Below are 43012 nucleotides of genomic sequence, written 5' to 3' on the forward strand. Positions count from 1 at the left end.
AAAGCACTCGATTCCCCCAAGGAATCCCCCAAGCGTAATTGCGCAACAAAGCCTAGCCGCGGCCAAAAACATAGGTGTCGCTACCATCCCCGCCTCGCAGGATGTCATCGCCGGCCTTGCCGTCAAGCGTGTCGCTTGCGACAAATCCAACAAGTGTATCGTTCCCACCAGTGCCCGCCAGAATCTTGACGCGGATATCTTCGTCCGAAAGACTCGAACCATCGGCAAAGACAAGGCTCTCTATATCGTGCCAGAGATAGCCGCCAGCCGAAGAAAATTGCCCCTGAACCAGGATACTGTCCTGTGTGTCGATGATCGTGATGAGAAGATCATCGCCGTCCCGCACAAATGTCAGATCGTCAACGGTAACGCCTGCACTGAAGCGTATCTGATCGAAATCGCCCAGCATGATATAATTGAGCTGTTCGTGGATCGTGTCGTGGCCATATCCACGGCCAAACACATAGGTATCCGATCCATCTCCGCCGATCAGTTGATCATCCCCTGCGCCACCGTCGATGAGGTCGTCTCCGGAGAAACCCGTCAGAACATCGTTGCCCGGAGTATTCGTCAGGAGAATTTGTTGAACATCGGCGTTAGTGAGCGTCGAGCCGTCGGCGAATCCGAATGTTTCAATGTCATGCCAAATGTACCAAGCATCCCATCGGAACTGGTCCTCAACTCGAACGCTATCTCCACTGTCGAGAATGGAGATGATGAGGTCATTGCCTTCACGTGCAAAGCCCAGGTCCGCTCGGGTGATGCCGGTGCCAAAGTTCAGCCGGTCATTGTCGCCGTTGAAAATATGGTCGACGTGATCGCGAATGATATCATCACCGGCACCGTGCTCGAAAACATAGGTATCGCTTCCGTCACCGCCATCGATGATGTCGTTACCAGCGCTCGCGGCGAAGACATCCTCTGTCGAGGTACCTAGTGTGAGGTCATCGCCGGAGGTGGTTGCCGCTGCGATCATATTCTGGTTGAGCTGCTGCCAGGTCCAAACGGCGCCGTCAGCGAAGCGGATTTCCTCGATCCGGTTTGCAGAGAGATTCCCGAAGATGCCTGTGTAGATATAATCGTCCTGGTTCTTCAGCGTCACACGATCGCCGGTCGTGCCAATTATGAGATCGACATCCTTGCCATTACGCCCGAAGCTGATGTCCGCTGCCGAGATCCCAGGCCCGAATTGCAGGACGTCGGGCGAACCATCGACGGTGATGAAGCCCTCGCCAAGGAAGCTCCAATTATTGTCCTGTAGCGTGTCGTGGCCATCGCCGCTGTTGAAAATATACGTATCGCCTGCGCCGCCACCCGACAGAAAGTCATTGCCCACGCCACCCTTCATGGTGTCGATCACAATGTCCCCATAAAGTTGGTCGTCGCCCACACCGCCAGTGGTCACGAGTGCCTCGACATCCTGCCAGGAAATGCGCGTGCCATCTGCGAGCTGGAACCATTCGACGCGATTGAACCATTGTGCGCCGAGAACACCGGTCTGGATGCCATCGAACTGGTTCTTGACCGTGAGCTTTTCACCGGTCGAGAGGATGGTGATGGCAAGATCAGGCGCCGAACTGTCTCGTGAGAATTTAAGGTCGGATAGCGTAACCCCTTGAGAGAACTGCACAGTGTCCGCGCGAGTGGTTAGGCTTATGCCGCCTAGGCCGACTTCCACGTCAATGAATGCCGCCTGTTCATCGATCGTGTCATTTCCACTGCCCTTGCCCCAATTATATGTGTCCGCGCCGTCCATCCCAATCAGGCTGTCGTTGCCGGCAGAATCCTGGAATGTATCATCGTCGCCGAAACCGCGGGTCACGTCCGCCCCTGCTGTAGTCGCCTGCGCAATTAGCTTCTGCTGCACGTCTTTGTAGGACCACGCATCGCCATATTCGCGGAAAGAGAAGGCCTCGATCCGAGAATTGAGACCAAGCGCAGCGTTGTAACCCAGCGACGAGTATCCAAACTGGTTTCTTATCAGCAGACTTTGGCCGGACGTGCCGATGGTGAAAAGAAGATCTGCACCTGACGTACCCACTCTTGAAATTACCAGGTCGTCAGGGGCGACATCGTCTCCGAATACCACCATATCGGCGGAACGAAGTAGTGGGGTCGATTGATTTTCCTCAATGATATCGTGGCCGTCACCGGCATTGATGACATATAAATCGGCATCGTCGCCGCCTTGGAGAAGGTCGTTGCCTTTGCCACCTGTCAGGGCATCGGAATGCATGGTTCCAATGAGATGATCGTCCCCGTCCGTCCCTGCTCCTACAGCGATCATGATAGCTGGGATTTCCATAACAGTGCCATCGGCAAATTGGATATCTTCCACGCCCTTGTTGGAGCTGAGGATCAGGTCTGCGCCGCCCGGCGTGACATCGGCGAATTGTCCGACAACCCGCACCGTCTCGCTGGTGGCCGTTATCGTGATCACCAAATCCGCACCGTTGCGTTCGAGACTGACATCGGAGCGGTTCAAAAATGCGAAACGGATTCTGTCGCCACTCTCGCGGGCTTCGATATCGGTGATGATTGCGTGGCCGACTTCACGCCCAAAAACATAGACATCCTGCCCACCACCGCCGATCAATTGATCATTACCACCGCCCGCGTAAAAAATGGCAGTTCCGCCGACGGCACGCGTCAGGCTATCGTTACCCGCTGATCCAATCTGAACGTTGACAATACCGAGTGCTGATGAGAGCTGTTGAAGCGAGAGCGGCTGAACAACATCATCCATCGCGGCGACAAGTTGCGCAAAGACGTAGTCTGCGCGCACGATATTGGCGTCGAAGCGCACCATGGACTCGGTTAACGCACCGAGCAATGGTCCCCAATTGGCCCATTGCGCAGCAGCGGCAACCGGATCATTTGGCAGGTCGCTAAGCAGATTATGCAGCAAATCGCCAAGCGCGGTTGGAGTGCTTGCCACAAGAAGGTCGCGCTCGGCATTATAAGTGATGCCGCCGAAGTCGGAACCGAGCGGACCCTGCACAGCCAAGCGCAAGGTGAGGCGGGTAAGCTGATCCACCCATAGGGCTTCAACTTCGTCCAGGTTGCCGAGCAAAACGACGCCTGACGCACTGCGCGGCATCAGCTCGTACCCGGTATATTTCTCGAGGAAGGCGAGCTTGCGCGTATCGAACCCGTTGCTACCCAGACTTTGTTCGATAACGGTATCGACACCGGCCCAACGGTAAAGGATCGCTTCAGCGCCGCTTTCGAGAGTGTCGAGACTGGTCGCCGCCATCTCGACATAATCCGCAACCAAGCCAATCAGGACGCTATCGCCCGACATCGCGACGCGCAAATCTTTGATTTCACCAAATCCAGACAACTGCGGCAGCGCCTCAGCCTCCACCGAGATGGTTTTGTCACCTAGCCATTGGGTGTTTGTTTCGTTGAGACCCAGAACAACGTCAGCGATGCCACCGGTTGAACCGTCCGCTCGTGTGAAGTTTCCAATCTGAGCAATGACATTGCCGCCGATTACGGTCGGTGAGGCTGGCGCGGCATGAGCGAGACCGATCGAAACGATGCCAAGTTGCGCCAGCGTTTTCAATTCACCCGCATCAGTTATCCCATCCTGATTATGATCCTGCCATACTGACAGGCTGGCAAAGACCGTGTCCGAGGCATCGATCGAGCCGTTCAGGTCATAATCATATCCTGCTAATACGTCGAACCCGCCAGTAGTCTGGTTCCCGAACATTTCCGAAACGTTATCGATTTTCCCATTGGCATTGGCATCACGCACCAGGAAACCGTCCGTACCGCGGACCCATCCGACATGCTCACCAAAACCATCATTGTCGAACTCGAAATAAGTTGACGAAACGTCTTCGGCGACAAGATTGAAACCGTCTCCATCCAGGTCGAGAACCAGCGGATCATAGCCGGGCATGCCGTGGCCAAAGCCAGCATATAATGCCAAGCTTACATAACTCTCGATCCGGTTTCCCGTCAATGATTTGCCAACTCCGCCGCCTTGTTGAAAAACGGTGATGCCCGCAGTTCCGGAACCTGAGTTGGAATCGATACTGTAGTTTTTGACTTGAGCCGTACCACCCAATCCCCAGGCAAGACTAATCGACAATGCCCCGTCAGCACCTAACTGATAAGATGCAAATTTCATCATTGGGACGTCTACAAAAATCGCGGCCGTCGATAATAGCTCTGCTCCAATCACCGGAAACGCGCCGAGTAGGGACGTGAAGGGCATCCAATATGCCGTGTTTCCTTCCATCCACCACGCCTTTACCCCGCCGTTCAGGCGGAAACCGGCGAAATATGTGGCGTCTCCGGCGCGAAGCTCTCCATCTTCGACGGTTACATTCGAGCCTACTGAGAAACTGTCAGAACCGGTTCCTCCATATAAATGCGATTCCCAGCCACCCCCCGTAAGTTGGTCGTTGCCTGCTCCACCATAGAGCGTGGAATACCCTTCACCATGATCAGCGGTGCCTGCCTGCGCAATCAGGACATCGTCGAAGACGGTGCCCTTCACGCTATTGGCATTTGCCGCTTGGAGACGGACTGCGGACCCGGTCGTGTGGACATCACCGATGATCGGTAGAGAGCCCCAATCATAATAATATTTTACGACCTGATTGTCTTTGTTCGATAAATCGACATACACACCCGCGTTCGCGCTACCGATTCCTGTCGCCAACAATGTCGTAGCATTGGCGATGCCAGCACCGCTAAAATCGAGCATGTCATCACTGCGGGTTGGTGCATCAGCGCCTTTAAAGTCTATCTTAAGATCAGACAACGGGCTATCGCCGTCCGCCAGTCCGAGATAATTTATATTTACGGTATCGGAGTAGCTGGTAAGATCTATTTGTTCAATGTCGATTGCACGATCGGTGTCCCCGTTATATTCAATCTGAAAAGCTGATCTCTGGTCGGATGCTTGCGCGTCAACCGCTGCCATCACAACCGAAACACCGGAAGATGCTGACTGTAACCCCAGGTCAATCCTATCGTAGCCAGCCCCACCTGCCAGAAAATCTTGGCCTGCTCCGCCTACGAGGATATCGTTCCCAGCCCCGCCGGCTATCAGATCATCACCGTCACCGCCCTGAATGGTGTCGCCGCCGTTACCGCCAACGATGAAATCATCGCTCGTCGTGCCGCTGATATTGTCATTACCGTCACCCGACACGAATAGCGTCAAGCCATCTGTTGCGGGATGCGGATTCAGGCGATCTGGCAGCGAGCCGACGTAATTTCCGTTACCAGTGCGAAACACGATACGATCGACTAGCGCACTGGGATCGGTCTCATCGTAACCAGGCTTGTCCGCATGCAGCCAGTTAAGCCCAGTAAGCAGATCTGAACGAACTGCTGATACTACCGTGCTAACGGAACCATCCAGATTTTGAATGGTCAACGTGTCAACCTGCACCTCCGATAAAGCCGAACCTATTAGTTCATTACGACCAAGTATCTGCGTCGATGTCGCGCCCTTGGACCAAGTGCCGCTTGAGAGATCGATGGCCAACATGTCGGAACCGAGCGTCAGAATGCCATCCTTGGCAATCTCGTCGTTCACATTCTCAACTTTGCCGATTGCTAGTTTGCCAGCATATTCGACCAGCATCTTCACTAGGGCGTCGGTGCTATCCTTGATCGACTGCGAGCCACCTACTTGGAGCGCGCCTCCAAGATCGTTTGCATCATTAAACCAGGCTCGAATGCCTGTGTCGCCAAAGACACGAACCCCCTCGTCAATTGCCGAATATGCCAAGGCGTTCAGAAGAATGCTCGCGTAATTTCCCGAATCTTTAAGCTTTCCTGAAATCTCCGACGCACCTGCGACTTGCGCGATCTCATTGTCATAGAGGGCGTTGAGGAGTTTATCGGCGAGGGTTCCGGTGCGCCATGCGGACGACGAGCCGTCGGTGTCAGCAGCTTCGCACTGCTGGGCATATTTGAGCAACACCAGAAGCGCCATGCTATGGTGAGCGACGGGATCCAGATTGCTCCATCCAAAGGTATCGAGTGTCTCGACATCGATATTGGCCTCTGCCGTGATTTGACCGCCCGCTATCGTAGCGCCCAGCGCCGCAAAAAATGGACCGAACGCAATGCTCAGAACACCCCCTGCCAAGGCAGCATAGGATCCGTTGCGCAACCCTGCGTTAACCTCTAGTTCAACCGCCGTTGCGTCGATGCGGCCTAAAGTAGGTATCCGCATCCCCAATGCTGCAATCATTTCAGAGGTAGGTGGGTAGAGCTCAAGCAGCGTCGAGAGGGGAAGAGCGGCGATGCTCTCGCCATTTGTAACATTCTCGCGGACATATGGCACAAGTCGCGTGACATATTCATTAGTCCACGCGGCATAGCCCGCCGCGCCGAACGGCATATGATCGAAGGCAAGGACAGAATTGCCCGAGAGCATTCCGGCAAAACCGGCCAGTCCGCCGCCCAAAGAATGGCCTGTAAGGACTGTAGTATCTGGTTGGCCAGTATCGAACGCACTATGGCCCGTTGCCGCTTGGTAAAAGGCCAGAGTGAGCGGCGCCTGGGCAATCGGGAGGCCCGCCCCAATGACCCAGCCATTCCAGATGTCGCTGCTACCCTGGAAAGGAGAAAGATTGTCTGTCCCGCGATAGGAAATAACCGTGGTGCCATCTGTGAGCCCCGTAACCGAACCATCGGTGATCGCGTAAGATAGAGCGTAAAAACCGGCTGAGATATCGAGACGATTTTGATTTGAATCCTTCAGACTGCTTGAATCTCTCGAAATTGTTGCGTTGCCAATTTGAACAACGCTAGATGCATCTCCATCCGGATCAAATATTGGCATTTCTAGAATAATATTTTGGTTATAACCTCTATTGTAAGAATCCAACGAAAGAATTGACAGAAACAGATCGTTGTTCATTTTCTATTCCCTTGAAAGAATTTTTCAGCATCCATCAATTCAGATACTTTCTTTCCGTTGAACAAATTTAGCGATTTTGACTCTTTTCCTTTATATACGAAGTAGCGCACAAAAGGTGGTTTTGGCAACTTATTCTCAATTTCCATTGTCAGCGGATCATCTGTCACTTTGAGCGTAATCCGTACGAGGCGAACGCCCGGCCCGAATACTTCGTCGAGCGCCTCCGGATCCACCGCTTCCACGCTTTTAGGGTCACGAATATCGCTGAATCGCACCAGCATGGGATAAAGCGCAGTCGGTAGCGTCAACTTAGGCTTGAGTTCGGTCGCCACCTTGCGCATCCCTGCCCATTCCGAACTATCATATCGCCGTGGCATCGGAGGTGTCGAAACCGCCCCCGCCTGCAAAGCCTCGTTGAACAGTTGATCTTGGTAGTCGCTCGCGGAATGCTGCGTCGGGCCGGAAAGCAAGGCGAACAAGGTTTGCCCGCCCGGCAAATCGACCGCCACGGCTTCCCCCTTCAACGTAGATTGCAATCCGCTCCCTTCGCCGGTTCTGGGACCGGAGGTTAAGGTCGACTCGATAACGCTGGATCCGGTTCGAAGGCCATTTGGCGTATCCACCTCGACGGTCATCCGATAGCGCAGGCTGGCGCGCGGATATCCCAGCAGTTTACAACCGCTAAGAAGGCTCATGGTCGCGCCTCCTCCTAAAAACTGAAGTACATCGCGTCGCCTCATCACTCAGCCCGCCTATCAGGTTATAATCTATTTGAAAAAATTATCGCGATGAATAAATCTTCTCTCGATGTCATGATTGATGACTCCTAAGATAAACTATATCGCTTGATAGTGTAGAAGTGAATGGATTGTTTGGATCTGTCCGACAGCGACTCATATCGCTCAGCCAAGGCAAAATATTAACAATTCCGGTTGTAACTGGATCATTCGTTATTTCGACAGTTACTTTTCCTAAATTTACCCCACTACCAAAAAATTCAGCCATATTGATTGGATCAACAACTTCGAGAGTTCTCGGATCGTTGATATTTCGGAACCTAATGAGCTTGGGGCAGCGGATTCCGATCCACGCCGGATTGACGCAATTGAGCGTCGCGCTCATGCCGTCCATCTTCTTGATATTACGTAAGTCCTCTACTCTCTCGGCAAAGCGAGGAGGATTTACTTTAGGTCTTTGACGGTTGCCGAAAAGGTTTTCGGGATACATTGCTGCAGAATCAACCAGAGCAAATAGGGTGCCTCGTCCAGGAATTTCCACCGCTACTGCATCTCCAAGAAAGCGGGAATTGTACGGACTCGCCAAAGGCAATATGGATTTTTCCAGAGCAAACGACCATACGCTCGACCCGGCCCGGATCGTTCCCCGGTCATTCACCTCCACCGTGACACGATAACGTACTTCCGCTGGCCGGTTGCACCCGGTTAGAGAAGCTCCGGTGATAAATAGTGCGATGATCGCCTTATAGTTGATGCTCATCGTTCCCTCCCCGCGTCCTGCGTCGCCTCATTGATGGGACTAACAAGATAGCTTAGAACGGAGCGTCGGCCGGTGCGAATATCAGCCGTGGCAGCAAGACCAACGGTCAGAGCAGTGGCAATGCCGTTGCGATCGATTGTTGCACGCGTGAGCCTTATGCGGGCAGGATAGACGAGCCCCAATTTTTCGTCTTCTATTGCATCTGATCCGATACTTTCCAAAGTGCCGGGCACAGTCCCATAGCGTGTGAACGGGAAGGCCTCCAGTTTTACGGCAACGGGTTGACCTTCCTTGACGAAGCCAACGTCCTTGTTGAGGATCTTGACCTCGGCAACCAGAGAACCGCCCCTTGGCACGATCACCATGATAGGCTTGGTGGGTTCCACGACGCCGCCGATCGTGTGAATTGACAATTGAGAGACGGTACCGTCGACGGGGGCAAGCAAGCGTTGCAAACTGCTACGCTGGCGGCTTTTGACCAATTCCTCCCGACGCAATCGTGCATCGGCTTCTGCCTTCGCGAGATCAGTCAATATCCTCGTGCGCGCTTCTGCCTTGCTCTGTGCCATGATACTGGAAGCGCCTGACGATTGTGCTTCCGCCTTCTTTGCCGTTTCAAGCGCCGCTTCCCGATCGCGGATCGTTGCGAAGCGTTGCCGCCGCATCTCGATGACCTTGAGCTTGGCCGCATATCCTTTCGCCAGTAGACCTTCGTAGGCCTGAAGCTGTTCATCGATGAGCGGGATAGTCTCCGTCAGTTTTGCCGCCTGCACCAAAGCTTCGGAACGAGCGGCGCGAGCCGCTTGTATGTCGGCAGAACGACCAGATATGGACGCCTCAATTCCCGCAAGATCGGCGGCGGCGAGCGCACGCTGCGTCACTGCCAATTGTGGTGCCGTACCCGTAGGGGGAACGAACTTAAGGCCGTGTCCGTCCAGTGCGGACAAGACTGCATTGGCGCGCGCGATATCGAACAGTGCTGTTTGCAATGCAGACTCTGCCTGAACCGCTTCTGCCGCAGAGACGGTAGGGTCCAGTTCAACGAGTACCTCGCCCTTGCGGACTGCCTGGCCATTTTGGACCAAAATGGATCGAACGATTCCGGCCTCGACGGGTTGGACCAGCTTGACGTTGTCAGCCGGTATCAAGCGGCCAGAGGCCGATGCGACCACATCCAGCTTCCCGAACGTAAGCCAAAGCAGTGTGAGAACCAATCCGATGAGCAAGACCCATGTCGTTGCCCGTGCGGTGGGCGATACCGGGCGTTCGATGATCTCCAGTGCTGCGGGCAGAAAACTGATTTCGTCGACACGGGTAAGCGACTTTGCCCGCTGTTTCTCCTCGGCAAGCGCTGCGCGCACGATATCCCAATGCTCCGAGATGGCGTTCATGCCGCCCCATCCCCCATGCCCATTTGCCGCCGGTGCAGGCTGGCATAGCGACCGCCCTGGCGGAGCAACTCATCATGCGTGCCAACCTCAACAACCTGACCCTTCTCTAGGGTCATGATGCGGTCGCATTGCCGGATAGCCGAAAGCCTGTGCGCGATGATCAGCACGGTGCGTCCGCGCGCCATGGCGCGGAGGTTGCGCTGGATGATCTCTTCACTTTCAGCGTCAAGTGCCGAAGTAGCTTCGTCGAGGATGAGGATGCGCGGCTGCGTGACAAGCGCGCGGGCAATGGCAAGGCGCTGACGCTGGCCACCAGAGAGATTGACGCCGCGCTCTTCGATGATGGTGTCATAGCCCTGTGGCAGGCCCACAACAAACTCATGCGCGCCTGCAAGTTGGGCGGCGGCCATAACTTGTTCGAGCGGCATCGCAGGGTGGGCGAGGGCAATATTCTCGCGGATCGACCGGTTGAACAGTAGGTTTTCCTGAAGAACCACGCCGATCTGCCGACGCAGCCATGCCGGATCGATCTGCGCGATATCCACCCCGTCGATCAATATCCTGCCCGCTGCAGGTGTGTAGAGCCGCTGCAGAAGCTTCGTCAGCGTGGATTTGCCTGAGCCGGAAGACCCGGCGATGCCCAGTGTTCCGCCTGCAGGCAGGTGAAAATTGATATCCTCCAGCGTCCATGACCCTTCGAGACCATAGCGGAATTTGACGCCTTCGAAGCGAATAGTGCCCTTGATCTCAGGCAGGGCGACGCGGGAGCCAGCGCCCGGCTCGACCGGCTGGTTGAGGACATCCCCTAGCCGATCGATCGAGAGCCTGACCTGCTGGAAGTCCTGCCAGAGCTGAGCCATGCGGATGACCGGTCCGGAGACTCGCTGGGCAAACATGTTGAAGGCGACGAGCGCGCCTACCGTCATGGCCCCGGCAATCACTTCGCGGGCTCCGAAGAAAAGAATAGCTGCAAGGCTGAGCTTTGAGATTAACTGGACAGCCTGACTGCCGCTATTACCAAGATTGATGACCCGTTGGTTGGCCGCGCTATATCCCGCTAACTGGCGCTCCCACCTCTCCTGCCATTGCGGCTCCACAGCCGCCGCCTTGATCGTCTGCATACCCGATACACTCTCGACAAGCAGAGCATTATTGGCGGAACCGCGCTCGAATTTTTCGTCGAGGCGATGGCGCAACGGTCCCGTCACGAGCAATGAAATGACGACATAAGCAGGGATTGTGGCCGCCACGACCCAGAATAGCGTCGGCGAATAAATCCACATCGCGATCAGGAACACGATCGTGAAAAACGGATCGACAAGGACCGACAACGAGGCATTGGTCAGAAATTCTCGGATGGATTCCAACTGGCGGACGCGCGTAACGGTGTCCCCGACACGCCGCCCCTCGAAATAAGAAAGGGGGAGGCCCAGCATATGCCGGAAAAGTTTGGAACCGAGTTCCACATCAAGCTTCTGGCTGGTTTCGGAATAAAGGCGTGTACGCAGCCAACCGAAAGTAACCTCCCACAATGAGACCGCGACGAAGCCCACCGATAGAACCTGAAGGGTAGCAAGCGTATTGTGGACCAGGACTTTATCGATGACGTTCTGGAAGAATAGCGGCGCTGCCAATCCCAAAAGGTTGAGCGCCAATGTGATCAGCAGCACCTCGCCGATCAGTTTGCGGTAACGCACGATTTGAGGAATAAACCATCGGATATCGAACCGCCCCGCAGCCCCGGCGACGCTCTCTCGCGTCGTCAGCAGGATCAATTCGCCCGACCATATCCGCTCAAGCTCATCCCGAGGCATTTTCTCGACATTATGCCCAGGCCGCTGCACCAGTGCGTCAATATCGCTCGCACGACCGATGAGAAACCAGCCTTCCGCTCCGTTCGCTAATGCAGGCAGGGTTTGACGCCCCAGCCTATCGAAATTCACTTGAAGAAGGCGGGTTCTTACCCCGTCCTGACGTTTGGCGAGACGCTGAATATCTTCTGCCGAGACACGATCGTGATGCCCCAACTCATGCCGCAACTGCTGTGGGTCAACGGCAATTTTGTGTATCGCTAATAACGTGGCAAGCGCACGCACGCCGCTGTCAAAACTGGCTGCGTTATCGTCCACATGTCCCCCTAGGTCTCACTGATGCACCCCTGCATCAATTACCTTGTGTTCCATGGCCTCCTCATGACAGCAAGAGAGTTCATATAATTAACAGAATTTTTACTTATAAAAACAGTCCATTATGGATGGAAGGCTATTTGCGAATGCTGACGGTGCATCGCACAGGCTCCTTGGCCTTAGCTGCTGCCCTCTGACATCCGGAAATGCTGGCGCGGTTCTCCCGCGCAAAGTCGGCGGCGTCCACAATCGCCTGCCAGCCGTCCGGGTTCCCGGCGCGCATAAGTCGGATACCGGCATCCCATAGTGACGGCTCGCCCAGCGTGCGACGGGCAACCCTCTCCGGCCAGAGCCAGCTTTGCGGGCCGATGCTGGCCGCCCAGCCGGGATAGATCAGCCACAGAAGCGATATGGCCAGAGCCACGCCGCCGCCGCAACAGAACATCTGCCAGCGCTGTTCCTGCTTGGTCCGAACGGTTCCAATCGCGCGCATCTGATCCGCATGGGCCTGATGATGCAAATCCAGCGACTTCTTGATGGTCGCCTTATCCGTCGCTCGTGCGGCATCCGCCGCTACGTCGATCCGCTCCGCCATGCTCTCCGGCGTCAATTGCATGGCGGGCGCATCCATGATCTTCTTGGTCTGCCCCGCCAACGTCGCGAGATAGCCGTTCATCTTGGCAAGCGTCGGCCCGTAGTCAGGAAATTCGAGGCTCTGCTTCTCTATGGCGATATGCTCAAGCGCGCGGGCCATCACCGCCATGCGCCCGTCCAACCGTTCCTCCATAGCGGCCACGCGCTCTGAGAGGTGCGCGAACGCCTCGGCGGCGGCATTGGGCCGGGGTTCCGGCTCCGGTTCGTTCAATAGGCTCTGTTCGTCATCCATATCATGGTCTCCTTGGGGTTAGCGGCTCAAGCCGCGACCGATGTCGCGTCCGTGATCGAAGGGGATGGAGGATGCGAGGTCGTGGGAGAGGCTGCGGCCCATCTGTTGGCCGATCTCAAGCCCAAGCTCGCGGCTGCGCAGGCCCAGCACGGATTCAAGCTGGGCGTCGCGTTCGAGGCTTTTCGCCATGCCCGCCATCTGCTGCGCGGCGCTTTTCGCGCCCCGGAAATTGCCGTCGCGCACAAGCTCTGCATGATGGCGCTGCAACTGCTGCCAGCCTTCCACAAACCGGTCAGCCCGCTGGAATGGGTCCATTCGGATCTCGGTCTCCAATTGCATCGCGCGCACGGCGGCCTGGCCGCGCCCCTCGGCGGCCTCGCGGACAAGCTCCGGGCTGCTGCGGAAAGCGCTGTTCAAGTCGGACGAACCTTCGGGCCGGATCGCGTCCAGAGCATCGCGCGCCCTGTCGAACTCCTCGCGCTGGTGCGGCATGGCCTCCACACCTTGCGTGCGAGTCTGCTGGATCGCGTCCAGCGCCTTGGCATAGCGCTCAACCGCACCGCGCACGCCGCCTGCGCGCATCGGCTGCGTGTCATGTTCGGGCTGGCGCTGAACGGCCCGCTCCTGCGCGGGCGGCTCGGCCTTCGGCTGGAAGCCCGCAAATATGTCGCGTTCCTGCTGCGGCGGGATATTGGGCCGGAAGCTGTCGAACATCCCCCGCGCCTTCTGGACAATAGGCCTGACGATTTCCGCGACCCGCTCGCCAAAGTTAATGCCGCGCCGCTCGGCATATTCCCTTGCCGGGTCGGCTTGTTTGTAATCTGTCGCCATATCCTTGGCGCGCTCGCGCGAAAGCGTGCGGACAAGCCGCGATTGATCGCGAAAATCGTCGCGGCCATAATGAAGCACCATACCGTCACGATGGCGGGACATGGCGACATAGGCCCCGTGGCGATCCATGCCGGGCGTCGCCAGCACATGCGTCCTGTCCACGGTCATGCCCTGCGCCTTGTGGATAGTGGCGGCATAGCCATGGTCGAGGTCGCGATAGTCCTTCGTGTCGAACGACACGGAACGCCCATCATCGGTGCGGACGGACATATGGCCTTCGTCCACCTTCTCGATCGTGCCCAGCGTTCCGTTCTTCACCTCAAGGCTGCGCTCGTTGCGCAGGAACATGATGCGGTCACCCGATGCAAATAGGCGGTCGCCGCGCTCGGTCTTCACCTGGCGCTCTTCGCCCAATTCGCCCGCGTTGCGCATTGCCGCGCGCGCGGCCTCGTTGAGGTCGCGCACCTCTGCATTGGTGTGGGTCAGGATGATGCGGCTGGCGTGCGGATCGGCCTGCCGTTCGCGATCCCAACGCTCGACAAGATCGCGCCGCGCATCGTCGCGCGTCTCGGCCTGATGCACCATGTTCTTGTCGGCATAGGCGGCAATGGCCTCGCCGGTTCTGCCGGTCGCCAGATGCCGGGTAGCATCCCGCTGCCATCCTTCATGCTGGCGGCGAACCTGGGTAATCTCCACGCCACCATGGCGTTCATGGATCGCGCGGAACGCCGCGCCCGCCTCGATCGACTGCAATTGCTGCGGATCGCCGACCAGCACGACCCTCGCGCCAAAATCGGCGGCATGGGACAGCACGCGCTCCATCTGGCGCGTGCCGACCATGCCCGCCTCGTCAATCACCAGCACATCACGGGCACTGAGCAAATCGCGGCCCTGCGCCCAGCTATGCTCCATGCTGGCGATGGTGCGGGATGCAATACCGGAGCCGTTCTCCAGTCCCTCGGCGGCGATGCCCGCGAGCGCAGCGCCGCGCACGTTGAGGCCCGCACTTTCCCATACGTCGCGCGCTACGCCCAGCATGGCGCTTTTGCCGGTCCCGGCATAGCCCAGCACCAGTGACAATCCGCGCCTGTCCGTTATATGACGCAACGCGGATTCCTGCTCTGCCCCCAGGGTAAGGCCTGCACTCTCGGCGGCGCGAATGGCGTAGGTCGCCGCCGCCGAGAGACCATCGCTCCGCTCCATCGCAAGCCTGTCCGCCGCAAGGCTCATCCGCTGCTCGGTCTCGATCATCTCGCGCGAGGTGAACCGATCGTCGCCGCGCCCGTCCTTGCCCAGGGCGATCAGGTCAGGCGAATTACGCACCGCGCGCATAGCCGCGTTGAACTGCTCCTGCCCGTCGCTATGCCGGTGGATGAACATTGCCATGTCGCGATTGGTGAATGTCGCCTGCTGGTGGGTGATGGCGTTAAGCGCGATGCCGGGATCGGCGATAATGCGTTCGCCATTCGCCCGCGCGATCTCGCGGTGCATTTCCGCGCGGTCGGCTTCCAGCCCCTGGGCGTCCATCCGGTGCGCGGGGCCACCGATCTTGCTTTGCGGCTCAAGGTCGATGCCCTGATCGGCAAGGCTGCGGTGATCGATGCGCGCGTCAATGTCGAGTTCGGCCAGGCGCGTGTTGACGTGGGTCTCCCAGCGTTCGCGCCAGCATTCGACATTCGCATGATCGTTCCATTCGCGCACCTTCGCCCCGAAGCCAGCGGTGCCGTCCTCGCGCTGCACAACGTCCCGCATGGTGAGCATGACATGGGCGTGTGGCTTGGGCTGGCCATCCGCGCCTCTGTCCCAATGCACATTGAGATCGGCGATCATGCCGCGATCCACGAACTCGGCGGACACGAAATCGCGGGCCAGTTCGATGCCCTGCGCCTTGGTCATTTCGCGGGGAATGGCGAACTCCACCTCGCGGGCAAGCTGGGCGTCCTTGCGCTTCTCGAATGCCTCGACATCGTTCCAGAGGCGTTCGCGGTCTTGCCATTGTTCAGGCGCGCCCTCCGGCAACAGTATTTCGCTATGCTCGACGCCAGAGCGGGCACGGAAATCATGGTCGCGATCAAGGCGCTCGTCGTGCATGCGCTCGCCCGCACGATAGGCGGCAGCGGAGACGGCGGAACGGCCCGCCGCGCGACTGATGACCTGAACGGAGAAGTGGAAGATCGCCATGACGATCGTCCATCTACTACGCTCAAGCGCACGTCGGAACGACGTATAAGCGCGCCCTTCTCGAAAATTTCTCGGACGGGACTAGGCGGTGTCAGGCTGTCCCGGCGACTCTACTGCGCTTGCGGAGCGATCATCTTATCATAGCGCCATCGTCACTCAATGGAGACTTTGCGATGCGCAAGCCCCGCGATTTTGATTCGGAACTCAAAGCCCTGGCCGACAAGGCCAAGGCGCTCAAGGAGCGGCGCGTGCGACAGCGTGGCGAACTGGTGACCGCGACCGGGGCCGATGCGCTCGACGCCGATATACTGGCCGGGGCGCTGCTCCATGCCGTCACGGTGAAAGATGCCGCGATAAAGGAGGGCTGGCGCAAGGCGGGCGCGGCCTTCTTTCTTGGCAAAGGCGGCAAGCCTGCGGGCGGACCTTCTGGCCAGCAAAGCGGCACTCTCCCGCTCGATAGCGGCGCGGCATCGGCTTGAAGCACGAAGGGCGCGAACCGACATGCGCGAATGGCAAGTGAAGCGACGGGCGAGAACGCGCCAGCTGATCGAACTGGGCGGGCTTGTCGTGAAGGCGGGGCTGGTCGATCTGACCGACGATGACCGCGCTACGCTTTACGGCGCATTCCTCTCCGTTGCCGACCGACTGCGCAGCGAGGAACGGGCCAACGCGCTTACCCTTTGGAAGCGCAAGGGCAAGCGGGCCTTCGAGGCGGAACAGGACGGCGGTTAGCGCGAAACCGACAAGCGCACATTGCTATCCGGTTGTGCATCATACTCGACCATCGCTGCCATGGACGGGCTGCTCTTGTCGCAATAGCGCAAAGTGATGACGCTCTCCCGGATCGCAGGACACAGGCCAGAGCCGTAGAGAATGTCCGCCAGCGCGTCGAAGGTCGTCGCCTTTGCACGATAGGCTCCGGTCCACCGCACCGTCCAAATGTCCTCGTTGGCCTTGACCCGGTATCCCGCCCTTTGCGCAACGTCCATGACCGCGCCAAGCACAGTGTCCGCGCGCACGTCGAAGTCCAGCACGGCCGACAGGTCTGCCGGTTCGGAACGGACGGCCTGCGCAGACTTCACCCGCCATAGCGTTGCCTCGGCACCCGCCATGAAGAAGCACAGGCAGACAATCGCCAAGGGCAGATGGTCAACCCAGTCCCTGCACCTGTGGGAGCACCAGAACCGGCGAACGGAAACGAGCCAATTCCATCGGCCTTGTAGCGGTGCGACACGTCGCACGATCCGCCATGTCCTTTGCAGCATGTTTGCGCGACCAGCAGGCGGGGAAAGCGCCACCGCCGTTGTCGGTCCTGAGGGCGGCGGAAGCAGGGGCGTAGGCAGGCTTTCGGCGAGCGAAGCCTGATGATCCGCGACCGCGCACGCCGCACGTTCCGCCAGTATTTCCACCCGCGCAAACGCCCATGACAGTTCCTCACCCGAAATACGGTAGGATCGCCCGTAGCGCGCTTCGACATAGGCGCGGCGAATGCAGCCGAACGCGCGCCGCTCGAACCGGCTGTCGCGCGGCCATGCAGAACACAGGCGCGGGTCCAGCGCTTCCGCCGCCTCGCGCAGTTCATCCAGCGCATGGGTGCGCGGCGCGTGCAGGCTGATCGACCACAAGACGCAAAGATAGAAATGCTCGCACGCCTGATGCAACATCAGCGCCGCCATCGGCGCATTGCCCCGGTCCCGATAGAAAGCCGCACCTGCTAGAAATCCGGTGCCGCGCTCATGCCACCGGATAAACTCAGCCACACCCCGGATTGCCCGTTCCCGCAGTGGAAGGCGGCGCGGCTCTTTCAGCCGCAACCCCTCCATCTGGTAGAGCGCGATGCCCTGCTCGGCGATCGTGACGAAATGCGGGACGCCCTCGACAAGAGCGCTATTGACCCGCTCAAGGCCTTCCACCGCCAGCCGCACCGGGCGGGCAATTTCGCCATGCTCCCATGCGCGACGTAGCCGGTCACGCACCAGCCGCCAGTCGCGTTCGCTGCGGGCAAGGCGGGAATAGTTGACGATCGCCAGCAGGCGGAACGCTTCCCCCGGCGCGACCTCTTCCCAATCCTTTTCGGCATGGGGGCCGTGCAGGATCAGGGTAAGAATGCGGCCCGCCCGGAAATGTTCTGAGCATCGGCCCTTGGTTGTTTCCTCGAACGCTTCGAACAGGATCTTGGTGACGTGGAGAAGTTCCTCCCGGATCGGTGCGGGCAGATGCTCGGCATCGGTGCGCAGCATCATGACCGCACCTCCTGTGCGCGGCGCTGACAACCTTTCGGGCGCGGGTGGCCGGTCACGTCATGCACGCGATCCACCAAGGCGCGCACAAGGGGCGTGATCGTGGCGGGAATGAAGCCGCCCGTGCGGGGCCGGTCTTCCTCCCACTCATGATAATGATAGCCCCATTTCCAATAGGGCGAGAGAACTGTCGCCAGCCGCGCCATGTCGGGGCAGTCATGACCGAAGCCGCAGGCATTGGCGTAGGAAAGCGCTTTGGCGATGTCCTGCTTGATGTGGCTGGCGTTCCACGCATCGGCAAAGCCCATGTCCAGTAGATAGGCGCACAGGGCCTGCTGGGTGACGAAACCGGCCTGATGCAGCGCTTCCTTTGCATGTCGCGGCTCGATGAGGAAATCCGCTTCCAGCGTGGTCATCCAGCGTTCGGCATTGTGATAGCGGAAGCGGCTTATGCTTCGCCCCTCTTTCGTCCGCACAAGTGTCGCGGGTTCGTCTTCGTATTGTTTGTGAAGCGCCGCCAGTGCGCTACCCCAGGGCGAGCCAATCGCCGACGCGGCGACCGGCGCGATGGTCAGTGCGCGCAGCAGGGCGCGGCGCGACGTGGCGATCTTCGAATCACCCGAGAGAGAATCGGATAAAGTCATGGGCCTGCCTTCCTCAGTTCACTGTCACGGCCGCATCAGGATGCGTTCGCAGCGCTAAGCGGCACCGCTTATAACATAAAAGGAAGGCAATGTTCAATAACCGGTGCCGGTTATTCTGGTTCTGATTGAACGGGTGTCACACGCGGTTACGACACGAGTATGGGAAGGCCACCGCTCAACGTGAAATCGACGAACATCCGATTGCCCGAGGGTCTCGGTGAGCGGATTGACAAGTTGGTGGGGCGGCAGCGTCGCGCGGCCTTCATTCGGGAAGTGCTGGAGCGAGAAGTCGAACGGCGCGAAAACGAGCAAGGTAAGGCTGGCTGACTAGGCCTTTAATCTCTGACCAAAATTCGAAGCGGCCCTTGTCGGACACTCAGCGATGGCGAGGTGCCGCCACAAAGATTTATTGGACCACCGCGAACGTGCGAGGCTTATGACCGAACCTTCTGTCAGGCGGCTATGCGCCAACTCCGGTGATTGAAGCGTGCCTCGCTTCATCCTGAAAGCAGTCTTTCACTTTGCTTTATTCGTTTGGTTCTCAAACTACCGAAATCCAGAGGCCACCCTTCCCGCCAACAGCTAAAACCTCGACCGGCTTCTTGTCCCCGCCTAACGCGGCAGCTATGCGCGATGAATGGCCGAGTGCTTCGGGGAAGTTGCATGCGAAAAAATCCTAACCTCATAAGCAGCGTCGAGGTTAAATATTACCGCTCAATCCACTCACAGAAAATAAAAGATTGTGCCCCGGTTAATATAATAACGGGTGGGAATGATGTTGGAAAATCAAACCTGCTTCGGGCACTCAATCTATTTTTTAATGAAACGTCTGAAGACGGAAAGCCAATTGTCTTTCAAGAAGAATTCTCACATTCCCGTCTCGATGTGGTCCGCCGAGAGTCGGTTAAAGGGCGGCAATTTATTCAGATAGAAATCGAATTTAACTGTCAGGAGTCGTTCAAGAAAACTTTACCGCCCCGCTTCAAAGTTCGAAAAACATGGTTTCGAGACAGCAAAACGCCAAAAATATCGCATGATCTCGACAGGTATATCGCCGCAGGAAAGCTGGATACCACGTTAAATAAGGCGGAGGGAAGCCTCCAGAGATTTCTCAATTCTGTAGTTTTTACGTATATTCCCGCCATTAAAGATCGCACCATTTTTCGGACAATTCTGGCGGAATTGCAGACTCTGTTGTTCGAGAGTGCCAGTGGCGGTTTCAGCGCGGATTTGGAGCGATTTAGCGGAGAGCTAGAAGGCCAGGCCCAAGAATTGCGGAATGCCTTCTTGGAAATCACACAGGTCGACGCGCGAATATCGCTGCCTTCGACCTACGCAGACCTCTTTCGAGCCTTCAATATCCAAACATCGGGTGCTTTCGGCGATGCCGTCTCGCTAGATAACCGGGGCGATGGTGTGCGAGTCAGGTTTTTGCCTGCGATCCTCAATTACATCGCCGAACGGTCATCGAAGCTTCACGTGTGGGGTATAGAAGAACCAGAAAATTCGATGGAGTACAGCAGAGCTTTCGAACTCGCGAGCACAATGGCAGAAACGTACTGCCACAATGCTCAGATATTTCTTACCACGCATTCGCCAGCTTTTATTGACTTAAGTCGTTCCGGGCAGTCAATCTATATGGCGAGCCGCGATAAATCAGATACAATATTTTCGCATCTGAATAGCGCGCGGGTTAAAAAGGTCGAGGGATCTGATCCCGTAATGCTAATCGCAGGCGAGCTGGGCCACATCCGGCTGATGAATGAGCTGCATGAAAAGCTCGAAGCCCAACTTAGCGCAGCCAAAAATGCACAAGAAAATCTCGTGGCTGCGCTCAAAGAGGTCCAGGAAATTAATAGACCTGTTCTTCTGACTGAGGGTAAAACTGATGTTATTATTATCAGCAAGGCTTGGGAGATTCTGCGAGGCGGCTCCCCTCCATTTGCGATAAAATCCTGCAATGTTCTTGGTGAAGACGAGAAAACAGATGCTGCTGGGGCTGCTCAGCTGAGTATGTGCCTGCGGTCGATTATGGCCGATCATCACCACAAAGTTATCGGCCTGTTCGATCGCGACATTGATGGTAAGAAGGGATGGCAGCTCGACGCCAATTTCCAAAAGCTGGCATCGTTCGATGACATAAAATTAGCCAAGAATAAACGGGCGTCTGGAATCCTCCTTCCAATACCGACAAATTTACCGGAACTCGAAAAGAGTAATCATCATTGCGTTGAGTTCATGTTCCCAATCGAAGCGTTGAAAAAAAAGTTCGAAGGGCGAGGTCTAGTTCTTAAAGGGTTGCCGATCGAGACAAAATGTGGGCCAACCGTGATTGAGCGGAAAGAGGGTACGGAATTGTGGCAGTTGACCGTCGACGACGGGAAAAAGTGGTTTGCAGAGAAGGTCGTACCTACCCTTCCCGCAGAAGACTTTGCGGCTTTTGAGCAGATTTTTGCTCTAGTCCAGACTGTGCTGGACTTGCCTGACTAGTCGCAAAGTACGGGGTCTTGCGACCTAAGCCTTCGGCGCCCGGCAGCTATCCAAGCGCCGCCCCTTGAAGCCCGCCTGTCCGCCATCGGCCAAGTTTTCACGACGAACAGACGAAGGGTACGGGAAGGCTATGCGACCGCCTGTAATCCCTTGCGTTGGATGATCGACAGAAGGCGCAGGGCAGGGCCGCCGGGCCGCTTCACACCGCGTTCCCAATCCGACACGAGATTGCGCGAGACGTTGAGATAGGCGGCGAACACCGGCTGCGAGACATGCTCACGCTCGCGGATCGCCCGAATTTCATCGCCTGCCAGCGTGGGGGCGGGGGCGAGGCACGCTTCATCGAATGTACGCAACGTCGCGCGCGACACCACGCCCGCGTCGTGAGCGTCGCTCATCATTTCATGGATCGCGCCCGCAATCTCGCTGCGATAACCTTTATTCTTCATCACGGTCCCCATCGTCTATCTCCACCAGCGTTCCCAACGCTACCAAACGGTCCAGTTCCCCAGCGCTCCATTCCAGTGCCTCGCTCGCCGCGTCGCGGAGCAAGGCCAGGTCCGCCTTTGATATGTTCGCCTGCGCACTCTTGGCGAACCCGAAAGCGAATATCGCCTTGTCACCCTGCCGGAACAGGATCAGCGTCCGGTAGCCGCCCGACTTGCCGTGTCCGGCGCGCGCGACCCGTTGCTTGATGACGCCGCCGCCAAGATCGGCATCCACCAAGCCGCTTTCTGCGCGCTGCACGGCTTCACGAAGCGAGGCATCGGCTATCCGCTCTTTTCGCGCGAAGCGCTCGAACCAACCATTTTTGAAGATGCGCGCGATGGCGGTGCTCCTGCTTCTGTGACTTCATATAACACTGAGCGTTATATTTCAACCTTGATGGGAAGGAACGACACGGTATCGGCCTTCTTGACAGCGCATAGACTGCGGGTGAGCATGAGTTTGCTTCATGACGCTGAGAAGGTGGTCCTTTCAAAGGAGCCTCCGATGAACGACTCGACCTAACGCCTGCTGGCTGTCCCCTGAAACGGGGGCGGGTGCGAAGGCTTGGCATGAAACTTTGGTACAGGCTGGGAAAAAATCTTCGCTGATTGTCATCAGTGAGAAGCCTACGCCAAATTCCGCCGTCTTCCGCCGCCGACCGCCAATTGCCGCCAGCGTTCACCGATCCATGAAAGCGTAGCTGCCAGCACGCCTGGAACACTCTTGTCCGGGACGGCAAGGCATCCAATGCTCGTGGCCGGGGGCGCGTACAACATCCTGATTTGAAGAGACTGCCCCATGACCAACAGTGATCGTATCATTCGCCTGAAAACCGTCCTCGCCCGCACAGGGCTTTCCCGCACGACGCTTTATCGCAAGATGGGCGAAGGCACTTTCCCGCGCCAAGTGAAGATCAGCGTCCACGGCGCTGGCTGGCGCGAGTCCGCCATCAACCGCTGGATTGCCGATCCGGTAAGCTACAGGGAGGAGTTGGGCGTTTGATCTTGTTGCCGTGCCCCACCTGTTGGAGGCATGGGCACGGCAACATTGACGGCTTGCGATCAGGCGGCTTGGCTCTTCGCCTTACCAAACTTGCCGGTTACGACCCTATGCCCGTCGTGCAGGAAGTCGAGATGGTCGGACCAGTGCTGCATCATGCGGACCCGCTCGTGCCAATATTCGCCTCGCGTGTATGCGCGACGCACGGCGTTGTTGTCGCAATGGGCAAGCTGTCGCTCGATCGCGTCGGGATGCCATAGTCCCATTTCGTTGAGCAGGGTCGCCGCCATCGCCCGGAAGCCGTGGCCGGTCATTTCATCCTGTGCGAAGCCCATGCGCCGCAACGCGGCGTTGATGGTGTTCTCCGACATGGGCCGGTCCACCGAGCGGAGCGACGGGAAAAGGTAGCCGTTATAGTCGGCATCATGTTCGATGGTGCCAAGGATCGCCAATGCCTGCCGCGAGAGGGGGATAGTATGGGCACGGCGCATCTTCGTCTTGTGCGCCGGGATGGTCCACAGCGCCTTGTCGAAATCGAAGTCGGCCCATTCGGCATGGCGTAGTTCGCCTGGGCGCACGAACACGTGCGGGAGCAGTTGCAGCGCTGCTTTGGTGTTTGCAAAGCCCTCGAACGCCTCAATGGCGCGCAACAGTCCGCCCGCATCATCCGCGCTGGTGATCGCGGCGCGGTGGACGGGTTTGGGCGCGATCAGCGCTCCGCGCAGGTCAGCCGCCACGTCACGCTCCGCGCGCGCCGTGGCGATGGCGTAGCGGAGTATCTGGCTGCATGTGCTGCGCAGGCGCTTGGCCGTCTCGTAGCGGCCCTTGCCCTCCATTTTGCGCAGCATGGCCAAGACCTCCTGCGCGGTGATGGCGGTGACAGGGCGCTTGCCCAGCGACGCATTGATAAAGGCCAGCAGCCAACGCAGCTTTTTCATCGTGACAGAGGAGCGGCCTTCACGCTCGACTTTCACGAGCCATTCGTCGGCAACTGCCTTGAAGCTGTTGGACGCGGCCACGGTCGCGGCAATCCGATCCAGCTTGATCTTTTCGGCGGGATCATTCCCCTTTGCCAGCACCTTGCGGGCGGCGTCGCGCTGCTCGCGGGCGTCGTCGCGCTGCTCGCGGGCGTCGGCAAGGCCGATGTCAGGATAAATTCCAAAGGCCAACGTCTTTTGTTTGCCAAGGTGGCGATAGTTCATCCGCCAGTAGCGCCGACCATTGGGTGCGACATAGAGGAAAAGGCCATCGCTATCGGTGAGTTTATAGGGCTTGGCTTTGCCCTTGGCATTTTTGATCGCAGCGGCGGTGAGCGCCATGATGGTATCTCCTTTTCGAGGAGGGCCGCGCTACCATCAGATATACCATCAAGTTGCTGGTATCCGGTGGTCCGAGACCGCTCCGTGTGGGATACCTATACCATGAAAAACCGCAGAATTCCGCCGTTTCCGGCACATTCTGATACTCTCTGGGAGAGTATTTTGGTGACCCCTACGGGAATCGAACCCGTGTTTCAGCCGTGAAAGGGCCGCGTCCTAACCGCTAGACGAAGGGGCCGTTGGCAGCGCCACCGGATGGCGCTGCGAAGCGAGGCGGGCATTAGGAGGAGACGGCGCAGGGGTCAACCCCCTTTTGCGTGTCGCGGGAGGCTTCGCCCTCAATCGGCCCAGGCGGCGTCCTCCAGATGGAGTTCGGCGGCCGGGCGACTGCCCCAATCGTCAATCTTGGCGCGGCCCGCGACCCATAGCCGCCGGTCGCGCGGCGCGCCCAATATCGCCTGGCCCAGATCGGTTTCGGCCTGCCGGAAAGCGATGGTCTTGAACGACCGGCCATCCTCCCCGCCCATGATCGCACGCAAATGGCCATTGCCCACGATGTCGGCCTTGATCACGCGCATCGGCCCGGCGGCGATGCGGGGGGCTGGCCAGCCAGCGCCATAGGGACCGCCTGCCTCGATCGCGGCGATGAAGTCGGGATTGACGCCAGCGGGCGCCAGCACCGCGTCGATCAGCAGCGCCCGATCGTCACGCGCCCGCGCCACAGCAGCAGACAGGCGATCGTCGAGGAAATCGGCCAGCGCATCGACCCGGTCCGCCGCCACGGTCAGCCCCGCCGCCATGGCATGACCACCGCCCGCGACCAGCAGGCCGCTATCCTTGGCCGCCATCACCGCCGCGCCCAGATCGACCCCGCTGATCGAGCGGCCCGATCCCTTGCCGACGCCATCCTCATCCAGCGCGATGACGATGGCGGGTCGCCCGGCCTTTTCCTTGATACGGCCCGCGACGATGCCGATGACGCCGGGGTGCCAGCCCTGCCCGGCGATCACTGCGACGGCGCGATTGCCCTGGACGGCCAGCAGCGCTTCGGCCTGTTCCTGCACGGTCGATTCGATCGCGCGCCGTTCTTCATTATACTGATTGAGTTGCTCGGCGATCCGCGCGGCCTCGGCGGGGTCCTCCGTCGTCAGCAGACGCACGCCCAGATCAGCCTGCCCCACGCGCCCGCCCGCATTGATGCGCGGTCCCAGCGCAAAGCCCAGATCATGGCAGAGCGGCGCGCGGGTCAGGCGGCTGGCGTCGATCAGCGCGGCGAGACCGATGTTGCGGCGCCTGGCCATGACTTTAAGCCCCTGCGCCACGAAGGCGCGGTTCAGTCCTTTCAGTTGCGCGACGTCGGCCACGGTGCCCAACGCGACGATATCGAGCAATTCCATCAGCGCGGGTTCGCTGCGCGTCGCGAACCAGCCGCGCGCCCGCAGCACCCGCACCAGCGCCGCGCCCAGCAGGAAGGCGACACCGACCGCAGCGAGATGGCCATGGGTCGCCGCCTCATCCCCCTCGTCCAGCCGGTTGGGATTGACCAGCGCCAGCGCCAGGGGCAGCGCGGCGCTGCATTTATGATGGTCGACCACGACGACATCGACCCCGGCTTCGCGTGCCATGGCGAGCGCTTCGAACGCCTGCGCCCCGCAATCGACGGTGACGATCAGGGTTGCGCCCTCGCCCGCCAGCCGCACCAGCGCCTCGCCCGACGGGCCATAGCCCTCCATCAGCCGGTCGGGGATATAGGGCCGCGCCGCCAGCCCCAAATCGCGCAGCAGGCGGATGAGCAGCGCGGCGCTGGTCGCGCCATCGACGTCATAATCGCCGAAGATGCGCACATCCTCGCCCCGCTGCACCGCGTCGGCCAGCCGTTCGGCGGCGGCGTCCATGTCGCGGAACAGGCTGGGGTCGGGCATGAAGGCGCGGATGGTGGGGTTGCGATGGGCCTCCAGCGCGTCCCTCGGACAGCCGCGCGCCAGCAGCAATTGGGTCACCAGATCATCGGGCAGATAGCCCGGCTCGCGCGCATCCGCCCCCTCCCCGCGCCATTTCCAGGGCTGGCCAGTGATCGAGCGGGCAATGTTGAGCGCAAATGTCATGCCGCCGCTCTAGACTCTGGGAAGCATGGAGGGAAGCGCGGGCCATCGCGGCGAATTTTACCCTGGGCGGAACCCGCGCAACCCTTTGGGCGTATTGCAGGTTCGTCCGCTATCTGTATCGCGGACGGCAAAGGGGCATTGCTGACATATGATAAGACGACAGGCGCATCATGTCCGGCACATGTTGGGCCTCCTTATCGCAACCGCATCCCCCCTGCCGTTGATGGCACAGACAGCTACGCCGCCTGCCGCGGAAGAACCGATCCTGCCGGATGACCAGTTTGACGCGCGCCTGCCCTCGATCGACAGCTGGATCGAGCAGCAGATGCCGCAGACCAGCGCGATGGCGGAACTGCCCCCCGCGACGGAGCCGGTGCAGGAGCCAGAACTGGCGCAACCTTTGCCCGCGCTTGGCAGCGTGACGGTGCCTGCCAATGTCGCGGCCGACACTGACCCGAACACACAGACACCCGATATCCGCTACGCCACCCGGATCGAGGGGTTCGGCAAGACGGGCCTTGAAGACGAATTTCGCGAGGCATCCGCGCTGATCGACGGCGATGGCAAGGCGGAGACCGCCGCGATGGTGCAGGCGCGGGCGCAGGAGGATGAGAAGCTGGCGGTGCGGCTCTTCTATTCCGAAGGCTATTATGACGCGACCGCGCTCGCCAGCCTCGACCAGACCGGCGATGGCACGCTGACTGCCGTGGTTTCGGTGACGCCGGGCAAACGCTACAAGCTAGGCGATATCGTCGTGGCCGCCAGGCCAACAGTACCGCCGGGGCTGGCGCGTGACAGCCTGCCGCTCAAGACCGGGGACTATATCGTCGCCGCGACGGTTGAGGGGGCGGAAGCCAATGTCGCGCTGAAACTGCCCGAACAGGGCTATGCCTTTGCCAGGGTGGGCGATCGCGACATATTGCTCGATCCGGCAACTGTGACCGGCGACTATAGGCTGCCGGTCGATACCGGCCCGCGCGGCACGTTCCGCAAGGTCACGACCAGCGGCGCGAAACAGGCCTTTGGTGCCGATCATATGGAGGTGATCCGCCGCTACAAGCCGGGCGAGATTTACGACAGCCGCAAGGTGGACGATTTGCGCAAGGCGCTGGTCGCGACCGGGCTATTCTCCAGCGTCGCGGTGGAACCGGTGCGGACCAACGAAGCCGGGCCGGACGGCACCGAATATGTCGATCTGCATGTCGAACAGGATGCCGGACCGCCACGCACGCTGGCGGGCGAGCTGGGCTATGGCACCGGCCAGGGTTTCCGCGCGGAGGGGACATGGACCCACCGCAACCTCTTCCCACCCGAAGGCGCACTGATCGCAGGGGTGGTCGCAGGCACGCAGGAACAGGGCGTGTCGGGCACGTTCCGCCGGTCCAATGCCGGCAAGCGCGACAGGACGTTTCAGGCCGGGGCGCTGATCAACCATCAGAAATATGACGCCTATGAAGCCTTCACGGCGGGGCTGAACATCAGCTGGGCGCGGCAATCCACGCCGATCTTCCAGAAGCGCTGGACCTACAGCTATGGCGCGGAAATCCTGCTGTCGAATGAACAGACGACGATCGACCCGGCGACCGGCCAGAACAAGCGGCTGACCTATTTTATCGGCGCGCTGCCGGTGCAGGTCGGTTATGATCGGTCCAACGATTTGCTCAACCCCACCAAAGGCTTCCGCGCCAGCGTGCGCGTGTCGCCCGAAGCCTCGTTACAGGGCGATGTCTCCCCCTATGTGCGCGGCACGTTCGACCTGACCGGCTATTATCCCGTGTCCGATGCACTGGTCATCGCCGCACGAACCCGGCTCGGCACGATCAGCGGCGTGGCGCGTGACGATGTCGCGCCGTCGCGGCGCATCTATGCGGGCGGGGGCGGATCGGTGCGCGGCTATGGCTATCAGGAACTGGGACCAAAGGACGCGAACAACGATCCCGTTGGTGGCCGGTCGGTCAATGAATTTGCGGTCGAGGGCCGCTATCGCTTCGGCAATTATGGCGCGGTCGCCTTTGTCGATGCAGGCCAGGTCTATGACAGCGCCATCCCGAAATTTTCCGACATGCGCTATGGCGTGGGCATAGGCGGGCGCTTCTACACCAATTTCGGTCCGTTCCGCGCCGACATTGCGATGCCGATCAACCGGCAGCCGGGCGAATCCAAATTCGCCCTCTATATCGGCATCGGGCAGGCTTTCTAAATGACGCAGGACGACACCCCCACCGAGACTGTCCCCGCCCAGACCGTAGTGATCCGCGAGGGTCGCCCGCTTTGGCAGAAGATCGCGATCGGGGTCGTCGGCCTGCTCGTCGCGCTGGTCGTGCTGGCGGCGGGGTTGCTGCTGGGTCTCAATACCCAGCCGGGCAAGAAATTCCTGATCCAGCAGATCGCCGCGCTGAAGCTCGAATCGGGCATGGGAATCGAGGTCGGGCGGATCGACGGCTCTATCTACAGCGACATGGTGATCCACGATCTTATTCTGCGCGATCCCAAGGGCGTGTTCGCGGTGTCACCCCGCGTCCATGTGGTGTGGAAGCCGTTTCGCTATGTGAACAATCATATCTCGGTCAGCCTGCTGGAAACCCCGCTGGTCGTGCTGGCGCGCAGTCCGCAGTTCAATGCGACCCCGACCGATCCCAATGCGCCGATCCTGCCGGACCTGGACATTGACGTTGACCGGATGAAGATTGGCAAGTTCATCCTCGCCAAGCCCGTGATCGGCCAGAAGCGCGAAATCGCGATCGACGGCGTCACCCATATCGCCGATGGCCGCGCGATCCTGTCCGCAGACGCCATCGTCGACAGCGGCGACCGGTTGCAGGCCAAGCTCGATGCAGTGCCGGCGCAAAATCGCCTGGCCATGAGCGGCACGCTGACCGCGCCCAAGGGAGGGGTGATCGCCGCCATGTCCGGCCTGACCGACGGGATGACCGCGACTCTGGATGGCAAGGGGACGTGGCAGGCGTGGGACGGGCGCATCGTCGCGACCAGTCCCAACGGGCAACTGGCCAATATCGCCATCGCCGCGCGTGACGGTGCGTTCACCGCCAAGGGGCCGGTCCGCCCCGGCCTGGCCATGGCAGGTACGGTCGATCGCCTGACCGGCCCGCAGCTGGACGTAGATCTGTTTGCCGGACTTAACGAGCGGCGGGTGAATCTGAAAGGCACAGTGCGATCGCCAGCCCTGTCCGCCGATGCGCAGGGGATCATCGACCTAGGCACCAGCCGGTTCAGCGCGCTCAGGATCAACGCGGCGCTGCTGACCCCCGGCGCGATCATGGCGAAGGTGAAGGGGCGCGACGTGCGCGCCGCGATCATCCTCGACGGGCCGATGGCGACGCCGTTTATCGACTATGACATTACCGCGAAATATCTGGCGTTCGACGCCACCGGTATCGAGAATCTGAAAGCCAGCGGGCGCGCGGTGATCGACGCCGACCGTATCCGCATTCCCGTCAACGCGACCGTAAGCCGGGTGACCGGCCTGAACGCCGCAGCGGGCGGGCTGATGAACAATTTGCGGGTGAAGGGCGATTTCGCCTATGCGGGCGGCAAGCTGATCAGCGACAATCTGAAGATCGACAGCGACCGGATCGACGCCACCGCCATCATATTGGCGGACCTCGATAACGCCCTCTATCGCGGGGCGCTCAAAGGGCGGGTCAACGACTACCGCATCGACGGGGTCGGCATCGTCAACCTGAACACCGATGTCGAGCTGGTCCCCGGACCCAGAGGCGGCTTTGGCCTGTCGGGGCGCTTTGGTGTGCGGACGGCGCGCTGGGACAATGCGTCCGTGCGCGATTTTCTGGGCGGCAATGCGGTCGCCACCGGGCGGATCGGCATGACGCCGGAGGGCAAGTTCATACTGGCGGGGCTGAAAGGTGCGGCGCCCAATTTCACCATCCAGTCGGGATCGGGCAGTTACGACACGGACGGACGGATCGCGTTCGACGCCACCGCTTCGTCCCGCCAGTATGGGCCGCTGGCCTTGACCGTGCGCGGGACGATGGAGCGACCGCAGGCGGTGCTGCGTGCGGCGCGGCCCAATGTGGGCGTACAACTGTCCGACGTGGTGGCGAAGCTGAACGGTGAGGCAGCGGGCTATAGGCTCGAAGCGACCGGTGGATCGCCTTATGGTCCCTTCTTCGCCAACGCCCTCATTCGCACCGCCAGCGGGCCGTTGACGATCGACATTGCCAAGGCGCGCTTTGCCGGGGTGGATATGGCGGGCACGGTGCAGCAAAGCGCCGCTGGTCCCTTCACCGGGCAACTCAGCATGAACGGGTCGGGCATCACCGGCGCGGTGCGGCTGGCTGCGGTCGGCAAGGCGCAGGGGGTGGACGTCAACGCCACCGCCAGCAATGCGAAATTGCCGGGCGATGCAGAGGTCATTATTGGCCGCGCCATCGTGAAAGCCTCCATGGTGCTGACCGATCAGCCGCGCATCGTCGCCGATGTGCAGATCGCCAACGCCGCCTATGGCGATTATGTCGTGCGTACCGGGCGCGCCAAGATCGACTATCAGGGCGGGCGCGGCAAGGCGCAGCTGGTGGCGGACGGTTCCAGCGGCGTCCCCTTCTCGATCGCGGCCAATGCGGCGTTGCGCCCCCATCTCTATGCCGTGGCGTTGCAGGGCAAGGCGGGCAATATCCCCTTCCGTCTCGCCAATCCCGCGATCATCCGCACCGAGCCGGCGGGCTATCGGCTGGAACCAGCGACTTTGGTGCTGCCGCAGGGCAAGGTCGATCTGGCAGGCCGCTTTGGTGACAGCACGGCAATGCAGGCGCGGTTCAAGGATTTTGATCTGGCGATCATCAACATCGCCGCGCCTGGCCTGGGCATTGGCGGCAAGGCGACCGGGACGCTGGACTTTACCCAGACCGGCAACGCTTTCCCAACCGCGACAACCCGCCTTGCCATCGCCGATTTCCGCCGATCCAGCCTGACCGCCGTGTCCGATCCTGTGTCGATGCGCATGGAGGGCAAACTGTCGGGCGCGGGCGGCGATTTGCGCGGGCTGATCCGGCGCGGGACGTCCACGCTGGGGCGGTTCGTCGCCACCCTTGCCCCGCCGGGACCGGGGGCCAGCTGGAGCGAACAATTGCAGGCGGCACCCTTGGGCGGTGGCATCCGCTATGCCGGGCCTGCCGATGTGCTTTTCTCCTTCGCGGGACTGGCTGACCAGCAATTGACCGGCGGGCTGGCGGTCGCCGCCGATTTCAGCGGGCGGCTGACCGACCCGCGCGTCAATGGCATCGTCCGCGCCAATGCGCTCACTTATGAGAATGAGACGTTTGGCACCCGCGTGACGAGCATGAAACTCGATGGCCGCTTCACCAACGACCGGCTGGAGCTGCGCGATTTTTCCGGGCGGGCGGGCGACGGCACGGTCAAGGCGTTGGGCACGGTCGGGCTAGCCGCCGACAGCGGTTTCCCGATGAACATCGCGATCGCGCTGGACCGGGCGCGGCTGGCCCGCAGCGAAGCGATCACCAGCGTGGTCAGCGGGACGATGGCCATCACCAACAGCCCGGCTAATGGCGGCCTGATCAAGGGCGACCTGACCCTGCCCGAAACTCGCTACAAGGTCGCCTGGCAGGGTGGCACCGACATTCGCCAGTTGCAGGGCGTGCGGCGCAAGGGGGAAGGCACGGACATTCTGGACCAGCGTATGGCTGCGCGGCAGGCAGCGGCAAAACCGGCGGACTGGAAACTCGATATAAGGCTGCGGGCCGACAATGAAATCTACGTCACTGGCATGGGGCTGGATTCGGAATGGAAAACCGCCATGCGGGTGACCGGCACCACCGCCAATCCGCGCGTGGTCGGCCGGCTGGAAGTGCTGCGCGGGCGTTACAGTTTTTCGGGCAAGCAGTTCGATCTGGAGCAGGGGGTCATCACGTTCAACGGCCCGATGCTGAACCCGGTGCTGGCGATCAAGGCGCAGACCCGGATCGACACGGTGACCGCGGGCATACAGGTGACCGGATCGGCGCAGCAGCCCGACATCGCCTTCATCTCCACCCCCACTTTGCCGCAGGATGAAATCCTCTCGCGCATATTGTTCGGGGATAATGTCGCCAACCTGTCGGCGATGCAGGCGGTGCAACTGGCCGCCGCGCTCAACGGCCTGCGCGGCGGCAGCGGCGGGCTGAACCCGATGGGCAAGTTGCAGGGCGCATCGGGCGTCGACCGCATCGGCATCGTCGGCGGCGACGAGGCGACCGGACGCGGAACGTCCCTCGCGGTCGGGCAGCATATCTCGAACAATGTCTATGTCGAGGTGATCACGGATTCGAAAGGCTTTACCGCCACCCAGCTGGAGATCGCTTTGTCCAAGACGCTGAGCCTGTTGTCCAAAACCGGCACCAATGCCGGGTCGTCGGCGAACCTGCGCTATTCCAAGGATTATTGAGGGGGGCGGGCAGCCGGTTCGTTACATCACCCGTTCGGGCTGAGCCTGTCGAAGCCTCGTCCTTCCCTTCAAGAAGAACTGCCCTTCGACAGGCTCAGGGCGAACGGAGGTGGGGTGCCTGCCCCTATATTATTCGTCCACCCGCGAGACGAGGATGGATTGGGCGTTCATCATGGCGTTGCCGAAGGCGGTCATGAAGGCGATGTCGGTGGCGTCGCGGCCGACGGCGATGCGGACCATGGTTTCGACCGGGGCGAGGCCGGTCGAATCGACGATATGCCATGCCCCGTCGAGCCAGACTTCGACGACAGCGTGAAAGTCTGGCGGATCGAGGCCGAGGGCATAGACCGACACCAGACGGGCGGGGATGTCGCGCGAACGGATCAGTGCGGCGGTCAGATGGGCATAGTCGCGGCAGACGCCCTGCTGCGCGACGAAGGTGTCGGCGGCGGTGGTCGCGCCATCGGAACTGCCCGGCACATAGATGAGGTTGTCGTGCACCCAGTCGCGCAGTGCCGCGACCAGTGCGCCGCCCTCCAGATCGGGGAAATGACCGCAGACGAAGCTGACGAAGCGATCGGCCTCGCAATAGCGGCTGGGCCAGATGAAGGGCAGCACCTCTTCCGGCAGGCTGGGCAGCGGGCTTTTGTTGAGGCTGGCGAGATCGACCGCAGGCCGTTCGACATCCACCGTGGCGCGGTAGGTGCTGAGCATCCGGCCAGTGCCGGTGCGGGTCCAGGTGCGCCGCCCGACGCCGCTGCCGCCGACCTTGTTGGTCAATGGCCCTGCATTGTTGATGATATGGGACTGGCTGACGATATGCTGGTCGGGCAGCGCGGCAGCCTCCACCGCCAGCAGCACATCGGTCGGTTCGGCGAAGTCATAATCCAGTATCGCCTCGATCGCGACGCGCATCAGGGGAGCCTTTCAGGTTTGGGGAAGGAGACGCGGTAACGCGCGAAAGGGGATTAGGGTGCAGAGCATTGCGATGCCGCAGGCAGAGCGCAAGCCGCCAATAGGTTCAGCCACGCAGAGCGTCACGATTTTGAGATGGCAACCCGCCCTCCGTTCGTTTCGAGCGCAGTCGAGAAACCAGTGCGGCACGTTTCTCGACTGCGCTCGAAACGAACGGATCAGGCTGACATAATCACGCTTAACTTCGCACATTTCCCGGTAAATCGGACATAATCTTGCGCTAGCCTGATCCTATCGGAAAGTCCGACGCGCAGGATCTGGACGGTAAAAGGCCCGCTGCGCAAGGGTGAAGCAGCGGGCCTTTTCAGTGCGTGAAGCGAGAGGCGGACGAGCCGCGTCAGAGGCTGTTCCGGCTGATCCGGCCGGACAGGCATCTGCGCTTATTCGTCATCATCCTCCGCTTCGGGTCCGGCCATCAACGCTTCGGCGACCACATCGGTCTTGCCCCGGATCGCCTTTTCCAGACGGTCCGCCATGTCAGGATGCGTTTTCAAAAATGTCTTGGCGTTTTCGCGACCCTGGCCGATGCGGACTGAATCGTAGGAGAACCAGGCGCCCGATTTCTCGACGATCCCGGCCTTGACGCCCAGATCGAGAATCTCGCCAATCTTGGAAATACCCTCGCCATACATGATGTCGAATTCGACCTGCTTGAACGGCGGGGCGACCTTGTTCTTGACCACCTTCACGCGGGTCGCGTTGCCGACAATATCCTCGCGATCCTTGATCTGGCCGGTGCGGCGAATGTCGAGGCGGACCGAGGCGTAGAATTTGAGCGCGTTGCCGCCGGTCGTGGTTTCCGGGTTGCCGTACATCACGCCGATCTTCATGCGCACCTGGTTGATGAAGATCACCATACATTTAGAGCGCGAGATCGAGCCGGTCAGCTTGCGCAGCGCCTGGCTCATGAGGCGCGCCTGAAGGCCGACATGGCTGTCGCCCATCTCACCCTCGATTTCCGCGCGCGGCACCAGCGCGGCGACCGAGTCGATCACCAGCACGTCGATGGCGTTGGAGCGCACCAGCGTATCGACGATTTCGAGCGCCTGTTCGCCCGTGTCGGGCTGCGACACGATCAGTTCGTCAATATCGACGCCCAATTTCTTGGCATAGCCCGGATCGAGCGCATGTTCAGCGTCCACGAAGGCCGCGGTGCCGCCGCCCTTCTGCGCTTCGGCGATGACATGGAGCGCCAGCGTCGTCTTGCCGGAGCTTTCCGGGCCGTAAATCTCGATGATCCGCCCCTTGGGCAGGCCGCCAATGCCGAGCGCAATGTCGAGGCCGAGGGATCCGCTGGAGATGGCTTCAATCTCCAGCTTCTCCCGGCTGCCCAGCTTCATCGCGGAGCCTTTGCCAAATGCCCGGTCGATCTGGGCGAGCGCGGCGTCCAATGCTTTTTGTCTGTCCATAGTCCCGTTCTTCTTGGAATCGATGAGTGTGAGCATAGCGGACATCGGCCTATTCCCTGTCAAGCGGACTGCGCCGATTCTCTCGGCGCCTGGCGATGATGTATCCTGTTTGTTCCACTAGAACAAGGGGGGAACGGGAATTTCCTATTCGCCCAATATTTTTCCCAAGGCCCGCTCGACCGCGCCGATGGTGAAGGGCTTGGCGAGCGTCGGCCGATCGGCATGATGGGACGGCAGATCGTCGGCCATACCGCCGGTCGCAAAGACGAAAGGCACGCCCTTCTGGACCAATATGTCAGCGACGGGCCAGCTTTTCTCCCCCTGCAAATTGCAGTCGAGCAGGGCCGCGTCAAAGCCGCCGTCCCGCGCATGGGCGCAAGCTTCGTCGACCGACGCGGCGACCGCGTGCAAGCGGTAACCCAGCGCGTCGAGATAATCCTCCAGCATCATGCCGATCATCGCTTCATCCTCGACGATCAAAATGCTCTTAGCCGCCGACATGCCTTCGCAATCCCCTGTTGATACGCCTTTGCGCTAACCCATCGTTACGGGAATAGACAGGATAATCACCTTGATCGAGCGCAAGTTATTGAGGGGTCATTCCGCCACCGGCCGCATCGCCAGCGCGTCGCGCGCCGCTTCGGCCAACTGGTTGACCGAGAAGGGCTTGGGCAGGAAGGCGACGTTGGCGATGTCGATCGACTTGCGCAATTGCTCCTCGGCATAGCCGGACATGAACAGGACCGGCAGATCGGGGAAAGCGCGACGCGCCTGCGCCACCATGGCGGGACCGTCCATATTGGGCATCACCACGTCGGAGATCAGCAGGTCGATGGTCACATTCCCGGCCAGCACCTCCAGCCCCTGTTCGCCGTCGCTGGCGGTCAGCACGGTATAGCCCTGCCGCACCAGCGCCCGTTCGGCGACGGCGCGGACCATATCCTCATCCTCCACCAGCAATACGGTGCCGGTCCCCCATGTCTCGCTGCGCTTGACCGACGGCTTGACCGGGGCGACATCCTTCGCATCGGACCCGGCATAGACCGGCAGGTAGATGACGAAGCTTGCGCCGCGTCCCGTTTCGGATTCGGCAAAGATATAGCCGCCCGATTGCTTGACGATGCCATAGACGGTGGAAAGGCCAAGGCCCGTCCCCTTGCCCAGTTCCTTGGTGGTAAAGAAAGGCTCGAAAATCTTGGCCAATATGTCGGGCGGGATGCCAAGCCCGGTGTCTGACACGCGCAGTGCGGTATAGTCGCCAACTGGCAATATCTGCTGGCGCATCTCCCGCACCTTGATCGCGGGGACGCCATAGGTCTGGATATTGAGCGTGCCGCCTTCGGGCATGGCGTCGCGGGCATTGACCGCCAGATTGACGATCACCTGCTCCAGCTGGCCAGGGTCCGCACGCACCGCGCCCAGATTGCGGCCATGGCTGACGTCCAGCTTCACATTTTCGCCCAGCAGGCGCTTCAGGAGATTGGAGACGTCCGCGACGATGTCCGGCAGTTGCAATATCTGCGGCCGCAACGTCTGCTGGCGCGAGAAAGCGAGCAATTGCCGGGTCAGCCCCGCGGCGCGGTTGCTGTTCGACTTGATCTGCTGGATGTCGTCATAATCGCTGTCGCCGGGCGTATGGCGCATCAGCATCAGGTCGCAATGGCCGATGATCGCGGTCAGGATATTGTTGAAATCATGCGCGACGCCGCCCGCCAGCTGGCCGATCGCCTGCATCTTGGTCGCCTGCGCGACCTGCCGCTTGAGCTTGGATTCCTCGCTATTATCCTTGAGGCTGAGCAGCACCGCCGCCTCGCCAAGGCCGCGCACGCCCGCCAGGCTCAATGCGATCGGCTCGTCGGGCTGGTCGCGCATCCGCACCGCAATGTCGCCCGACATTTGCGGGCCGACGGCAAAGCGCCGCACCGCGTCGGCGACCGCCGCCTGATCCTCCCGCACCACCAGATCGCCGGGATAGCTGGGCTTATCGCCCGGTTTCAAGCCCGCCACCCGCGCAAAGGCATTGTTGACGAACAGCACCCGCCCGTCACGGTCGGCCATGGCGAGGCCAAAGGGCAGCAGCGACAGCAGGGTTTCGATATAGGAGAGCGCCGATGTGCCGCCCCCGCCCGCCGGCTCGTCGATCAGCAGCAGCAGCATCGGGCCGTCCTGCGCACTGGCCTGCGCGGACACGCCATTGCCCTGGCTGGCGCGCTTCAGCGGCACCTGCAACAGGCGTAGCGGCAGGCCGCCCTGCTCCTCACGCGCCAGGAACAGCCGTCCCTTGTCATCCACCCGCATATGGCTGGCGAAATCGCGGCCGGTGATATTGGCGTCGATCCGCCCCGCCGCGCGCAGCAGGAAGGCGCCATTGGCCGCGCGGATGCGGCCTTCGCCACCGATCATCACCGCCATGACGCCCGCCTCGCCCATCTGGCGCCCCGCTTCGCCGGTCAGGAAGCGGTTGACGTCATCCAGTGCGCTGGGCTGGCGCACCGGGGTGAAGCGCCAGAGCAGATAATCCTCCGCCCGGCCGGTACGCACCACTTCCACGTCCAGCCGCAGCGCGCCCTGCACGATCCCGCCGACCTTCGCTTCCCCATCGCGCCAGGCGGCACGGGCGGCGACGGACAGGCTTTCGGTCAGCGCCGCGTCGCCAGTGATGCCGGGGGGTGTGGGATAGCCTGGGAACCATTCACCAAACAGGTCGCTGGCGCAGACCAGTCGCCCGGCGCGATCGGTAACCGCAATCGCCATGCTGGAGGCGTCAGCGGCAGCGCGGGCTACAGTCCAATCGGGAATCGCCTCCTTGTCAGAGAGTTGCGGCGGATAGAGGCGGCGATACCAGGCCATGAGCGCCGCGATGGTCAATATGGTCGCGGCAAATCCGCCAGCGAACAACCAGTTGCCAATCGCATAGAAAACCAGCCCGGCCGACAGAGCCGCCGCCAGCAGCAGGAGCGGCAGGACCAGCCCCGATCGCGACTGGGTCAGCCACGCATCCCCATTGCTGTTTACCCGCGCGGCCATGGACGGCCTTCCCCCTGCATCGACACTGAATAGCCCTCTGCCTTAAAGGACAGAAGCGGCTTTCTCCAATGCGCTGCTTTCATGGACCTTGCCAATCCTCAATTTGCGCGCCTGCCATTTGCGGCCCATGCGGTGACGCCAGAACCAGTCGGCGATGACATAGCCGATGATCGCCGCCCCGACCGAGATGATCGAGAGGCCCAGCAGCATGGCGGGCGCGGCTTCGGACACCAGCCAGGCGGTCCATTGGCCGATCGTGGCGTGATGATCCACCAGCGTCATGAAGCCCGATGCGTCGGCGCTGCGCCCCAGCATCCAGTTGCCGATATAGACAGAGAGCCACAGGATGAGCGGCGTGGTGGCCGGGTTGGACAGGAAGGTCATGGCAGCCGCGACCGGGATATTGGCGCGGAACGGCAGCGCCAGCAGCGCCGCGCCTGCAATCTGGATGCCGGGGATCAGCAGGAAGATGCCGACCAGCAGCCCCAGCGCCACGCCGCGCGGCACGGAGCGACGGGTGAAACGCCACAGCGACGGCTCCAGCACGCGATGCGCGACGGGGGCGAGGAAGCGGTTATGCTCCAGGCTTTCGCGCGTCGGCGCATTGGCGTGCCACCAGCGGCTGAGGCGGTTGTCCATCAGCCCTTGTCCCGCATGATGCGCTGCTGGTCGCGCTTCCAGTCGCGGTCCTTGATCGTCTCGCGCTTGTCGTGATTCTGCTTGCCCTTGGCCAGCGCCAGCTCGATCTTGGCGCGGCCCTGGCTGTTGAAATAGACCATCAGCGGCACCAAAGTCATGCCCTGCCGCGACACGGCGCTGTGCATCTTGTGGATCTCCCGCTCATGCAGCAACAGCTTGCGGGGGCGTTTGGGTTCGTGATTTTCGCGGTTGCCGTGGCTATATTCGGGGATGTTGCTGTTCACCAGAAACACCTGATTGCCCTTCACCTCGGCATAGCTTTCCGCGATGGAGCCTTCGCCGCCGCGCAGCGCCTTCACCTCTGTCCCCTGCAGGGCAATGCCTGCCTCGAACACATCTTCGATAAAATAGTCAAAGCGCGCGCGCCGGTTCTCGGCGACGATCTTTTTCTTGTCGAAGGTAACGGGACGAGGGCGGGCCATGGGGTCAATCTATACCTAAAATCTCAACAACCGTTCGGCCCTTTGACAAGCCTAGGAGCGCGAAGTCGAAGCCTTCTACTGAGCGGAGCGAAGTGGCTTCGCTACGCTCAGCCGTGCCCTTCGACAAGCTCAGGGCGAACGGATGATGTAAGACGTCGACAGCTTTAAACCAGTCCGGCAATCTCCAATGCCCGATCGACCGCCGCCCGGCTGGATTCCGACGGCCAGGTGATCGGCAGGCGGACGTCGCCGGGCATGTCGGGCCTAACGCGCGTGAGCGCATATTTAACCGGGCCGGGTGAAGAATCGCTGAACAGGGCATCATGCAAGGGATAGAGACGATCCTGCAACGCCAAGGCACCATCCCAATCGTGGGCAGCGCAGGCCGCCTGGAAATCGGCGACCAGACGCGGCGCGACATTGGCGGTGACGGATATGCACCCCTTGCCGCCCATGGCGTTGAATCCCAGCGCGGTTTCGTCATTACCCGACAGCTGGCAGAAATCCGGGCGGCAGGCGAGACGCTGTGCGCTGACCCGCCCCAGATTCCCGGTGGCGTCCTTGATCCCCACGATCGTCTGAAATTCCTCCGACAGGCGATGGATCACCGGCACACCAATATCGGTGATGGTGCGGCTGGGAACATTATATAGAACGATCGGCAGGGAACAGCGTTCGGCAAGGTAAGCGAAATGCTGATAGACGCCGTCCTGATTGGGCTTGTTATAATAAGGCGCGACCACCAAAGCGGCGTCCGCCCCCGCCCCTTGCGCGGCATACATATGTTCCAGCGCGATTCGCGTGTCGTTGGAGCCGCAACCAGCGATCACCGGCACGCGCCCGGCGGCCTGATCGACGCAGATGGCGATGACGCGATTATGCTCCTCGACCGTCATGGTCGCGCTTTCGCCGGTGGTGCCGCAGGGGACGAGCGCGCTCGATCCTTGCGCGATCTGCCAGTCGACCAGAGCGCGAAATGCCGCCTCATCCACCGATCCGTCGCGAAACGGGGTCACCAGAGCCGGAATCGAGCCGGAAAACATGATTAAACTCCTTCAATTCTCCGGCCGGCCGGGGCATGATCGGTCAAGCGGCGCGCTATAGCGCGTCATTCAGGCGCTGATAAGGATGCATTTGCGATAATGTCCAGCATGGCGACGCCCCGAATGATTGAAAGTTACATTATCCGTATGCCCCTTATTGCCCTGTTGCTGTTTACCGCTGGCGCCAGCGCCCAGACTGAAAGTCCCGCGCCCGCTGATCCCCCCGGCGCTGTAGTCCAGCCGTTGCCGGGGCAAGGCGCGTCGTCGGGCCAGTGGAATCAGGTCGCCAGCCGCGTCGGCATGGCCAGCGACTCGTCGATCGGCGCGACGATCAGCCAGTGGCGTGCGCTCCAGCAGAGCGATGGGCTGGGCTTTTCCACCTATGCCAATTTCATCACCGCCAATCCCGGCTGGCCGGGCGAAGACCGGATGCGGCGGCTGGCCGAGACCGGGATCAACCCCGACAGCTATGATCCGCGCCAGGTCAGCGCCTTCTTCGCCCGCTTCCCGCCGCGCACCGCGACCGGCCATGCCCGCAACGCCACCGCGCTGGCGCAGATGGGCCGGATGGACGAGGCGCGGGTCGCTGCGCGCAACGCCTGGATCGGCGGATCGCTCAGCGTCGCGGATGAAGCGCGGCTGCTGTCCCTGTTCGGGTCCGGCCTGACGCCCGCCGACCATGACCAGCGCGCCGATATGCTGCTGTGGGGCAATGACACGGCAGGCGCGGCGCGGATGCTGGCCTATGTCTCGCCGGGTCGCCGCGCCGTCTATCAGGCGCGCATCGCTTTCCGCCGCAAGGCACCCGACGCGGCGATGCTGATGCAGGCCGCCGAAGCGGTGGGCGCGACCGACGCGGGCTTTGTCGCCGACAAGGCTTTGTGGCTGCGCGATACCGGCAACTGGGTCGCGGCGCGCCAATATCTGGCCAACCGCAGCGCGCTGACCTACCGCCCGGCCAACGCCGAAAAATTCTACGAAATATTGTTGGGGCAGGCGCGCGCCGCCGCCAATGACAGCCAGTGGAGCTTTGCCTGGGGCATCGCCAGCAAGATTGACGACGCGGTGCCGCCCGGCATCGACCTGTCCGATCAGCCGATCGGCGTGCGCGACGATTATACCAGCCTCGCCTGGCTGGCCGGGACCACCGCCTTCTACAATCTCAATCGCCCGACCGACGCGATGACGATGTTCCGCCGCTACGCCGAAGCCGCCAAATCGCCCCAGACCAAGTCGAAAGGCTATTATTGGGCCGGGCGCGCGGCGCTCCAGTCGGGTGATGCCGCCACCGCCAACAGCTATTTCGCGCAGGCCGGCGTCTATCCTGACCAATTTTACGGCCAGTTGTCGCTGGAACGGCTGGGTCGCCCGATCCCCCCGCCCGCCACGGTCGAGCGCCCGGTGCCGATTTCCGCCGCCGAGCGCGCCGCTTTTGACCAGCGCTCGGTTGTGCGCGCGGTCAAGGCGCTTGGGCAGATGGGCTATTGGGAGGATCAGGGCAAATTCGCCCGCGCCATCGCCAACAATGCCGACAGCGACACCGACCATTTCCTGGCCGCAGAACTGGCCGAACGGATCGGCCGCACCGACATGAGCGTCATGGTCGGCCGTCGCGCCGTATCCAGCGGCCTGACCGGCTATGGCACCAGCGCTTTCCCGCGCGTTCCCGTGCCGCCCAGCGCGCAATATAACTGGACCATGGTGCACGCCATCGCCCGGCAGGAAAGCCAGTTCGACAAGCAGATCGTCAGCCATGCAGGCGCGCGCGGCCTGATGCAGCTGATGCCCGGCACGGCACGCGAGCAGGCGGGCAAGCTGGGCCTTGGCTACAACCCCGCCTCGCTCAACGATCCCAGCTATAATATCATGCTGGGATCGGGCTATTTTCAGCGGATGCTCGATTATTATGGCGGTGCTTATCCGCTCGCGGTCGCGGCCTATAATGCCGGACCGGGCAATGTGAACAAATGGCTGCGCGCCAATGGCGACCCGCGCCTGCCGGGCGCGGACATGCTCCGCTGGATCGAGCAGATCCCGATTTTCGAGACCCGCAACTATGTGCAGCGGGTGCTGGAAAATGCCGTCGTCTATGAAGCGATGAACCCGGAACGGGCGCGGTTCCGGGGGACCAGCGCGGTGCTGAGCCGCTATCTGGGGAAACAGACGCCGGGGTAGAAGGATATTCGCGCAGAGGCGCAGAGACCGCTGAGGGTTTGGAGGGCCGCTGCGCGGCAAATCTTCGGACCATAATCTCTGCGCTCTTTGCGCCTCTGCGCGAACAAAATTGCCTGAGCCATGAAGCACAAGATAAGGGGATAGCATGACCACCCCCTATCCCAACTATATCTCTCCCGAAGGCTTCGCCAAACTGCGCGCCGAATATGACCATCTGCTGGGCGTCGAGCGCCCCGCGATTGTCGAAGTGGTCAGCTGGGCGGCGGGCAACGGCGACCGGTCGGAAAATGGCGACTATCTTTATGGCCGCAAGCGGATGCGCGAGATCGACTTCCAGCTGAAACGCCTGTCGAAGAAGATGAAGGACGCCAAGGTCGTCGATGCACGCGCTCAGCCGGACAAAGCCCGCGTCTATTTCGGCGCGACCGTCACGATCGCGGACGATGACGACAATCATCGCACCGTCACGCTGGTCGGCAATGATGAAACCGATATCGAGGCAGGCCGGATCGGCTGGTCCTCCCCCATTGCCCGCGCGCTGCGTGGCGCAGCGGTCGGCGACCTGCGCCGTGTGGTGCTGCCGTCGGGCGAGAAGGAATATGAGGTGATGGGGATTACATATCCGGGGTGACAACCTTCTCCAATCGGGGCGAAGGATATGCAGCCTTACCGAACGCAGTGAGGTTATACCACAGTGCTGTGATTGTGACTCATCTCCCCTCCCCGGCGGGGAGGGGTCGGGGGAGGG

At 60.8% G+C, this 43012-nt stretch carries 29 protein-coding genes and 1 tRNA gene; 9 read left to right on the forward strand and 21 right to left on the reverse strand.

Annotated elements, in window-relative coordinates; all coding sequences use genetic code 11:
• Positions 1 to 52: 52 nt before the first annotated feature.
• From ACODSR_RS19065 to traA, 7 genes are all read right to left on the reverse strand, one after another.
• Positions 53 to 6898 carry a calcium-binding protein gene (locus ACODSR_RS19065; protein ID WP_489078179.1) on the reverse strand — a complete coding sequence of 2282 codons (6846 nt, stop codon included), beginning with the start codon at positions 6896 to 6898 and terminating at the stop codon, positions 53 to 55.
• Positions 6895 to 7593 carry a hypothetical protein gene (locus tag ACODSR_RS19070; RefSeq protein ID WP_489078180.1) on the reverse strand — a complete coding sequence of 233 codons (699 nt, stop codon included), beginning with the start codon at positions 7591 to 7593 and terminating at the stop codon, positions 6895 to 6897. The genes ACODSR_RS19065 and ACODSR_RS19070 overlap by 4 nt, the downstream gene beginning before the upstream one ends.
• 115 nt (positions 7594 to 7708) lie before the next feature.
• Positions 7709 to 8395: a hypothetical protein gene (locus tag ACODSR_RS19075; protein WP_489078181.1), complete on the reverse strand. Its 687-nt coding sequence runs from the start codon at positions 8393 to 8395 to the stop codon at positions 7709 to 7711.
• On the reverse strand, positions 8392 to 9786 hold the full coding sequence (locus tag ACODSR_RS19080; protein ID WP_489078182.1) for an HlyD family type I secretion periplasmic adaptor subunit: 1395 nt from the start codon (positions 9784 to 9786) through the stop codon (positions 8392 to 8394). Before ACODSR_RS19080 ends, ACODSR_RS19075 begins: the two co-directional genes overlap by 4 nt.
• The gene (locus ACODSR_RS19085; protein WP_489078183.1) at positions 9783 to 11915 is read right to left on the reverse strand and encodes a type I secretion system permease/ATPase; all 2133 of its coding nucleotides are present in this window, start codon (positions 11913 to 11915) and stop codon (positions 9783 to 9785) included. Before ACODSR_RS19085 ends, ACODSR_RS19080 begins: the two co-directional genes overlap by 4 nt.
• 133 nt (positions 11916 to 12048) lie before the next feature.
• The gene (locus ACODSR_RS19090) at positions 12049 to 12798 is read right to left on the reverse strand and encodes a DUF6118 family protein (RefSeq protein ID WP_489078184.1); all 750 of its coding nucleotides are present in this window, start codon (positions 12796 to 12798) and stop codon (positions 12049 to 12051) included.
• A gap of 18 nt (positions 12799 to 12816) precedes the next feature.
• On the reverse strand, positions 12817 to 15810 hold the full coding sequence (gene traA, locus ACODSR_RS19095) for a Ti-type conjugative transfer relaxase TraA (RefSeq protein ID WP_489078185.1): 2994 nt from the start codon (positions 15808 to 15810) through the stop codon (positions 12817 to 12819).
• A 173-nt stretch (positions 15811 to 15983) separates the two neighbouring features.
• Between traA and ACODSR_RS19100 the strand changes: the two genes are divergently transcribed.
• A complete protein-coding gene (locus ACODSR_RS19100; protein ID WP_489078186.1) occupies positions 15984 to 16289 on the forward strand; it encodes a conjugal transfer protein TraD in 306 nt (101 codons plus the stop codon).
• A gap of 22 nt (positions 16290 to 16311) precedes the next feature.
• The gene (locus ACODSR_RS19105; protein ID WP_489078188.1) at positions 16312 to 16542 is read left to right on the forward strand and encodes a conjugal transfer protein TraD; all 231 of its coding nucleotides are present in this window, start codon (positions 16312 to 16314) and stop codon (positions 16540 to 16542) included.
• Here the strand turns inward: ACODSR_RS19105 and ACODSR_RS19110 are convergent.
• Positions 16539 to 18053: a HEPN domain-containing protein gene (locus ACODSR_RS19110; RefSeq protein WP_489078190.1), complete on the reverse strand. Its 1515-nt coding sequence runs from the start codon at positions 18051 to 18053 to the stop codon at positions 16539 to 16541. The genes ACODSR_RS19105 and ACODSR_RS19110 overlap by 4 nt on opposite strands.
• Positions 18050 to 18694, reverse strand: coding sequence for a hypothetical protein (locus tag ACODSR_RS19115; RefSeq protein ID WP_489078191.1), 645 nt, complete (start codon positions 18692 to 18694; stop codon positions 18050 to 18052). The genes ACODSR_RS19110 and ACODSR_RS19115 overlap by 4 nt, the downstream gene beginning before the upstream one ends.
• 663 nt (positions 18695 to 19357) lie before the next feature.
• On the opposite strand from ACODSR_RS19115, the gene ACODSR_RS19120 reads away from it, so the two are divergent.
• Positions 19358 to 21184 (forward strand): ATP-dependent nuclease, encoded by a 1827-nt coding sequence (locus ACODSR_RS19120; protein ID WP_489078192.1) that lies wholly within the window; start codon positions 19358 to 19360, stop codon positions 21182 to 21184.
• A gap of 128 nt (positions 21185 to 21312) precedes the next feature.
• Here the strand turns inward: ACODSR_RS19120 and ACODSR_RS19125 are convergent, their stop codons facing one another.
• Positions 21313 to 21633, reverse strand: a complete 321-nt coding sequence (locus ACODSR_RS19125; RefSeq protein WP_489078193.1) for a helix-turn-helix domain-containing protein — start codon at positions 21631 to 21633, stop codon at positions 21313 to 21315.
• Positions 21623 to 21958 (reverse strand): type II toxin-antitoxin system RelE/ParE family toxin, encoded by a 336-nt coding sequence (locus ACODSR_RS19130; RefSeq protein WP_489078207.1) that lies wholly within the window; start codon positions 21956 to 21958, stop codon positions 21623 to 21625. Before ACODSR_RS19130 ends, ACODSR_RS19125 begins: the two co-directional genes overlap by 11 nt.
• On the opposite strand from ACODSR_RS19130, the gene ACODSR_RS19135 reads away from it, so the two are divergent.
• Positions 21872 to 22195: a hypothetical protein gene (locus ACODSR_RS19135; protein ID WP_489078194.1), complete on the forward strand. Its 324-nt coding sequence runs from the start codon at positions 21872 to 21874 to the stop codon at positions 22193 to 22195. The genes ACODSR_RS19130 and ACODSR_RS19135 overlap by 87 nt on opposite strands.
• A 276-nt stretch (positions 22196 to 22471) precedes the next feature.
• Entirely contained in the window at positions 22472 to 22675 is a 204-nt protein-coding gene (locus tag ACODSR_RS19140; RefSeq protein ID WP_093082076.1) for a helix-turn-helix transcriptional regulator, read from the forward strand.
• A gap of 59 nt (positions 22676 to 22734) precedes the next feature.
• Here the strand turns inward: ACODSR_RS19140 and ACODSR_RS19145 are convergent, their stop codons facing one another.
• The 3 genes from ACODSR_RS19145 to recJ all read right to left on the reverse strand — a co-directional run bounded on the left by ACODSR_RS19145 (position 22735) and on the right by recJ (position 26096).
• Complete coding sequence (locus ACODSR_RS19145) at positions 22735 to 23991, reverse strand: tyrosine-type recombinase/integrase (RefSeq protein ID WP_489078195.1); 1257 nt, start codon at positions 23989 to 23991, stop codon at positions 22735 to 22737.
• Between the two features lie 163 nt (positions 23992 to 24154).
• Positions 24155 to 24229, reverse strand: a tRNA-Glu gene (locus tag ACODSR_RS19150).
• A 100-nt stretch (positions 24230 to 24329) separates the two neighbouring features.
• Positions 24330 to 26096 carry a single-stranded-DNA-specific exonuclease RecJ gene (gene recJ, locus ACODSR_RS19155; RefSeq protein ID WP_489078196.1) on the reverse strand — a complete coding sequence of 589 codons (1767 nt, stop codon included), beginning with the start codon at positions 26094 to 26096 and terminating at the stop codon, positions 24330 to 24332.
• Between the two features lie 148 nt (positions 26097 to 26244).
• Between recJ and ACODSR_RS19160 the strand changes: the two genes are divergently transcribed.
• Positions 26245 to 28296, forward strand: a complete 2052-nt coding sequence (locus ACODSR_RS19160; protein ID WP_489078198.1) for an autotransporter assembly complex protein TamA — start codon at positions 26245 to 26247, stop codon at positions 28294 to 28296.
• On the forward strand, positions 28297 to 32514 hold the full coding sequence (locus ACODSR_RS19165) for a translocation/assembly module TamB domain-containing protein (protein WP_489078199.1): 4218 nt from the start codon (positions 28297 to 28299) through the stop codon (positions 32512 to 32514).
• 129 nt (positions 32515 to 32643) lie between these two features.
• On the opposite strand, the gene ACODSR_RS19170 is transcribed toward ACODSR_RS19165, so the two are convergent.
• The 7 genes from ACODSR_RS19170 to dapA all read right to left on the reverse strand — a co-directional run bounded on the left by ACODSR_RS19170 (position 32644) and on the right by dapA (position 40089).
• Positions 32644 to 33429, reverse strand: coding sequence for a transglutaminase-like domain-containing protein (locus ACODSR_RS19170; protein ID WP_489078200.1), 786 nt, complete (start codon positions 33427 to 33429; stop codon positions 32644 to 32646).
• Positions 33430 to 33869: 440 nt separating this feature from the next.
• Positions 33870 to 34943: a recombinase RecA gene (gene recA, locus ACODSR_RS19175; RefSeq protein ID WP_489078201.1), complete on the reverse strand. Its 1074-nt coding sequence runs from the start codon at positions 34941 to 34943 to the stop codon at positions 33870 to 33872.
• A gap of 99 nt (positions 34944 to 35042) precedes the next feature.
• Positions 35043 to 35399, reverse strand: a complete 357-nt coding sequence (locus ACODSR_RS19180; protein WP_489078202.1) for a response regulator — start codon at positions 35397 to 35399, stop codon at positions 35043 to 35045.
• A 96-nt stretch (positions 35400 to 35495) separates the two neighbouring features.
• Entirely contained in the window at positions 35496 to 37925 is a 2430-nt protein-coding gene (locus tag ACODSR_RS19185; protein ID WP_489078203.1) for a hybrid sensor histidine kinase/response regulator, read from the reverse strand.
• A 42-nt stretch (positions 37926 to 37967) separates the two neighbouring features.
• Entirely contained in the window at positions 37968 to 38564 is a 597-nt protein-coding gene (locus tag ACODSR_RS19190) for a DUF2062 domain-containing protein (protein ID WP_217675441.1), read from the reverse strand.
• Positions 38564 to 39046 carry an SsrA-binding protein SmpB gene (gene smpB / locus ACODSR_RS19195; protein WP_006959198.1) on the reverse strand — a complete coding sequence of 161 codons (483 nt, stop codon included), beginning with the start codon at positions 39044 to 39046 and terminating at the stop codon, positions 38564 to 38566. Before smpB ends, ACODSR_RS19190 begins: the two co-directional genes overlap by 1 nt.
• Before the next feature lie 164 nt (positions 39047 to 39210).
• The gene (gene dapA, locus ACODSR_RS19200) at positions 39211 to 40089 is read right to left on the reverse strand and encodes a 4-hydroxy-tetrahydrodipicolinate synthase (RefSeq protein WP_489078204.1); all 879 of its coding nucleotides are present in this window, start codon (positions 40087 to 40089) and stop codon (positions 39211 to 39213) included.
• 99 nt (positions 40090 to 40188) lie between these two features.
• Here dapA and ACODSR_RS19205 point away from each other — a divergent pair, with 99 nt between their 5' ends.
• Positions 40189 to 42264, forward strand: coding sequence for a lytic transglycosylase domain-containing protein (locus ACODSR_RS19205; RefSeq protein ID WP_489078205.1), 2076 nt, complete (start codon positions 40189 to 40191; stop codon positions 42262 to 42264).
• A 145-nt stretch (positions 42265 to 42409) separates the two neighbouring features.
• On the forward strand, positions 42410 to 42895 hold the full coding sequence (gene greB / locus ACODSR_RS19210; RefSeq protein ID WP_489078206.1) for a transcription elongation factor GreB: 486 nt from the start codon (positions 42410 to 42412) through the stop codon (positions 42893 to 42895).
• Positions 42896 to 43012: the final 117 nt, after the last annotated feature.

The organism is Sphingobium sp. FG125, assembly GCF_057809795.1.

Bases quoted from the DNA above. Each gene is read 5' to 3' on its own strand.
- ACODSR_RS19065 (WP_489078179.1), bottom strand. From the start codon at position 6,898: ATGAACAACGATCTGTTTCTGTCAATTCTTTCGTTGGATTCTTACAAT.
- ACODSR_RS19070 (WP_489078180.1), bottom strand. From the start codon at position 7,593: ATGAGCCTTCTTAGCGGTTGTAAACTGCTGGGATATCCGCGCGCCAGC.
- ACODSR_RS19075 (WP_489078181.1), bottom strand. From the start codon at position 8,395: ATGAGCATCAACTATAAGGCGATCATCGCACTATTTATCACCGGAGCT.
- ACODSR_RS19080 (WP_489078182.1), bottom strand. From the start codon at position 9,786: ATGAACGCCATCTCGGAGCATTGGGATATCGTGCGCGCAGCGCTTGCC.
- ACODSR_RS19090 (WP_489078184.1), bottom strand. From the start codon at position 12,798: ATGGATGACGAACAGAGCCTATTGAACGAACCGGAGCCGGAACCCCGG.
- traA (WP_489078185.1), bottom strand. From the start codon at position 15,810: ATGGCGATCTTCCACTTCTCCGTTCAGGTCATCAGTCGCGCGGCGGGC.
- ACODSR_RS19100 (WP_489078186.1), top strand. From the start codon at position 15,984: ATGCGCAAGCCCCGCGATTTTGATTCGGAACTCAAAGCCCTGGCCGAC.
- ACODSR_RS19105 (WP_489078188.1), top strand. From the start codon at position 16,312: ATGCGCGAATGGCAAGTGAAGCGACGGGCGAGAACGCGCCAGCTGATC.
- ACODSR_RS19110 (WP_489078190.1), bottom strand. From the start codon at position 18,053: ATGATGCTGCGCACCGATGCCGAGCATCTGCCCGCACCGATCCGGGAG.
- ACODSR_RS19115 (WP_489078191.1), bottom strand. From the start codon at position 18,694: ATGACTTTATCCGATTCTCTCTCGGGTGATTCGAAGATCGCCACGTCG.
- ACODSR_RS19120 (WP_489078192.1), top strand. From the start codon at position 19,358: ATGCGAAAAAATCCTAACCTCATAAGCAGCGTCGAGGTTAAATATTAC.
- ACODSR_RS19125 (WP_489078193.1), bottom strand. From the start codon at position 21,633: ATGAAGAATAAAGGTTATCGCAGCGAGATTGCGGGCGCGATCCATGAA.
- ACODSR_RS19140 (WP_093082076.1), top strand. From the start codon at position 22,472: ATGACCAACAGTGATCGTATCATTCGCCTGAAAACCGTCCTCGCCCGC.
- ACODSR_RS19145 (WP_489078195.1), bottom strand. From the start codon at position 23,991: ATGGCGCTCACCGCCGCTGCGATCAAAAATGCCAAGGGCAAAGCCAAG.
- recJ (WP_489078196.1), bottom strand. From the start codon at position 26,096: ATGACATTTGCGCTCAACATTGCCCGCTCGATCACTGGCCAGCCCTGG.
- ACODSR_RS19160 (WP_489078198.1), top strand. From the start codon at position 26,245: ATGATAAGACGACAGGCGCATCATGTCCGGCACATGTTGGGCCTCCTT.
- ACODSR_RS19165 (WP_489078199.1), top strand. From the start codon at position 28,297: ATGACGCAGGACGACACCCCCACCGAGACTGTCCCCGCCCAGACCGTA.
- ACODSR_RS19170 (WP_489078200.1), bottom strand. From the start codon at position 33,429: ATGCGCGTCGCGATCGAGGCGATACTGGATTATGACTTCGCCGAACCG.
- recA (WP_489078201.1), bottom strand. From the start codon at position 34,943: ATGTCCGCTATGCTCACACTCATCGATTCCAAGAAGAACGGGACTATG.
- ACODSR_RS19180 (WP_489078202.1), bottom strand. From the start codon at position 35,399: ATGTCGGCGGCTAAGAGCATTTTGATCGTCGAGGATGAAGCGATGATC.
- ACODSR_RS19185 (WP_489078203.1), bottom strand. From the start codon at position 37,925: ATGGCCGCGCGGGTAAACAGCAATGGGGATGCGTGGCTGACCCAGTCG.
- ACODSR_RS19190 (WP_217675441.1), bottom strand. From the start codon at position 38,564: ATGGACAACCGCCTCAGCCGCTGGTGGCACGCCAATGCGCCGACGCGC.
- smpB (WP_006959198.1), bottom strand. From the start codon at position 39,046: ATGGCCCGCCCTCGTCCCGTTACCTTCGACAAGAAAAAGATCGTCGCC.
- dapA (WP_489078204.1), bottom strand. From the start codon at position 40,089: ATGTTTTCCGGCTCGATTCCGGCTCTGGTGACCCCGTTTCGCGACGGA.
- ACODSR_RS19205 (WP_489078205.1), top strand. From the start codon at position 40,189: ATGTCCAGCATGGCGACGCCCCGAATGATTGAAAGTTACATTATCCGT.
- greB (WP_489078206.1), top strand. From the start codon at position 42,410: ATGACCACCCCCTATCCCAACTATATCTCTCCCGAAGGCTTCGCCAAA.